At 65.3% G+C, this 57,671-nt stretch carries 51 protein-coding genes (2 of these 51 only partly in view); 25 read left to right on the forward strand and 26 right to left on the reverse strand.

Annotation, left to right across the window (positions count from 1 at the left end; all coding sequences use genetic code 11):
• Positions 1–463, forward strand: partial view of an MFS transporter gene (locus VSR34_RS10760; protein ID WP_042288564.1) — the final stretch only. It extends 1,022 nt beyond the left edge of the window; only the last 463 of its 1,485 coding nucleotides appear in the window; the start codon falls outside the window, past its left edge; it ends in the stop codon at positions 461–463.
• Between the two features lie 83 nt (positions 464–546).
• Positions 547–885: a DUF2322 family protein gene (locus VSR34_RS10765; protein WP_238327753.1), complete on the forward strand. Its 339-nt coding sequence runs from the start codon at positions 547–549 to the stop codon at positions 883–885.
• A gap of 56 nt (positions 886–941) precedes the next feature.
• Here the strand turns inward: VSR34_RS10765 and VSR34_RS10770 are convergent, their stop codons facing one another.
• From VSR34_RS10770 to VSR34_RS10780, 3 genes are all read right to left on the reverse strand, one after another.
• Positions 942–2,333 (reverse strand): MFS transporter, encoded by a 1,392-nt coding sequence (locus VSR34_RS10770; RefSeq protein ID WP_342962510.1) that lies wholly within the window; start codon positions 2,331–2,333, stop codon positions 942–944.
• Positions 2,334–2,546: 213 nt separating this feature from the next.
• Positions 2,547–3,698 (reverse strand): CaiB/BaiF CoA-transferase family protein, encoded by a 1,152-nt coding sequence (locus VSR34_RS10775; RefSeq protein WP_342962469.1) that lies wholly within the window; start codon positions 3,696–3,698, stop codon positions 2,547–2,549.
• Positions 3,699–3,714: 16 nt separating this feature from the next.
• Complete coding sequence (locus tag VSR34_RS10780; protein ID WP_342962470.1) at positions 3,715–4,677, reverse strand: hydroxymethylglutaryl-CoA lyase; 963 nt, start codon at positions 4,675–4,677, stop codon at positions 3,715–3,717.
• A gap of 118 nt (positions 4,678–4,795) precedes the next feature.
• Here VSR34_RS10780 and VSR34_RS10785 point away from each other — a divergent pair, with 118 nt between their 5' ends.
• Together VSR34_RS10785 and VSR34_RS10790 are read left to right on the forward strand one after the other, a co-directional pair.
• A complete protein-coding gene (locus tag VSR34_RS10785) occupies positions 4,796–5,725 on the forward strand; it encodes a LysR family transcriptional regulator (protein ID WP_028230233.1) in 930 nt (309 codons plus the stop codon).
• A gap of 75 nt (positions 5,726–5,800) precedes the next feature.
• Positions 5,801–6,466 carry a DUF2278 family protein gene (locus VSR34_RS10790; RefSeq protein WP_342962471.1) on the forward strand — a complete coding sequence of 222 codons (666 nt, stop codon included), beginning with the start codon at positions 5,801–5,803 and terminating at the stop codon, positions 6,464–6,466.
• Between the two features lie 797 nt (positions 6,467–7,263).
• Here VSR34_RS10790 and VSR34_RS10795 read toward each other — a convergent pair.
• Positions 7,264–7,689, reverse strand: coding sequence for a VOC family protein (locus VSR34_RS10795; RefSeq protein WP_028211321.1), 426 nt, complete (start codon positions 7,687–7,689; stop codon positions 7,264–7,266).
• Between the two features lie 102 nt (positions 7,690–7,791).
• Here VSR34_RS10795 and VSR34_RS10800 point away from each other — a divergent pair, with 102 nt between their 5' ends.
• From VSR34_RS10800 to VSR34_RS10845, 10 genes are all read left to right on the forward strand, one after another.
• On the forward strand, positions 7,792–8,682 hold the full coding sequence (locus VSR34_RS10800; RefSeq protein WP_028211320.1) for a LysR family transcriptional regulator: 891 nt from the start codon (positions 7,792–7,794) through the stop codon (positions 8,680–8,682).
• 238 nt (positions 8,683–8,920) lie between these two features.
• Positions 8,921–10,042, forward strand: a complete 1,122-nt coding sequence (gene alr, locus VSR34_RS10805; RefSeq protein ID WP_342962472.1) for an alanine racemase — start codon at positions 8,921–8,923, stop codon at positions 10,040–10,042.
• Positions 10,043–10,629: 587 nt separating this feature from the next.
• On the forward strand, positions 10,630–11,745 hold the full coding sequence (locus VSR34_RS10810; protein ID WP_342962511.1) for a SpoIIE family protein phosphatase: 1,116 nt from the start codon (positions 10,630–10,632) through the stop codon (positions 11,743–11,745).
• A 14-nt stretch (positions 11,746–11,759) separates the two neighbouring features.
• A complete protein-coding gene (locus VSR34_RS10815; RefSeq protein ID WP_028211317.1) occupies positions 11,760–12,323 on the forward strand; it encodes a SiaB family protein kinase in 564 nt (187 codons plus the stop codon).
• An 18-nt stretch (positions 12,324–12,341) separates the two neighbouring features.
• On the forward strand, positions 12,342–12,728 hold the full coding sequence (locus tag VSR34_RS10820; protein WP_342962473.1) for a DUF1987 domain-containing protein: 387 nt from the start codon (positions 12,342–12,344) through the stop codon (positions 12,726–12,728).
• Positions 12,729–12,750: 22 nt separating this feature from the next.
• Positions 12,751–13,491 carry a GGDEF domain-containing protein gene (locus VSR34_RS10825; RefSeq protein WP_342962474.1) on the forward strand — a complete coding sequence of 247 codons (741 nt, stop codon included), beginning with the start codon at positions 12,751–12,753 and terminating at the stop codon, positions 13,489–13,491.
• Positions 13,492–13,641: 150 nt separating this feature from the next.
• Positions 13,642–14,772, forward strand: coding sequence for a patatin-like phospholipase family protein (locus VSR34_RS10830; protein WP_028211314.1), 1,131 nt, complete (start codon positions 13,642–13,644; stop codon positions 14,770–14,772).
• A gap of 111 nt (positions 14,773–14,883) precedes the next feature.
• The gene (locus VSR34_RS10835; RefSeq protein WP_255217791.1) at positions 14,884–15,078 is read left to right on the forward strand and encodes a hypothetical protein; all 195 of its coding nucleotides are present in this window, start codon (positions 14,884–14,886) and stop codon (positions 15,076–15,078) included.
• Positions 15,079–15,154: 76 nt separating this feature from the next.
• The gene (locus tag VSR34_RS10840) at positions 15,155–15,805 is read left to right on the forward strand and encodes a 3-oxoacid CoA-transferase subunit A (RefSeq protein ID WP_028211313.1); all 651 of its coding nucleotides are present in this window, start codon (positions 15,155–15,157) and stop codon (positions 15,803–15,805) included.
• An 8-nt stretch (positions 15,806–15,813) separates the two neighbouring features.
• Complete coding sequence (locus tag VSR34_RS10845; RefSeq protein ID WP_272945656.1) at positions 15,814–16,470, forward strand: 3-oxoacid CoA-transferase subunit B; 657 nt, start codon at positions 15,814–15,816, stop codon at positions 16,468–16,470.
• A gap of 176 nt (positions 16,471–16,646) precedes the next feature.
• On the opposite strand, the gene VSR34_RS10850 is transcribed toward VSR34_RS10845, so the two are convergent.
• On the reverse strand, positions 16,647–17,897 hold the full coding sequence (locus tag VSR34_RS10850) for a serine hydrolase domain-containing protein (protein ID WP_342962475.1): 1,251 nt from the start codon (positions 17,895–17,897) through the stop codon (positions 16,647–16,649).
• 259 nt (positions 17,898–18,156) lie between these two features.
• Between VSR34_RS10850 and VSR34_RS10855 the strand changes: the two genes are divergently transcribed.
• Positions 18,157–19,233 carry a GGDEF domain-containing protein gene (locus VSR34_RS10855; RefSeq protein ID WP_342962476.1) on the forward strand — a complete coding sequence of 359 codons (1,077 nt, stop codon included), beginning with the start codon at positions 18,157–18,159 and terminating at the stop codon, positions 19,231–19,233.
• Between the two features lie 192 nt (positions 19,234–19,425).
• Positions 19,426–19,695, forward strand: coding sequence for a DUF4148 domain-containing protein (locus VSR34_RS10860; RefSeq protein WP_342962477.1), 270 nt, complete (start codon positions 19,426–19,428; stop codon positions 19,693–19,695).
• Between the two features lie 112 nt (positions 19,696–19,807).
• On the opposite strand, the gene VSR34_RS10865 is transcribed toward VSR34_RS10860, so the two are convergent.
• Both VSR34_RS10865 and VSR34_RS10870 read right to left on the reverse strand, forming a co-directional pair.
• Complete coding sequence (locus VSR34_RS10865; RefSeq protein WP_028211308.1) at positions 19,808–20,950, reverse strand: hypothetical protein; 1,143 nt, start codon at positions 20,948–20,950, stop codon at positions 19,808–19,810.
• Between the two features lie 614 nt (positions 20,951–21,564).
• Positions 21,565–22,518: a GlxA family transcriptional regulator gene (locus tag VSR34_RS10870; RefSeq protein WP_028211307.1), complete on the reverse strand. Its 954-nt coding sequence runs from the start codon at positions 22,516–22,518 to the stop codon at positions 21,565–21,567.
• 156 nt (positions 22,519–22,674) lie between these two features.
• On the opposite strand from VSR34_RS10870, the gene VSR34_RS10875 reads away from it, so the two are divergent.
• Complete coding sequence (locus VSR34_RS10875) at positions 22,675–23,478, forward strand: SDR family oxidoreductase (protein ID WP_342962478.1); 804 nt, start codon at positions 22,675–22,677, stop codon at positions 23,476–23,478.
• A 280-nt stretch (positions 23,479–23,758) separates the two neighbouring features.
• Here VSR34_RS10875 and VSR34_RS10880 read toward each other — a convergent pair whose 3' ends face one another.
• From VSR34_RS10880 to eat, 7 genes are all read right to left on the reverse strand, one after another.
• Positions 23,759–25,417 carry a methyl-accepting chemotaxis protein gene (locus tag VSR34_RS10880; RefSeq protein WP_342962479.1) on the reverse strand — a complete coding sequence of 553 codons (1,659 nt, stop codon included), beginning with the start codon at positions 25,415–25,417 and terminating at the stop codon, positions 23,759–23,761.
• A 15-nt stretch (positions 25,418–25,432) separates the two neighbouring features.
• Positions 25,433–25,741 carry a hypothetical protein gene (locus tag VSR34_RS10885; protein ID WP_154671151.1) on the reverse strand — a complete coding sequence of 103 codons (309 nt, stop codon included), beginning with the start codon at positions 25,739–25,741 and terminating at the stop codon, positions 25,433–25,435.
• A gap of 47 nt (positions 25,742–25,788) precedes the next feature.
• Positions 25,789–28,317 carry an EAL domain-containing protein gene (locus tag VSR34_RS10890; protein ID WP_028211304.1) on the reverse strand — a complete coding sequence of 843 codons (2,529 nt, stop codon included), beginning with the start codon at positions 28,315–28,317 and terminating at the stop codon, positions 25,789–25,791.
• Between the two features lie 253 nt (positions 28,318–28,570).
• A complete protein-coding gene (locus tag VSR34_RS10895) occupies positions 28,571–29,605 on the reverse strand; it encodes a helix-turn-helix domain-containing protein (protein ID WP_342962480.1) in 1,035 nt (344 codons plus the stop codon).
• Positions 29,606–29,834: 229 nt separating this feature from the next.
• A complete protein-coding gene (gene eutC / locus VSR34_RS10900) occupies positions 29,835–30,626 on the reverse strand; it encodes an ethanolamine ammonia-lyase subunit EutC (RefSeq protein WP_342962481.1) in 792 nt (263 codons plus the stop codon).
• The gene (locus VSR34_RS10905) at positions 30,623–32,020 is read right to left on the reverse strand and encodes an ethanolamine ammonia-lyase subunit EutB (RefSeq protein ID WP_028230222.1); all 1,398 of its coding nucleotides are present in this window, start codon (positions 32,018–32,020) and stop codon (positions 30,623–30,625) included. The genes eutC and VSR34_RS10905 overlap by 4 nt, the downstream gene beginning before the upstream one ends.
• A gap of 27 nt (positions 32,021–32,047) precedes the next feature.
• A complete protein-coding gene (gene eat / locus VSR34_RS10910) occupies positions 32,048–33,481 on the reverse strand; it encodes an ethanolamine permease (RefSeq protein WP_036044331.1) in 1,434 nt (477 codons plus the stop codon).
• 260 nt (positions 33,482–33,741) lie between these two features.
• Here eat and glgX point away from each other — a divergent pair, with 260 nt between their 5' ends.
• Positions 33,742–35,919, forward strand: coding sequence for a glycogen debranching protein GlgX (glgX, locus tag VSR34_RS10915; RefSeq protein WP_028211299.1), 2,178 nt, complete (start codon positions 33,742–33,744; stop codon positions 35,917–35,919).
• A gap of 189 nt (positions 35,920–36,108) precedes the next feature.
• On the opposite strand, the gene VSR34_RS10920 is transcribed toward glgX, so the two are convergent.
• Positions 36,109–38,058, reverse strand: a complete 1,950-nt coding sequence (locus tag VSR34_RS10920; RefSeq protein WP_342962482.1) for a PAS domain S-box protein — start codon at positions 38,056–38,058, stop codon at positions 36,109–36,111.
• A gap of 553 nt (positions 38,059–38,611) precedes the next feature.
• Between VSR34_RS10920 and VSR34_RS10925 the strand changes: the two genes are divergently transcribed.
• The 3 genes from VSR34_RS10925 to VSR34_RS10935 all read left to right on the forward strand — a co-directional run bounded on the left by VSR34_RS10925 (position 38,612) and on the right by VSR34_RS10935 (position 41,905).
• Positions 38,612–39,070 carry a PRC-barrel domain-containing protein gene (locus tag VSR34_RS10925; RefSeq protein ID WP_244145290.1) on the forward strand — a complete coding sequence of 153 codons (459 nt, stop codon included), beginning with the start codon at positions 38,612–38,614 and terminating at the stop codon, positions 39,068–39,070.
• A 716-nt stretch (positions 39,071–39,786) separates the two neighbouring features.
• On the forward strand, positions 39,787–40,056 hold the full coding sequence (locus VSR34_RS10930; RefSeq protein WP_028211298.1) for a hypothetical protein: 270 nt from the start codon (positions 39,787–39,789) through the stop codon (positions 40,054–40,056).
• A gap of 301 nt (positions 40,057–40,357) precedes the next feature.
• Complete coding sequence (locus tag VSR34_RS10935; protein ID WP_342962483.1) at positions 40,358–41,905, forward strand: methyl-accepting chemotaxis protein; 1,548 nt, start codon at positions 40,358–40,360, stop codon at positions 41,903–41,905.
• A 99-nt stretch (positions 41,906–42,004) separates the two neighbouring features.
• Here VSR34_RS10935 and VSR34_RS10940 read toward each other — a convergent pair whose 3' ends face one another.
• The 3 genes from VSR34_RS10940 to VSR34_RS10950 form a co-directional block, all read right to left on the reverse strand.
• Positions 42,005–42,355: a hypothetical protein gene (locus tag VSR34_RS10940; protein WP_342962484.1), complete on the reverse strand. Its 351-nt coding sequence runs from the start codon at positions 42,353–42,355 to the stop codon at positions 42,005–42,007.
• Between the two features lie 159 nt (positions 42,356–42,514).
• Complete coding sequence (locus tag VSR34_RS10945; RefSeq protein ID WP_342962485.1) at positions 42,515–43,540, reverse strand: helix-turn-helix domain-containing protein; 1,026 nt, start codon at positions 43,538–43,540, stop codon at positions 42,515–42,517.
• 145 nt (positions 43,541–43,685) lie between these two features.
• On the reverse strand, positions 43,686–44,441 hold the full coding sequence (locus tag VSR34_RS10950; RefSeq protein WP_342962486.1) for a DeoR/GlpR family DNA-binding transcription regulator: 756 nt from the start codon (positions 44,439–44,441) through the stop codon (positions 43,686–43,688).
• Between the two features lie 90 nt (positions 44,442–44,531).
• Between VSR34_RS10950 and VSR34_RS10955 the strand changes: the two genes are divergently transcribed.
• Positions 44,532–45,119: an NUDIX domain-containing protein gene (locus tag VSR34_RS10955; RefSeq protein WP_028230219.1), complete on the forward strand. Its 588-nt coding sequence runs from the start codon at positions 44,532–44,534 to the stop codon at positions 45,117–45,119.
• A 45-nt stretch (positions 45,120–45,164) separates the two neighbouring features.
• Positions 45,165–45,461 (forward strand): YciI family protein, encoded by a 297-nt coding sequence (locus tag VSR34_RS10960; RefSeq protein ID WP_028230218.1) that lies wholly within the window; start codon positions 45,165–45,167, stop codon positions 45,459–45,461.
• A gap of 18 nt (positions 45,462–45,479) precedes the next feature.
• Here VSR34_RS10960 and VSR34_RS10965 read toward each other — a convergent pair whose 3' ends face one another.
• From VSR34_RS10965 to ugpC, 7 genes are all read right to left on the reverse strand, one after another.
• A complete protein-coding gene (locus tag VSR34_RS10965; RefSeq protein ID WP_028211292.1) occupies positions 45,480–46,283 on the reverse strand; it encodes an FRG domain-containing protein in 804 nt (267 codons plus the stop codon).
• Between the two features lie 158 nt (positions 46,284–46,441).
• A complete protein-coding gene (locus tag VSR34_RS10970; RefSeq protein WP_342962487.1) occupies positions 46,442–46,945 on the reverse strand; it encodes a pyridoxamine 5'-phosphate oxidase family protein in 504 nt (167 codons plus the stop codon).
• Between the two features lie 84 nt (positions 46,946–47,029).
• A complete protein-coding gene (locus VSR34_RS10975) occupies positions 47,030–47,881 on the reverse strand; it encodes a carbohydrate ABC transporter permease (protein WP_028230215.1) in 852 nt (283 codons plus the stop codon).
• 21 nt (positions 47,882–47,902) lie between these two features.
• On the reverse strand, positions 47,903–48,841 hold the full coding sequence (locus VSR34_RS10980; protein WP_342962512.1) for a sugar ABC transporter permease: 939 nt from the start codon (positions 48,839–48,841) through the stop codon (positions 47,903–47,905).
• Between the two features lie 155 nt (positions 48,842–48,996).
• Positions 48,997–50,259, reverse strand: coding sequence for an extracellular solute-binding protein (locus tag VSR34_RS10985; protein WP_028211289.1), 1,263 nt, complete (start codon positions 50,257–50,259; stop codon positions 48,997–48,999).
• Between the two features lie 83 nt (positions 50,260–50,342).
• A complete protein-coding gene (locus tag VSR34_RS10990; protein ID WP_342962488.1) occupies positions 50,343–52,352 on the reverse strand; it encodes a beta-galactosidase in 2,010 nt (669 codons plus the stop codon).
• A gap of 34 nt (positions 52,353–52,386) precedes the next feature.
• Positions 52,387–53,559, reverse strand: a complete 1,173-nt coding sequence (ugpC, locus tag VSR34_RS10995) for a sn-glycerol-3-phosphate ABC transporter ATP-binding protein UgpC (protein WP_028230212.1) — start codon at positions 53,557–53,559, stop codon at positions 52,387–52,389.
• Positions 53,560–53,748: 189 nt separating this feature from the next.
• Between ugpC and VSR34_RS11000 the strand changes: the two genes are divergently transcribed.
• Complete coding sequence (locus tag VSR34_RS11000) at positions 53,749–54,774, forward strand: LacI family DNA-binding transcriptional regulator (RefSeq protein WP_028230211.1); 1,026 nt, start codon at positions 53,749–53,751, stop codon at positions 54,772–54,774.
• Between the two features lie 169 nt (positions 54,775–54,943).
• Positions 54,944–56,725: a methyl-accepting chemotaxis protein gene (locus tag VSR34_RS11005; RefSeq protein WP_342962489.1), complete on the forward strand. Its 1,782-nt coding sequence runs from the start codon at positions 54,944–54,946 to the stop codon at positions 56,723–56,725.
• On the opposite strand, the gene VSR34_RS11010 is transcribed toward VSR34_RS11005, so the two are convergent.
• A protein-coding gene (locus VSR34_RS11010) for a response regulator (RefSeq protein WP_342962490.1) crosses the window boundary here: on the reverse strand, positions 56,722–57,671 show its 3' portion. The gene runs 25 nt beyond the window's last position; only the last 950 of its 975 coding nucleotides appear in the window; its start codon lies beyond the right edge, outside the window; its stop codon occupies positions 56,722–56,724. The genes VSR34_RS11005 and VSR34_RS11010 overlap by 4 nt on opposite strands.

Here is a 57,671-nt window from a genome sequence, read left to right on the forward strand (position 1 = left end):
GATCATGCTGGGACGCCTCTTCGACGTGATCGGCCGGCGCACGATGATCGCCGCGACCTACGCGCTCTCGGGCATGCTGCTCACGGCGAGCGGCTGGCTGTTCGCGCAGGGCATCCTCACGGTGAGGATGCAAACCGGCGCGTGGATGGTGATTTTCTTTTTCGCTTCGGCTGCGGCGAGTTCGGCTTATCTGACCGTGAGCGAGTCGTTTCCGCTGGAGATTCGCGCGCTGGCCATCGCCGTGTTCTATGCGTTCGGGACTGCGCTGGGCGGCATCATCGGCCCCGCCTTCTTCGGGCGGCTGATCGACACCCACCAGCGCAGCGAGGTGTTCACGGGCTATGTGGTGGGCTCGGCGCTCATGATCGGCGCGGCGTTCGTCGCCGCGATCTGGGGCGTGGACGCGGAGCGCAAATCGCTCGAGCATGTGGCCGCGCCGCTTTCGGCTGTGGGAGACGAGTGAGGCGGGCGACGTGCGGCACACTCCGATCGGCTAAGATACGGCTCCGCCAAAGGCATTTATCGAACCAACGGAGTATTTCAGTGATTCAGGCAATTCAACCGGGCGCCGTATTCAAGGACAATCTCGCCCTGCTGCCGGGCATCGACGGCATCGAGCGCATCGATCTCGTGGACGGCCAGGGCGCCGTGGTCGCGAGCATCGAGAACAAGCCCGGCAAGCAGGGCTCGCTCGCGGTCTACCACTATCTGCGCGAAGCATTCGGCTCGCTCGACGCCAACGCCGCGGAACACGGCCTCGCGGTGTTCGCCGAGCACACCGCCGACGCGCGCAACCGTCCGGGCGCGCACCCGAACGTGGACCGTCTGCTGGAGATCGCGGCAGGCGGCCCGGCGCTGCGCATCGATGTGATCCCGGCGGCTTGAATCCCGCATAGGCGTTGCGCACCAACCGGCGCGCAACGCCTGCCGCTTTCCTTACCTCACGCCGACAGCGCTTCGAGCCTTACGCCATTCGTGCGCGGCCCGAACCCGCCAATGGAAACCATCACCGCGACCATGCACACGGTGATGCCCGCAAACACGCCGCTCACGCCGAAGTCGCGCAGCAGCGCGGCAATGACGAATCCCGACATCATCGCGCCCACGCGGCTCGCGGAGTACACGATTCCATTGGCGCTGCAACGGATCGCGGTGGGAAAAAGTTCGGCCTGGTAGGCGTGGTAGCACACGGAGATGGTCTGCCCCGCGAGACTGATCAGGACTCCGAGCGAAATGAGGGCGGCCACCCCGCGCGCCTGCGCGAACAGTAGCCCGAACACCACGACCGCGAACGCCGAGCCGACGATGAGCCACTTGCGCTCGATGCGATCGGCCACGAGCATCGCGAGCAGCGGCCCGCAAGGCAACGCGATGGCGATCACGAAAGCATAGAGCAGGCTCTTCGTCACGGTCACGCCCTGCCCGATCAGCAGCGTGGGCACCCAGTTGGCAAAACCGTAGTAGCCGATGGCCTGGCACAGGTTGAACGCGATCAGCATGATGAGGCGCGCACGGTACGGCGGCCGCCAGAGCTCCGCGAGCGAGGCGCGCCGGTGCACAGGCAACGCGGGCGTGGGCGCGGGCTCCGGCAAGGCCGCACCGCTTTCGCGCACGGCGCGCTGCTCCATCTGCGCGATCACGCGCTCCGCCGCCTCCGTGTGGCCGTGCGAGACGAGCCAGCGCGGGCTCTCCGGCACGGCGCGCCGCACGAACCACACCAGCGCCGCGCCGAGCGAACCGGCCAGCACGACCCAGCGCCAACCGTCGAGACCGAGCGGCGCCTGCGGCACGAGCCACCACGAGAGCAGCGCCGAAATCGGCGCGGCCGAAAACATGATGGCCTGGTTCCATGCCATGGCGCGGCCACGCATCTGCTGCGGGACCATTTCGGTGACGTAGCTATCGATCGTGACGATTTCGATGCCCACGCCGATTCCCGTGATGAAGCGCCACAGGATCAGCCCCTGCGAGGTGTGCTGGAACGCCATCGCCACCGATCCCGCCGAATACCAGAGGAGCGAGAACGTGAACACGCTTCGTCGTCCGAATCGATCAGGCAGCCAGCCGAGAAAGAACGTACCGACGAAGAGGCCCGCGAACGTCGCGGCCACGAAAGCGCCGATGCCGTTGAAGCCGAAGAATGCGTGCGTGGTGGTTTGCAGCATGCCGCTTCTCGCCATGCCAGGCGCGATGTAGCCCGTGAAGATGAGATCGTAGACCTCGAAAAAGCCGCCGAGCGAAATCAGCGTCACCAGCATCCAGAGTTGCCGCGTGGCGGGCAAGCGGTCAATGCGCGCGGAAAGCGCCGCCGCGGCGCGATTGCCTGCTGGCATGGCCGTGACGGCGTCGAGCGGTTCCTCCGCCCCCATGGTTCGTTGCATGTTTGTCTCCGTGACGACGCCTCGCTGGGCGTCTTTCTTGTGGAAGCCGGGTGTGCGCGCGGCGCGTGCGAACTTCTTGCGGATCATTGCACGCGCAACCATCAAGTCAACCCGGCGGGGGAATCGCCAAGCGAGAAACGTGGCACCTCTGTGCCGCGCGCCGGCTCAAGGCTCGGCGTGCGTCCTCAGGCCCGCCAGCACCTCTTCGGTGTGCTCGCCCACGCGCGCAAGCGGCTGGCGCACGCCGGGGCGGCGGCCGCCCATCAGGAGCGGCAGCAGCACGACTGCGGTCATGCCGCCATCGTCGGTCTGCATGGGCGCCAATCCGCCGCTCGCCTTCAGGTGCGGGTCGTCGAACAACTGATCGGGGCGCACGATCGGCGCGTAAGGTATGCCGGCCGCCTCGAGGCGCGGCGTGAGTTCGGCCACCTGATGCGTGGCGAGCACGTCGGCAAGACGCGCGAGCAGTTCGGGCCGCGCCGCCACGCGCAGCGCGTTGTTCGCGAAGCGCGGTTCGTCGGCGAGCCGCGGGCAGCCAATCACGTCGCATAGCGTGATGAACTGCTTGTCGCTCACCGCGCCGATGAAAAGCTGCTCGCCCTGTGCGAGCGTGAACACGTCATACACGCTCCATGCCGAAACGCGCGAAGGCATGGGTGGCGGCGCCTCGTGCGTCATGGCGTACTGCTGCATATGCTGTGCGCTCAGGAAAACGCAGTTTTCGAACAGCGCGCTTTGCACCTCCTGGCCGCGCCCGGTCGCATCGCGCTCGCGCAGCGCCGCCAGCACGCCGATCGCGCCGAACATGCCGCCCATGATGTCGTTGACGGACGTGCCCGCGCGCAGCGGACGCCCGGCGGGGCCGGTCATGTACGAGAGTCCGCCCATCATCTGCACGACTTCGTCGAGCGCGAGACGCTTTTCGTACGGGCCAGGCAAAAAGCCTTTGTGCGAGACGTAGATGAGCCGCGGATAACGCGGCGAGAGCGTGGCATAGTCGAGCCCGAGTTTTTCCATGAGGCCAGGGCGGAAGTTTTCGAGCACCACATCGCAAGCGCCGATCAGCTCGACGGCCGCCGCGCGCCCGGCCTCGGTGTTGATGTCGAGCACCACGCTTTTCTTGTTGCGGTTGAACGAGCGGAAAAAGCCGATGCCAAGACCTGGCAAATTGCGCGTCTTGTCGCCGCCGGGCGGCTCGATCTTGATGACTTCGGCGCCCAGGTCCGCGAGAATCATCCCGCAGGTGGGGCCCATGACCATGTGCGAGAATTCGACGACGCGCACGCCTTCGAGCGGAAGCCGGCTGACAGTGTTCATATGGATCTCTAACTAATCAGGCATACAGATTCGTGGAGCGGGACGCAGAGCGAAACGTCTTAGGCAGGCCCGCGCGCCAAAGCGTGCCGTGCAGGGTTTCACCCGCCAGCCACTGCCCTACGCGCGCGCGCAGCGCCAGCAAGCGTTCGATGTCGATGCCGGTGTCGATGTCCATGTCGGCGAGCATGAACGCGAGGTCTTCGCTCGCTGCGTTGCCGCTCGCGCCCGGCGCATGAGGGCAACCGCCGATGCCGCCCAGCGTGGCGTCGAAGCGCGTCAGGCCCGCCTCCAGCGCGGCATAGACATTGGCGAGCGCGAGGCCGCGGGTGTCGTGAAAGTGCGCGCACCAGAGCCGCTCACCCGCGATCTCGCGGGCGGCTTCAAAAAGCGCACGCACGGCGGCGGGGTTCGCATAGCCTACGGTGTCGGCGAGACTCACCCGGTCCGCGCCCGCATCGAGCAGCGACTGCATGCAGCGCAGCACTTGCGCTGGCTCCACGCGCCCTTGAAGCGTGCAGCCGAAGGCCGTCCCGATGCCGCCTTCGATCAGCGTCTTCGCGCCGCTCGCGTCGCGCGCGGCACGCATGCGCGCCACTTCGGCCACGACTTCCTCAGGCGTCTTGCGCAGGTTCGCGAGGCTATGCGCCTCGCTCGCGGAAAGCGGCACGAGCATGAGGTCCGCTTGCGCTTCGAGCGCGCGTTCGGCGCCCTTCAGGTTCGGCACGAGCACCGAGACGAACAAGTCCGGAAGCGTCTTCGCGTATGCGACGAGTTCAGCGGTGTCCGCGAGTTGCGGCAAGAGGCGCGCGGGCACGAACGAGCCCACCTCGATCTCGCGCTGCCCGGCTTCGTGCGCCGCACGTATCCATTCGATCTTCTGGTCCGTAGGCAGCACGGTCGCGATGCTTTGCAGGCCGTCGCGCAAGCCGACCTCGCGGATCACGGCGCGCGCGTGGGCCCATTGCGGCAAAGGGGGCATGAAGGTGTCTCCGTTGTTGTCTCCAGCGATGTGCTAACTTTAGACATTCCGCGAAATGCATAAAGCGGTATTTTGGAAGCCCCATGATTCCATCTCGGAAACACCGTTAGGAGACGCCGTGCGCGACATCGATCTCAAGACCCTGCGCTTGCTGGTGAGCGTTTGTGAACATGGCAACATGGGCCGCGCTGCGCGCGAGGAGCATATCGAGCCCTCCGCCATCAGCAAGCGCATCGCCCAGCTCGAGAGCGAGTTCGGTGTGCCGCTGCTCACGCGCTCGCGCCGCGGCGTGCAGCCCACGGCTGCCGGTACCGCGCTGCTGGAACACGCACGCAGCGTGATCTTCACGCTGGAGCGCGCCGCGAGCGACATTGCCGCGCTCGGCGGCGGCCTCTCGGGCAGCGTGAACGTGTGCGCCTCGGCCTCCGCGATCGCCGAGGCGCTGCTCGACGATCTCGCCGTGTTCATGCGCCTGCCCGCCTATCAGAACATTCGCGTCAATGTGGAGGAGCGCACGTCGCACGAACTGGTCGAGCGTGTGCGCGACGGAGCGGCTTCGCTGGGCGTGTGCTGGGACAAGGTCGAGCTTGGCGGCCTGCAGTCGCGCCCGTGGCGTGAAGACCGCCTCGTGCTGGCCGTGCATCCCGGGCACCCGCTTGCGAAGCGTCGCACCATCGCGTTCGAGGAGACGCTCGATTACGAGCATGTGGGCCTTGCGCCCTCCACTGCGGTTCATGCGATGCTGCGGCAGTCTGCGGCACGCAGCGGGCGCACGGTGGCCTACCGTGCGGTGGTGTCGAACTTCGACGCCGCGTTTCGCGTGGTGGCCGCGAATCTCGGCATCAGCGTCGTGCCCGAGGAGGTGAGCACGACCTACCGGCGCATCATGGATGTGCGCACCATCGCGCTTTCGGACGCCTGGGCGCGGCGCCGCTTCATCGTCTGCTTTCGTGCGTTCGACACGCTGCAGCCCGCGGCCCAACGCATGGTCGAGCATCTCGTGGAGCGGGCGGCGCAAAAAAAACGCAGCGCAACGAGCAAGGGGTGACTGCGCACCCTGGAAGCGCAAGTCCATCTTCTCGCGCCACAATGGCGAACCCACCCCAACTGCGAGGAGCGCGCGATGGCCCTACCTTACGGCTACGTTAAAGCGAAGATTGCTACCGCACCGCAATTGAAGTCCACGCGGCGACCACACGAAGTTCAATATCATCTGCACTTCGGCATAACGGTGGACGGCGCCCAATGGGACATCGCCGTCAACGTGGGCACCACGGATGCCGACGACCTGCTCAAGTACAAGCTCGTGTTCGACTTCAATCACGCCGCGCTCCCCACGCTCGCCAATGCCGCCGAGGGCTCGACGGATCTCACCGGCACCGCCGTGCTGCCCGCGATCGACTTCCAGCGCAGCGACTTTCTCGCCAACACGGGCGCGTGGCGCAACAGCGACGTGATGGACGGCTCCAGCCACGTGGAACCCGTCGCCTCGCTCGAACGCCTTCTGTTGCGCGCGCAACAGTCTGCACTCGACGTGTACGTGTTCGGCCGCTTCTTCAGCGAAGGCGGCGGCATGCACGACGTCCACATGAACCAGGGTTCCACGGGCGGGTTCATCCACCGCGCGGGCGACGATGCGAACGACCACAACGACATCTGGCAGGACGGCGCACTACTGGTGGATCTCGGCGATCCCGAATGGGCCTTGTACGTGGCGGCCTTCGACAAGCAGTACGTGCCGACTGACGATCTCGGCAACCCCACGCAGGATGCCCGGCCGATGTCGTGAAGGTCAACGTAGAGGCCGCGCGGGCACATCCGTCGCCGGAATGCGCCCGCGTTTGCGCGCGCGTTCATGCAGCCGTTCAGGCGGAAACCCTCACAAGCGATCTTCGAATTCGAGTCGTTTAATCTGCTGAAATCCATTCTAAATTTCGCTCAAAATTAACGAAGAATTGCGATCCGCGCTCGCTTAGCACGCGAATTGTCGTCAATCGCCGGATATTTTGCCAGTCGCACGATGCGCGCCACGGGCGGCGCAGGCCCCTGGAAATACGTCACAATGCGACATAAAATAAAGGCCCAGTTCGCCCATTCATGTGCTCACCGCGTATGAAACCCGCTATTTTCTCCGCGCTAATCGCTCTGGCTTCGGCCCCCGCCGCATGGGCCATGGGCGTGACTCCGGCAAACGAAAAAGCAGATCTGCCCTCCCCCCAGAGCATGGCGCCTGCCACGTTGCATTGGCCTCCGCCCTCGCCCTCGTCCATCCCATTGGGCATCTCGCGCGCGACGATGCACACCGAGTCGCAGCAACACGGCAAGTCGTATTTCGAAGCGGTCCCGCCTGGCAATGAGAGGCTCGACGATGAAGGCGCGCCCTTGCGCAGCGACCGCTTTCGCTGGAACCAGCCTTAGCGTTCGCATGCCGCTGCGTTTCGTGCGAGGAGATAGTCAGCGTTCCTGATCGTTCTTGTGCAGCCTGGATGAAGCTACCCAGCGCTTCGCAGCAGGCCGAGGACCTTCGTGGCGGAGCCGCCGTTCGGCTCCCCGCCAGCGTCTTCATCGCACAGCGGCGATCCGCGCCTACCTGGCGAAAAGCTGGCCGATGTCCTTGAATGCCTTGAATTCGAGTGCATTGCCGCACGGATCGAGCAGGAACATCGTGGCCTGCTCGCCCACCTGACCCTTGAAGCGCACATACGGCTCGATCACGAACTGCACGCCAAACGTCCTGAGGCGCTCGGCCAGCGCCTCCCACTCGCTCCAGCCGAGCACGACGCCGAAATGCGGCACGGGCACGTCGTGGCCGTCCACGGGATTCGTGTGAGCGTTCTCCTGCGAGGCGGTTTTTGGATGCTCGTGAATCACGAGCTGATGGCCGAAGAAGTCGAAATCGACCCACTGCGCGCTGGAGCGCCCTTCCGCAAGACCGAAAACGCGCCCGTAAAAGTCTCGCGCGGCCGGCAGGTCGTACACGGGAATGGCGAGGTGAAATGGCGAAAGCGACATGCGTGTCTCCACTGTGTCCGAAAGCGATCCTGTCATGGTAGACAGGCCAAAGCAAAAACGAAATCAATATATAATTTCTTGATATACAAATATTATTGATGAATGATCCGCGAACTCAGAACCCTCGTTGCCGTAGCGAGCGAAGGCACCTTCGCCGCGGCGGGCCAGAAAATCGGTTTGACTCAGGCCGCCGTAAGCGCGCAGATGCAGCGCCTCGAAGCGGAACTGGGCTTCGCGCTGTTCGACCGCGAGGGGCGCGCCGCCCGCCTGAATGCGATGGGCGAGCACATCCTCGCCCAGGCGCGGGAGGTCATCCGGCTTTATGAGAACCTCAGTTCGAGCGCTGCGGGCCCCGCGGCGAGCGGGCGTGTGACGCTCGGCGCGATCGCCTCCGTGCAACGCTCGCTGGTGCCCGACGCGCTGGCGGAATTCCATCGCCGTTGCGCCGGCTGCCGCACGCGCGTGATTCCCGGGGTTTCGATGGAACTGCACAATCTCGTGGATGCGGGCGACATCGACATGGCGGCCATCATCCGTCCACCCTTCGCACTGCAAAGCGATTTACGCTGGACCACGCTCGCTCGCGAACCGTTCCGGCTCATCGTGCCGCGTCGCGTGAAAGGTCGCGATTGGGCCGATCTGCTGGCGACCCAGCCGTTCATCCGCTACGACCGCGCGTCGTTCGGCGGGCGCCAGGTGGACCGCTTCCTGCGCCGCATGCATTGCACGGTGCAGGACGTGAGCGAGCTCGACGAGCTCGAAGCCATCGTCGGGCTGGTCGCGAACGGCCTGGGCGTCGCGCTCGTGCCGCAGACATCGGCGTGGCGCCAATGGCCCGCCTCGGTGCGGGCGATCGACCTCGGGCAGCATACGTTTCACCGCGACGTCGGGCTCGTGCATCGCGCGCCGGGCACGCTGAGCGACCCGGCGCGCCTTCTGGTTCAGTTGATCGAAGCGCGCGCCAGTGAGCACAACGCAAGCGCGGATCGATAAAAGCGCATGGCGGGCTGAAAACGCACATTAGCAGACCAGAACAACTCCCTTCAGGGCGTCCGCCGCTAGAAGCCTTCTGACGACAGAGCCTGCCGCCACGCCCGGCGGCGACGCGCCTCCGGGTTGAGAGCAGTCGTTTCAACCAAAATCCAGAAAAAATACATTAAAAATAACTAGACAATAATCAATACGATTGCGCAAACCACTAGACCGCATCGACTCTCCCAGAGGAATGCCTATGCCGCGCCCCATCACTGCCCGCATCCAGCCCGATGCCATCCGTCACAACCTGCAGCTTGCGAAACAAATCGCCTCCGGATCGCGTGCCTTCGCCGTCATCAAGGCCAACGCGTACGGACACGGCATAGAGCGGATCTACCCGGCGCTCGCCGGCGCGGACGGCATCGCCCTGCTCGATCTCGATGAAGCCGTGCGCGTGCGCGAGCTGGGCTGGAGCAAACCGCTGCTGCTGCTCGAAGGCGTCTTCGAACCCGCCGACGTCGAGCTGGCCGTCGCGCACCGTCTCACGGTGGCCGTGCATTGCGACGAGCAGCTCGATCTGCTCGCGGCGGCGAATCCGCGGCGTCCCATCGATATCCAGTTGAAGATGAACTCGGGCATGAACCGCCTGGGCTTCCGCCCTCACGCGTATCGCGCCGCCTGGGAGCGCGCGCGCGCCATGCCTTCGATCGGCGCGATCGGCCTCATGACGCACTTCGCGAACGCCGACGAAGGCCAGGTCGACTGGCAGCTCGACACGTTCGACGCAGCCGTGCAGGATTTGCCCGGCGAGCAGTCGGTGTCGAATTCGGCGGGCTTGCTCTGGCATCCGCGCGCGCATCGCGACTGGGTGCGGCCCGGCACGATTCTCTATGGCGCATCGCCCACCGGCGTGGCGCGCCACATCGAAGGCTTCGGCCTGCGCGCGGCCATGACGCTCACGAGCCGCATCATCGGTGTGCAGACGCTCGCACCTCAAGAAACGATCGGCTATGGCCGCACGTTCGCAGTCGACCGTCCCATGCGCGTCGGCGTGGTGGCGTGCGGCTATGCGGACGGCTATCCGCGCCACGCACGCACCGGCACGCCGGTCGCCGTAGGTGCCGTGCGCACGCGCGTGGTGGGCCGCGTATCGATGGATATGCTCACCGTCGATCTCACGCCCTGTCCGGAAGCGGGCATCGGCTCCAGCGTCGAGCTGTGGGGCGATCAGGTGCGCGTGGACGAAGTCGCCGAAGCGTCGGGCACGATCGGCTACGAGCTGATGTGCGCGCTCGCGCGGCGCGTGCCGGTCGTCGTTGCGGACGATGCAGCCGATGCGCCGGCTGCAGACAAGCGTGGGGAGCACGTCGCTGCCTGACCGCCTGGCAAGTCTGCTGAGGATGATTCATCAACTTTCCGGTTGAGACCGGGCCCGGCATCATTTATTTTCTGCGTTGAGACGCGCGGCGCATCGCACGCCGCGCGGCAGCAGCGCGATCCTTTTCCTCAGGTAGCACGCCCGGTTCCCAGACCACGTCGAAGCCTGCCCCATTGCGCGTGCAACCAAAAAGACTGACGCGCTTCGACCACGCAGGACGTACGTTCGCGATCGGCCGCTCGAAAAACAAGGTCTGCGCAAGCGAGGGGCTCTGCACGCGCGAACACGTGCTCGCGACAAAATGTCCAGCAACTGAAGCAATAGTGTCGCGCAAACGTTAGCGCGCGATGCATTGATCGCTACGTTGTATTAAACAAGCCGACTCGAAGTCTTTCTCCTCTCCATGTAACGAAAATGACATAAAGAGCCATTAGCGTGCTTAATCTCCATATTAATCGGAATGGATAGGCATGCACCCCGCGCTCGCGCAGTTTCGTCGTCCGGGACTTTCCACAGGTCCGCGCAGCGCCGGAGAACTGGCTCTGGAAGTTCCGGCCGTCGACGCCGCGGATCCGAACGCCCTTGTCATGGAGATCTTCTATTCACGGCGCGATATGGGCAGCCTCGCTGTGATCGAAAACGATCGTCCCATCGGGCTGATCAACCGCGACATTTTCATGTCGCAAATGAGCAAGCCGTTTCATCGCGAACTCTATGACAAGAAGAGCTGCATCGCATTCATGGACAAGGATCCATTGATCGTCGATGCGGAGATGAGCATCGAAGCGCTCACCTTCAAGACGGTGGAAGTGGGCGAAAAGGCGCTCGTGGATGGTTTCATCGTGACACGCGACGGCCGGTTCGCCGGCGTGGGCAACGGCCTGCGTCTGCTCTCCATCGTGGCGGAAATGCAGGCGGAGAAGAATCGCCAGATCATGCAGAGCATCGAGTATGCGAGCGTGATCCAGCAAGCCATGCTGCGCGCCTCGCGCGAGACGCTCTCCAACACGCTGCCCGATGCGGCGCTCGTCTGGGAACCGCGCGACGTGGTCGGCGGCGACTTCTATCACTTCGCTGCATTTGCCGACGGCTGGTTCGGCGCGGTGGCCGATTGCACGGGCCACGGCGTGCCAGGCGCGTTCATGACCCTGCTGGCCTCGGCTTCGCTCTCCCAGGCGCTCGAACAGATCGGTCCGCGCGACCCTTCGGCACTGCTTGCGGCCGTGAACCGCAACGTAAAGGGGCTGCTTGGCCAGATCAACGGCGCGGGCGACACGCCGCAGTCCAACGACGGGTTGGACGCCGCGTTCTTCTGGTTCGATGCCGCCAGCCGGGTCCTGCACTTTGCAGGCGCGCGGGTCGCGCTCCATGTGCTGCGCCCCGACGCGGCGCAGTTCGACACCATTGCCGGCGAACGCATGGGCGTGGGCTACGTAGACAGCCTCGCCGATTACACATGGGCGCTGCACGCTGTCGAGTTGCCGCAGGGCAGCCTGCTGTTCGTTTCCACCGACGGCCTGACCGACCAGATCGGCGGCCCACGCAAGATCGCATTCGGAAAACGCCGCGCGCTCGACAGGATTCTTGCAGAGCGCGAGAACACCGCTCCTTTCATCTGCGCACGCCTGCTCGAGACATTCGCCGAATGGCAAGGCTCGCAAACGCGCCGCGACGATGTCACGCTTTTCTTTGCACGAGTTTGAGGTAGTCCAACACCATGTCCGGCATTCTGGATCAAAACTGCTGCTTCTTCGAAATCGCCCAGAAGCGCAATTTGCTCTTCTATCACAAGGGCTATTTCTCGCATAGCATCGTCGCCGCGATGAGCGAGGTCGTGAAGCTGCAACTCGCAGTCGCGGGACTGAGCACGTCGACACGCAGACGCATCTTCTCGTCGTTCATCGAGCTTTCGCAGAACATCGTGCACTACTCGTGCGACGCGTTGTCCGAAGATCAGGGGCAAGGCGGTGCGATTCGCGAAGGCGCGATGTGCATTTCGGCCGAGGGCGAGCGTCATCTCATGGTGTGCGTGAATCCCGTCGCCGCGGGCGCCGTGAACGCATTACGCGAGAAACTGGAGCCGCTGCGCAACATGTCGATCGAGGAAATCAAGGAGGCCTACAAGATGTCGTTGCGCGCCGAAGCGCCGCCCGACAGCAAAGGCGCCGGGTTGGGATTTCTGACGATGGCGCGCGACGCCAGCGCGCCGCTCGAATTCGCGTTTCATCCACGCGAAGGCGACCCGGACACCACACTGTTTTGCCTCAAGACCATCATCTGACCAGGGCACGCGAACAAGATGGAAAACCTTTTTATCGCCGCCACCGCAACGTCGCCGGAAATCGACTTCCGCTTCGACGAAAACGTGCTGTCATTGCGAGGCGAGTCGTATCCCGAGAACGCCGCCGCGTTCTATGCGCCCGTCATCGAGCGGCTCAATGGCTGGCTCAAGGCCTGCAAAAACGCCGCGATCACGGTTGAGGTGACGCTCACGTACTTCAACAGCTCGAGCACGAAGATGCTGTTCAACGTGTTCGACGCGCTCGAACGCGCCGCTTCGGCGGGCAACCAGGTGCAGGTGAACTGGTATCGCGACGCAGAAGACGAAACGATCCTCGAATTCGGCGAAGAACTGCAAACCGACTTTACGTCAATCAAGTTCAACGATTGCCCGGTTGCGACCTGAGCAGGCCTTGAGGACTACGCGCGTGGAAACGACTGCCCTGCGGGACACATCGAAGGATCATTCTCTTGAGCTGTTCCGCAGCGAGAGCGAGGCGCTGGCGCGCGCCCGGGCGATCGCCGCGGATGCTGACTCGCACGCGCAGCATTATCACGAGGCGCTGACCGAGCTCATCGTGCATTACGAGCGCCTGATGCGCGAGACCCGGCGCCTCATCCGGCGCAGTGATCGCGCCGAGCGCGAGATGCAGGCGCTGACCCAGCAGCTGCAATTTCGCGCGACGCACGACGCGCTCACGGGCGTGCTCAACCGGAGCGCCGTGATCGAACGCACGGCGAAGGCGCTGCGCGCGGATCGTGCGGTGATGATCCTGCTCGATATCGACGACTTCAAGAAGGTCAACGACGACTTCGGGCACCCTGCCGGCGACGCCGTGATTTCCGGCATCGTGCACTGCCTTCGGCGAATCCTCGGCGAAACGGGCCTTATCGGGCGCGTTGGCGGCGAGGAATTCACGGTGGTACTGCCGGGCTTCGAAATCGCCGAGGCGCTGCAACTAGCCGAGCGCATGCGCGCAACCATCGCCAGCCACACGTTCCCTGCCCCGGTGAACCGCCCCATCACGGCGAGCTTCGGCGCGAGCGACAATCCGGCGGGCACGGACTTCGACACCGCCTATGGACTCGCCGACTCCGCCTTGTACACCGCGAAGCGCGCTGGCCGGAACTGCGTGACATTCGAAGGACATATCGCATCGGCGAGTTGAAAGGGCTGTGGATTTGCTCGCCCACGCGCCGCTTGTCCGGTATGCGTTTTCGCTTCGCTCAACGCTACTACAATGGTGCGGATAAAGTCGCCACGCGCAGGCATATTCCAGACAAAACGCGCGTCGACGAAAAGATCAGCGAGGCGATCGATGGCAACGAAGCGGCCGCAACACCTGGCATTGCCCGGGCAAGTCGTGCTCGTCTTGCAGGGCGGCGGCGCGTTGGGCGCCTATCAGCTCGGCGTCTACGAAGCGATGCACGAAGCCGGCATCGAGGTGGACTGGGTAATCGGCACGTCCATTGGTGCGATCAATGCGGCGTTGATCGCCGGAAATTCTCCGGAGCGCCGCCTCGAACGTCTGCAGGAATTCTGGCATCGCGTCACTGACCGAACCCGGCTCGACGTCGCGGCTTCATGGCCCGGTCTCGCGCCCGGGTGGGACAAAACGTTTGCAAAGCTGATGATCATCGGCGGCGGGATTTCGGGCTTCTTCCAGCCCAATCCGGCTTCGTGGTTCGGGCCGCTCGCGCGCCTCGGCGTGGATCGCGCGTCTTACTACCGGATCGCGCCGTTGCGCGAAACACTCGTTTCGCTGGTCGACTTCGAACGGCTCAACGCCGGGCGCCCACGACTGACCGTCGGCGCCGTGAACGCCCGTACGGGCGCGATGCGCTATTTCGATACGCGCGACCAGCGCCTGAACGTCGAGCACATCATGAGTTCGGGCGCGCTGCCGCCCGCGTTCCCGGCCGTGCGCATCGACGGTGACCCGTACTGGGACGGCGGCATTTATTCCAATACGCCGGTCGAGGTCGTGCTGGACGACAAGCCGCGCAGGAGCTCGATCATCTTTTCGGCGCAGGTGTGGAATCCGGCCGGCCCCGAGCCGGAGAGTATCTGGCAGATCGCGGAGCGACAGAAGGACATTCAGTACGCAAGCCGCACGGAAAGCCATATCGCACGTCAGCAGCAGATACACCGATTGCGCCACGTGATCCGCGAACTCGCGAAACGCGTGCCCGAAGCCGAGCGCGACTCGCCCGATGTCGAGGCGCTTGCCGCCTGGGGCTGCGAGACCACCATGCGCCTCATCAAGCTCGCGGCGCCGCGGCTCGATGGCGACGACCAGCTGAAAGATATCGACTTCACCCCCGCCGGCATTGCCGCGCGCAGGCGCGCGGGCTACGAGGCCGCCACGCGCGCGATCGCCGCAAAGCCATGGGAAGCGCCCATGGATCCGATAGAAGGGTTGTGCGTTTACACTGCAGACGAAGGGTAAAACGGAAAACGTTATTGCAGGCGCGAACCGGAGACTGCCCCATCTGGACGAATCGCTCCCGTCGATTGACGACAACGAACCTGACTGGCGGTCGCCGCCGTCCATCGCGCCATCGACCATTTCGTTTTCCGCTTGCAGCGCGAACTCGGCGCAATGCCCGCTGTCATGGGCGGAATTGACGCATTGGTCTTATGCGGTGGCATCGGTGAGAATAGCCGCATCATCGGCCGCAGGGTCTGCGAGCGCCTCGGCTGGACGGGGATCGAAATCGACAAAACCCGGAGTTCTCGCGTACTACCGTCATGATCGTTCGCACCCGCGAAGATCTGGTCATCGCCCGCGCCGCCCGTGCGGCCGCAGGCGCTTCATAAGGAGCCGCAGCATGAAGGGCGCGCTAAAAGCCGGTGCAGCTGCCGAACTGATCCCCGACGGCGCGAGCCTGTTGATTGGCGGCTTCATGGCCGTCGGATCGCCAGAGAGGCTGATCGATGCGCTCGTAGCACGGCGCGCAAGGGATCTCACGGTGATCGCCAATGACACGGCGCTCCCCGGCAGGGGAATCGGCAAGCTGATCACCGCCGGCGCCGTCCGCCGCGTCGTCGCCTCGCATATCGGCCTCAATCCGGAAACGCAGGCGAAGATGATGGCAGGCGAAATCCATTGCGAACTCGTCCCTCAAGGCACACTGGTCGAGCGCATCCGCTCCGGCGGCATGGGACTGGGCGGCGTGCTGACCGCGACCGGCCTCGGGACCGAAGCCGCAGAAGGTAAGCAGACAATCGAAGTCGAGGGAAAGACGTGGCTCGTCGAGCCGCCGATCACGGCCGACTACGCGCTGATCGGGGCCTGGCAGGCCGACTATGTCGGCAATCTCTGCTATTTGCTGACCGGCCATAACTTCAACCCGATCATGGCGCTTGCCGGCCGCACGGTGATCGCCGAGCCCGAGAGCATCGTGCCGGTGGGCGTCATCACGCCGGATGCGGTCAAGACGCCCGGCGTTCTGGTCCATCATCTCATCATTCGCGGCTAGGAGGGCACATCATGGACGCCAAGGAACTGATCGCCCGCCGCGTCGCGCGCGAGATCGAGCCGGGGATGCTGGTCAATCTGGGAATAGGGCTGCCGAGCCTGGTGGCGAACTACGTTCCCGCCGACAAGGGCGTGTTCTTCCAGGCCGAAAACGGCGTGATCGGCCTCGGCGCCCGTCCGCCCGAGGGCATGGAGGACCCGCATTTGACCGACGCCGGCGGCGGGTTTGTGACCGCAGTTCCGGGTGCGGCGTCGATCGACAGCGCCATGAGCTTCGGCCTGATCCGCGGCGGCCACCTCGACGTGACGGTGCTCGGCGGGCTGCAGGTCGATGAGGCGGGGCAACTCGCCAACTGGAAGGTGCCCGGCAAGATGGTGCCCGGCATGGGCGGCGCCATGGACCTGGTGACCGGCGCCCGGCGGGTGATCGTCGCCATGCAGCATAGCGCCAGGGGCGAGGCGAAGATCGTCCCTGAATGCACGCTGCCGCTGACCTCGACGCGACGCGTCGACCTGATCATCACCGATATGGCGGTGATCGAGCCGACGGATGAGGGCCTCGTGCTGCGCGAGCGCGCGCAAGGCGTGTCGGTCGAGGAGATCCGCGCGGCGACCTCCGCCGCGCTGATCGTCCCGGACCACGTACCTGAAATGCAGCTTGCCTGAGGGACGTTCGATGCCAGAGCATCGCCAGCGACGAGTGGGACGCAAGGTCTCTGGCCCAGGGACGCGCTATCGCTGCGGAAAAATGACCTCACCCCAGCGCGTTCCTGCCGCTCGAAGCGGTATCGGCATCTCGCAGCGCGGCTTGTGCGCAGACGAGCAACTTTGCGTCGCAAGCTTCAACCCACGCTGTCGGTAATCGCGCTATAGACGAGCGTGCGCAACTGCCGGCGGACCGGCCAGGCAGTCGAAGGCAGGAGCTGGGTGAGGAACACCACGATCATGTCTTCGCGCGGATCGACCCAGAAGAACGTACTGGCCGCCCCGCCCCAGAAGAAGTCGCCCGCGTTGCCCGGGATCAGGGTCGATGCGGGCGCAATCGTCGTGGCGAAACCCAGCCCGAAGCCCACACCTTCGTAGCTCGCTTCGCTGAACATCGAGCGCGAGAGACGCGGCAGGTCGGCGCCGCCCGGCAGATGGTTGGCGGTCATCAGCTCCACCGTCTTCGGGCCGAGCAGCCGGACGCCATCGAGCTCGCCGCCGCCCAGCAGCATGCGCGCGAAACGCATGTAGTCCGCCGCCGTGGAGACGAGGCCGCCACCGCCCGAGACGAACGAAGGCGGCTCGCGGTAAGCGCTCGTGTGGGGATCGTCCTGCAGCGTCGGGCCTTGCGCGACCACCTTCGAGCCGAGCGCGCCGATGGCGTAGCACGCGCAGAAGCGCGACACCTTCTCCTGCGGCACGTAAAACGCCGTGTCGGTCATGCCGAGCGGCTCGAAGATCCGCGCTTTCAGAAAGTCCTCGAACGGCATGCCGCTGATCTTGCCGACCAGATAGCCGAGTACGTCCGTGGACACCGAATAATTCCATGCGTCGCCCGGTGAGAACTCCAGCGGCAACGTGGCCAGCTTGTCGACCATGTCGTCCAGCGTGCCGGCGGTCGCCAGTTCGCCCACCTTGAGCTTGCGATAGGCCGCATCGACGTTGGTGTTCTGATGAAACCCATAGGTGAGCCCGGAGGTATGCCGCAACAGGTCGACCACGCGCATGGGGCGCGCGCTCGCGCGCGTCTGGAAGCTTTCCATGAAGCCGCCCGCGTACACGCCGAGCTTTTCCCATGCCGGGATGTACTTGCTCACGGGGTCGTCGAGCGCGATCTTGCATTCCTCGACCAGCATCATGATCGCCACCGACGTGATGGGCTTGGTCATCGAGTAGATGCGGAAGATCGAATCCTCGGCCATCGGAATCTGCCGCTCGCGGTCCGCGAGACCGAGCACCGAGTTCAGCGCAAGCTCGCCGCGCCGCCACACCTGGGTCACAGTGCCGGCGAACGTGCCGGTGGCGACGTAGTTGTCGTCGAGAAAACGTTCGATGCGCGCGAGCCGTTCATACGACATGCCCTGCTTTTCCAGACCTTCCCTGCTCATGACACCTCCTTGACCGGGTTGACGAGCCAGTTTCGAACAGACGAATTTTTTCCAATGCGCGCGACAGTATCGATCATTCGGCGCAATGTTGCCGCGCGTTCTCCGGCACGCCTCAACGCACCGTGCGAGTCCAGTCCATGCAATCGGCATAGAGTGCGGCACGCAGGCGGCGTTGCGCATCCTGATGCGCCTTGATACGTCATATCCGTGGGGTACACTACCGGGCGACAAAATCCAGAATTCGAGCGGGGTGGTTGCCATGGGCGAAACGGATACGCATTCCTGGCCCGGGAAAGCATTGTTTAGCGCATTGCCGAGAGACCCGGAAAAAGAGCAGGCGCTACTGCGTATCTCGCTCGGCTCTGTCGTGCTTCTTGCCTACCTCGTTGCCAGCTCGGTCTATCGATCCGCTCACGTCTACGCGACGCTTCTGGCAGTCACCGCTTATGTGGCGTTCGGCGTCGCCACCTATGTTGCGCTCACGATCGCGCCGGCGCGCTCGCGCGTGCGCCTCACGCTCACCACAATCGCCGATCAGGCCATCGTGACCGCCGCGCTGGCCGTGGGCGGCACCGCCGCGCTGCCGCTCCTGTGGGTCGCGTTCTGGTTTCTGGTCGGCGCCGGCTGCCGCTATGGCCAGCGCATGCTGGCGCTTTCCTGCGGCGTGGCGCTCGTCGGCCTGATGGGCCTGGCGCAATGGCAACCGTGGTGGCGCGCCAACGTCGCGGCCGCCTTCGGCGTGGGATTGAGCATCGCGGCAACGTCGATCTATCTGGCGGTGCTCGTCAAACGGCTCGAACGGCAAGCGTCGACCGATCCGCTCACGGGACTCTACAACCGCGTGCGACTGGAGCAAGCCATTGGCCGGACGCTCTTTACACGCGCAGGCGAAAGCGAACGCAGCGCCATGCTGCTCGTCGACCTCGACGGCTTCAAGGAGGTGAACGACTCCTTCGGGCACGCGGTCGGCGACGAGCTGCTTTGCACCTTCGCCGAGGCACTGGTTCGCCGCATGCGCCGGGGAGACACGCTCGCGCGTCTCGGCGGCGACGAGTTCGTCGTGCTGGCGCGGCGCGTCTACGACAAGCAGGATGCGCTCACCATTGCCGATGGCATCCACGCGATCCTCGCAAATATGGACACCGTTGCCGGCTATCCGGTCACGGTTTCCTGCAGCATCGGCGTATGCCTGCTCACCGAGGGCACCGGCAGCCGCTCGCTCGATGCGCGAACCCTCATGCGCGCCGTGGACAGCGCCATGTACCGGGCGAAATCGCGTGGCATGGGGAAGACGGAATTCGTCGACATGGTCGGCGTCGTGCCGGGTGTGGCCTGAGCGCGTCGACGCCTGCCGCGTTCAGGAAACCGGCGCATCTCGCCATGGCTGTGCCCGAATTGTTCATATGGCCACAACAGTGAATTCGTTTCTTAGGTATTTACCCTGACCTTTACCCCTCCTACACTGACTTCACCGCTGCAACCAACCCCGTACGCAGCTCAAGAAGAAAGTCAATCCGGAGGTAAAGTTATGAAATCGCTCGTCCAAGCCGTTGTGATGGCTGCTGCTTTTGCCGCTCCTGTGGCTGTGTTCGCCCAGTCGAATAACCAGCCCCTGACGCGCGCCCAGGTCCGTGCGGACCTGATTCAGGTCGAAAAGGCGGGCTTCAACCCGGCACGCTCGAATCCCAATGAATACCCGGCGAACATTCAGGCTGCGGAAGCTCGCGTCGCTGCGCAAAACAGCGCCGTGGGCGGCGTGAACACCGGTTCGTCGCAGGCAGGGCAAGCCGCGCAGTAAGCGGCGGGGCTGACCGGCCCCCTCTATCCGGCCGTTTTCTGCTGGCCCGCCATCGCGGTGTGCGATGGCGGGCCGGTTGCATTTCTGGCTCGAAATACTGCGCTGGCTCGATCTACTGCGTCGAGAACACCGATATGCCGCCATTCGGGAACGCCGCCGAGCCCGGCTGGAACGGCACGTAGACTTCACCGAGGGTGCTGTCGATGGCAACCGAGTGCGCGCCCGTTCCCACCGCCACCGTATAGAGCAGCTTGCGCGTCGTGCCGTCGATCACACCCATCGTCGGCGTAAAGCCCGACGCCGCCGCCGTGCCGCTCGTGACATAGTGGCGCGCCGGCAGGAAGTAGCGATTCGACGCGGGATCGTAAGCGACCTGGTCCACGCCGCCGAACGGCACCGATGCGAGCTGCGTGCCCGTGTTGCGATCGAGGATCAGCGTGATGAGCGGGTCGCCTGCGGACGGGTCGCAGCCGATCAGCACGTCACTGTTGGGACCGAGCGCGATGCCCGACGGACCGCACTTGCCAAGCGGAAACGCCTTGCTCACCACCGGCGCGCCGGACGTGACGGAAGCGGCGGTAATGACGTCGAGTTCGCCGTCCGGGTTCGCGGAGGTTCCGTCGTTATTGATCAGGAAACTCTTCGAGGCCCGATCGTACACGCAGGCTTCGAGCCCCGAGGAACCGTTGAAAGGCATCTTCATCACGATCGATTGCGTCGTGGTCGAAATGAAGGTGACGAACGGCGGCGTGTCGCCCGGGCTCGCGAACATGATGAGATGGTCGTCGGGATCGTAGCAGCCCTCATCGACACGCGAGCCCGACGTGCTGATGGGAATGGTCTTGATCGTTTTCATCGCAGAAGTGTCGACTACTTTCACGTTATCGACGTCCCCCACGTAGAGCGTGTGTGCGCCCGTCACGCCCACGATGCCATCGGGCCCGGACACATCGGTGCTCGCGCCCGCGCCCGTGAAGCCGCCTTGAATCTGTGCGATCAGCGCGTTCGATTTCGTATCGACGACATCGACCGCTTTGCTGTTGCGGTCGGACAGATAGTACCTGCCTGCTTCCACATAGCCGATGTCGAAGCTGAACGCAGGGCTCGTCGTGCTCGGCACGGCAATGTTCGCGAGCAGTTTGGGAGCGGAAGACGTCGCCGACGAAACCGGGTTGGAGCTGGAGCTGTTTCCTCCGCCGCATCCGGCAGCGACGGCCGTCGCCACGAGTAGAACGGCCAATAACGATTTCTTCATCAGTCGGCTCCTTTGAGCAGCAGAACAAGTGGGTGAACTGGGTCAACCGGATCAACGCGCGATGGCTTCACGGAATCTGCGCGAGCGCCTCGATGACTTCTCATCGCACCTGGGGCTCACGTCATCCCTGTCTTTGTCTGGAAGCAAGGATGCGGAAGGAGCAGTCATAATGCACAGTTAAAGAATTTGATCGTTTCCATTCGAAAGCGCGAATGAATGTAGGGATGCAGAAACCTGGCGGCAGAGAAAACGCGCGCTTTTAGTAAGTTTTGAATCTCGGCGCAAAAGTTGAGAATGAAAGTCAGAATCGATCCAGCCGGGGAGCACAATGCGTCTTGCTGCGTCGCAGTACTCACCGGATTGCCAGGGTAGCGCGGCAAGCGGGCAGGCGAGTTTGGGGCTGCCGTCGCTGAATTGATGCGCAGGCACATCGATGTGCACCGCCCCGCGGCGCATCAGGGCCGCGTCATGCGACCGGCGCGCCTATGTAAGACGCGGTTGTGAAGCCGAAAGGGGCGCGGGCGGCGAATCGGATGGCACGCCGCCACAAATGAAAGAGCGGCCAGGGAAAAGCCTGGCCTCCGGTTCCTCCACCAACAGCGGTTTTCCCCAACCTACCCTGCCGCACGCACTTCGCGCCGCACCGCCTGCGGCGGCACGCCAAAGCCGCGCATGAACGCCTCGCGCATGTGCCGCCGGTCCCGAAAACCCGTCTCCCGCGCGATGACGTCGAGCGGATGCGTGCTCTGCTCGATCATGAGCCGCGCCGCCTCCAGCCGCAGGCCTTCCACGGCGCGTGCGGGCGATTGCCCTGTCTCCGCCGTAAACACGCGGCTGAACTGGCGCGGACTCAGGTGCACCGCTTCGGCGAGTTGCTCCACCGTGAGCGCATGGCTCAGATTGCGGCGAGCGTAGTCGAGCGCATTCTGGATGCGGTCGGATTTCGGCGCGAGCGCGAGCATTTCCGAATGCTGCGACTGACCGCCCGAGCGGCGTTGATGCATCACGAGCTTGTGCGCCACCGAGCGCGCCACCTCCGCACCGAGATCGCGCTCGACCATGGCAAGCGCGAGATCGAGCCCCGCCGTCATGCCCGCCGACGTCCAGATCGGCCCATCGACGATAAAGATGCGGTCGTCCTCCACGTGCACAGCGGGAAAGCGCTGCTGCATGTCGCGCGCGAAGAGCCAGTGCGTGGTCGCGCGCCGCCCGTCGAGCAGGCCCGCCTCGGCCAGCACGAAGCCGCCCGTGCAGATGCCCGCCACCCGGCGCGCCCGGCCGCTCGCGCGGCGCAGGAACGCGAGCGCAGCGGGTGAAGCGCCCACGGCAAGCGGATCCACCACGCCCGCCACGATCCAGGTGTCCACGCGGCTGCGCCCGGGAGCGGGCGTGGGCAGCGTGCCCACGTTCATGCCGAGCGAGGAGCGCACCTCGCCGCCATCCACCGAGTAGGTCTCCATGGCGTAGAACGGCGAACCCGACACGAGGTTCGCGCATTCGAAAACGCTTTGCGTGGCGATCGCCATCACCTGAAAGCCGTCGCTCAGCAAGTAGCCGATGCGGTGCATGTTCATCTCCCGTCATGTCCTGAAAGACGACCTTATACGTCATTTGCGCCATCGTCAATCGAGGCCAGAATGCATCCACACGGCAGCACATCGAAGCAAAACGCAGTGACGTCGCAGTGACGTTCCAGTCAACCACGCAGTTCAAGGAGTGCAATCATGACCCAGCAAGTTCACCGTGGCACCGCGCTCGTCACGGGCGCGTCTTCCGGCATCGGCGCAGTGTACGCAGAGCAGCTCGCGCGCCGCGGCTACGACCTCGTACTCGTCGCGCGCAACCGCGAGCGGCTCGCCACGCTCGCCGAGCGCATCACCAGTGAAACGCGGCGCGCCGTGGAGGTGCTCGCCGCCGATCTCAACGACCGCGACGATCTCGCCACTGTCGAAACGCGTCTGCGTGACGACCGGGGGATCACCCTGCTCGTGAACAACGCGGGCATCGGGACCCACACGCCGCTAGTGGAGAGCGACGTCGAGCACATGACGCGGATGATCGATCTGAACGTCACCGCGCTCACGCGGCTCACGTATGCCGCCGTGCCGAGCTTCGTGGCGCGCGGTCAGGGCGCGATCGTCAACATCGCGTCGATCGTGAGCATCGCGCCCGAAATCCTCAACGGTGTGTATGGCGGCACCAAAGCCTTCGTGCTGGCATTCAGCCATTCGCTGCATCACGAACTGGCGGCTAAAGGCATCCGCGTGCAGGCCGTGCTGCCCGGCGCGACGGCCACGGAGTTCTGGGAGACGGGCGGCCTGCCGATCGAGCATCTCGACAGCGCGATCGTCATGTCCGCGCCGGACATGGTAAGCGCCGCCCTCACCGGCTTCGAACGCGGCGAAACCGTGACGATTCCTTCGCTGCACGACGTGGAGCAATGGAACGCGTTCGAAACGGCACGCCGCGCCATGTCCGCGCACTTGTCGACCAACACGCCAGCGCCGCGCTATCGCGTTGCCCAGTGAGTCCGCACGAGCGGCGACCCGCACGTCATGCCGCTCGATGCGTTGATCGGCGGGACCATGGAGGCGATCGAACCCGCCGGCACGGGAGCGCTACGGAACGCGTCACGACAACGCGGGCGCGAATCGTCGAGCGTTCATGAACCGGTTCAATCAGATCATCGAAGCGCCGCCGATTGCCGTGGCGCGAATCGCGATCAGTGAAGCGGCGGCATCGACCGTCGCTTCATTCGTCTAGCCTTGCGGCTGCCCATGCTCCCGCATTGGCAAGCCGCGTCAGAGCTCACGCGGCCGCAGGCATTGCATGCACGGGCGGCTCGCTTGCCCCGGAAATCGCCTGCACGACTGCCTGCGCCGCAGCCGACGTATCCAGCGCCGCCTCGCTCAGGCGGAACGTCGCCACGGCCTCGGCCATCTGGCTCGCCTGCTGCTCGAGCGACTCGGCGGCGGCGGCGGCCTCTTCCACGAGCGCCGCGTTCTGCTGCGTCACCTGATCCATCTGGCTCACCGCCGTCTCGACCTGCTCGATGCCGGCGCTCTGCTCCACGGTGGCCGAGGCGATCTCCTTCATGAGGCCCGACACCTTGTCCACCGAGGCGACGATTTCGGCCATCGTGGCGCCGGCTTCCCCCACGAGCGACCGGCCGTTGCGCACGTCGTGCACCGAGGTGTCGATCAGCGTCTTGATCTCTTTAGCCGCTGCGGCCGAGCGCTGCGCGAGCGAGCGCACCTCGCCCGCCACAACGGCGAAGCCGCGCCCCTGCTCGCCGGCGCGCGCGGCCTCGACCGATGCGTTGAGCGCGAGGATATTGGTCTGGAACGCTATGCCGTCGATGATGCCCGTGATGTCAGCGATCTTGCCCGAGCTGCGGCTGATGGCCTCCATCGTGTCGATCACCTGCTCGACCACGCGCCCGCCACGCTGCGCGACCTCGGCCGCACCCGTGGCCAGCGCGCTGGCGGCGTTCGCGTGCTGCGCGTTCTGGCGCACGCTCGACGTGAGCTGCTCCATGCTCGACGCCGTCTGCTCCAGCGAGGCCGACTGCTGTTCGGTGCGGCTCGACAGATCGAGATTGCCCGCGGCAATTTCGCGTGCGCCCGTATTGATCGCATCGCAGCTCGACCGCACGCTGTGCACTGTCTGGCTCAGGCCGAGCTGCATGCGCCGCATGGCGCCCAGCAACTGGCCGATTTCGTTGCGCCCGCCACCTTCTATGCGGACCGCGAGATCGTTTGCGGCAATCTGGTTCAGCACTTCGACTGCCTCGGCAAGCGGCGCGGTCACGAGGCGGCGCAGCGCCAGATGGGTCGCGACGACGAGCGCCAGCGCGCCCAGCAGCCCCACGGCGACCATCGCCAGCACCCAGTCGTGCTCGCGCTCGCCGCGTTCGAGCGTCGCGCGCGTGAGCGCATCGGCATTCGCGCGCAAGGCGGCCACGGTCGCGGAGAACTGCGTGTTCGCGCTGGCGATATCGCCGGCCGCAAGCGCGGCGTAGGTCGCGGTATCTCCCGCCGCCAGCGCCGTGGAAGCGCGCTGCAGCGAATCGTCAAGCGCGCGGGCGGCGCCGAGCAATGCGTCGCGCTGCTGGGCCGCCTCGGCGTCGAACGGCGCGCTCGCGCGCAGCGCGGCGCCGCGTTGCGCGGCCTGCTCGATGAGATCGTGCGCGTCCTGCAGCGCCTGCTTTTGCGCCGCCTCGCGCGCGGCGGCGTCGCCGTTCTCTTTCATGGCTTGATAGGCGCGCGCCAACGCCGTTTGCGCGAGCGCCGCCTCCTCGCGCAAGGCGAGCGCGAGCCCATCCTGACGCGCCACTTCGTGGATGAAACGCGCCGAGTCGTCGGCGCGGCCAATCATCAGGACACCTACGGCCGCGCCCAGCATCAGCATCGTCGCGAACGTGCAGAGCACGAGCAGCAGCCCTTTTCGAATCGTCAGATTACGCATTGCCTTCTTCCTGCTTCAGGGCGTCAATGGAACTACGTCGGCGTCGCTGTCCAGCCGGGACAGCAGCACATTAGCCTGTTCGATCAGCGTGGCGCGGTACTCGCCGGGCAGCAGCACGTCGTCGGCCACGGCCATCGCTTCGCCGACGTGCGCGCGAAACGCCTGAATCGTGCGCTCGACCTGTGCCCCCGACAGTTGCGGCAACACCGCCTCGACGAACTTCGTCATCACCACCACGCTCGCGCCGAAGCGCGAAATGGCCTTGCCATGTGCGCTGACTAGCGCGGTCATCGAATGCAGCAGCATCTCGTCACTGGTGCTCACGGAAATCTCCAGATACGTCGGCTAAAGGGAGAAGGAAATTGCGGCCTTCAACCGGCCTCGCACACTTCGAGTGCGCGCGGCATCAACTCCGGCGGCGCGGGACGCGCGAGCAGGAAACCTTGTGCGCGATCGCAACCGATCTCGCGCAGAAACTCGAGTTGCCGAGGCGTCTCGACGCCTTCGGCCACGACCGTCACGCCAAGCGAGCGCGCCATTGCGACGATCGCGCGCACGATCGAGCGGTCACGCGCGGCGTTCTGCATCAGACGCGGCGGCGCAGCCACATCCGCGAGGAACGAGCGGTCCAGCTTGAGCGTGTCGACCGGCAGGGACTGCAGATACTTGAACGACGAATAACCGGTGCCGAAGTCGTCGATCGCGAGGCTGATGCCGCGCGCGGCCAGTTCCTGGAGCAGCGCCTCGATGCCGCCGCGGCCCGACGTCATCGCCATGCTCTCCACGAGTTCGAGCTGCAGACGCGTGGCCGGCAAGCCGGTTTCGCTCAGAATGGTCGTGACTTGATGCAGAAAACCGTCGTGCATGCATTGCCGTGCCGAAAGATTGACGCTGATGCGGCCGAAGTCGAAACCTTCGTCCAGCCACTCGCGTGCCTGGCGGCAAGCCTCGCGCAACACCCATGCGCCGAGCGGCACGATCAGTGAGGATTCCTCGGCAATCGGAATGAACTGATCGGGCGGCACGAGACCGCGGCGCGGATGCTGCCAGCGCACGAGCGCCTCGATATTGAGGAGCGCGCCGCTTGCGACGTCGAACTCCGGCTGATAGTGGAGCACGATTTCGCCGGCCTCCAGCGCATGATGCAACTCGCTCTCGAGCACGATGCGCTCCATCGCCGAGGAAGTCATCGGCGCGGCGAAGAAGCGGAAGTTGTTCTTCCCCGCATCCTTGGCCTCGTACATCGCGCGGTCGGCCTGCATCAGCAGTTGCCGCGGATCGTGTGCATCGTCGGGATACATGCTGATGCCGATGCTCGGCGTGACGAACAGGAGCTGTTCGCCAATGTGCATCGCCGCGCCCACGCACGCGAGCAAGCCCTGGGCGATCTGCCCGACGTGGCGAATGTCTTCGATGTCCTCGATCAGCAGCGTGAACTCGTCGCCGCCCAGACGCGCCACCGTATCGGTGTCGCGTACGGCTTCGCGCAAACGCGTGGCGATCACGGTGAGCGCCTCGTCGCCCACGCCATGGCCCATCGTGTCGTTGATGAGCTTGAAGCGGTCGAGGTCGAGGAACATCACCGCGACGCGCTTGCCCGAACGCCGCGCGCGCGCGAGCGAAAGCGAGAGGCGCTCGGTGAAGAGCGCGCGGTTGGGCAGACCCGTCAAGGCGTCGTGCGTCGCCAGATAGCTCAAGCGCTCTTCGTTCTGGCGGCGCTGGGTGATGTCGGCAAAGATCGCGGCGTAGTGCGTACACCGGCCGCTGGGGTCGCAGATGCTGGAAATCGTCAGGTATTCGAGGTAAATGGCGCCGTCCTTGCGGCGGTTCCAGATCTCGCCTTTCCAGTGGCCGTCTTGCCGGAGACTGCGCCAGAGCGCGCTATAGAAAGCCGGACCCTGGCGGCCCGAGTTGAGCAGGTTCGCATTGCGCCCGAGCGCCTCTTGCTCCGTGTAGCCGGTGAGCCGTGTAAAAGCGGGATTCACGCGCTCGATGGTCCCATCGAGATCGGTGATCATCACGCCGTCGAGCGTCGACTCCACCACCTGATCGGCGAGGCGCAGATTCGCGCGCGAGGCGAGCAGCGCGTCGTCGCGCTCGCGCAGCGCCGTCTGCAGCTCGCGCACGAATTCGTCTTCGATGTCGTGCAGGATGTGCGAAAGGTCGAGCAGGCCCGCGAGACTGCCGTCTTCGCCGATCACGCCCACGTGACGCATACGGTGCTCGACGAGATACTGGCGCGCCGCATACAGGCTTTGCGAATGCGAAAGCGAACGCAAAGGCCGGCTCGCGCGTGCGCCGACGGTGCCGTCGAGCGCGCCGCTGGCCGCGAGGCGCACCACGTCGCGCTCGGTCACGATGCCGTAGTCGCCTTCCGGGTAGATGACGACCAGCGCGCTCAGGCGCCGCGCGCGCATGCGCTGCATGGCGTCGTGCATGGGCGTGCGCGCGTCGATCACGAGCGGCATGGCGGCATTCACCGAGCCGACGGTCTTCAGACGCAGGAAGCACTCGAGCCCCTGGTTCATGACCAGATCGGTTTGCGTGACGATCCCCAGCGAGCGGCCCGACCCGTCCACGACGAGACAGTGGCGTATGCCCTCGCGCTTGAAGCGCAGGGCGGCGTCGCGCAGGCGCGTGCTGGCAGGCAGCGCGCGCACCGGGTGACTCATCGCGTGGCGAATGGGCAGCGAGAGCGCGGCGGCGTCTTCGCCGAGCGCCAGCGCGTCGTGCTCGGTCCAGATGCCGATCGGCCGCCCCATTTCGGTAATCACGATGGCGCTATAGCGCCGCTCGCTCATCATGCGCGCCGCTTCGCGTACCGGCACGTCAGGGCCGCACGCAAGCGGCGGCCCAGAAAGTAGCTGCCCGATTTCCAGGTCCAGCGTGAGGTGTTGCATGTTGCGCCCCGAACCGCACTGCTTTGTCTTTGTGAGATAGCGGAAAGCTAGCAGCGGGCGTCGGGTGGTCAATTGACAAAAATCAACGGTCTTACCGCGATCGGGAGCGCAAACGTTTGCGAGGTGCAGCGTGCGGACGAAATTGTGTACGGGGACCAATGAGTTGTCGTGCGGGGACGACACCAGGGAGGCGAATCGGTCGCCAGTTGCTTGTGATAGATGTGACGATTAATCGGGCAGGCTGCGCGCCGGATCAGCACCCGTCCGCACCGCGCAGCGCCTCGGAAGGCCGCATGCCGAACATGCGCCGGTAGTCGCTGGCGAACTGGCTCAGATGCCAGAAGCCCCAGGCGGCTGCGACGTCCTGCACCGAACCCGCTACCCGTCCGCACAGGTCGCGCCGCGCGCCGTTCAGGCGCAGCACGCGCAAATAAGCGGCGGGCGCCATGCCGAGCACGTCCTGAAAGCAATACTGGAGCGTGCGGCGGCTCACGTGGAGTTGCTCGCACAGCTCGGGCACGCCGACCGGCCGCGCGCGATGGGCGAGCACGTAGTCGCGCGCCTGTGCCACGATCCAGCGGCGGCGCGACGGGGATTCGACCACCGGCTCACCGCTGCACGCGCAGACGTCGAACAATGCGGCGAGCACTTCGGCCTGCACCTCGTTGCGCTCCATATCCGAAAGCGGGCCGTTCGGCGCGTGGGGATGTGAATTGGCGCCGTCGTCGTCCAGATATCTGCCAAGGAGCGCGCAGAGGCCCTGCAGCCTCGCCGCTCCGGCCTGCACGATGGGCGCGCGCGGCAGAATCGCTTCGAGCGGCATGCGCTCGACGCAAGCCGCATAGTGGCGCAGCGCATCGGCGCGCACGACCACGCCGTAGATCGAGAATTGCGCCGGCGTGAGCAGTTCGAACTCGACGTTGCCGGGACGCAGCGCGAACGAATCTGCCGCGATGGGCTGCGCGTCGATACGCGCGTGGCCTTCGCGCGCGACGGGTATGCCGAACCAGTAAGCGTCGCCGCGCACTTCGCACCCCTGGCGCAACGTGTGGCTCGTGGTCTCGCGAAACACCTTCATGGTGTCGAGCGGCAACTCCGTGAGCGTGCCGACAAAGCGGCCCGCCGCGAGCTGATCGTAGGTCTGCCGCCAGCCCACGAGATTGCGCGCCTGTTCGTCCGCGTCGTGCGCGACGCTCACCACGGGCCGGCCAGCAGGAGCGGCGGCGCCCTGGGCGTTGCGTTGGGTGTCCTCGGCTGTGGCTTCAGTCCGCTCAGCGATTGCGTTCATTGTGTTGTCTCCCAGCACACGCTTGCTCAATCGAATATCGAATGATGCAAGAGCCGCACCAGCCCGAACAGCCTGCGGAACGGCCAGTTGTGGGCGCCGCGCCGCTCCATGGCGGCGCAACGGGCTATCGCAGTCATGATCGATCGCGTTGCGCACGCGGCGCGACGCACCACGGTGGTGCACCGCGTGCCGAGCGTGGACGACGGCGATGCCTGCCGCATGACGTGGCTCACGCCGACGCGATAGGCGTGCCGCCGCTCCCGGGCAACGTGGGGTCGCTATCGTCCTTGAGGCCGACGCCAGTCAGGCAGAGCCGCCGCGCATGCGTGAGCAGGTAATGGAGCTTGTGCGCGGCCGACTCATAGGGCAGGCCTTCAGGCCGCACGTTCGAGATGCAGTTGCGCTGCGCATCATGGCAGCCCACCTTGGGCGCGTAGGTGAGATAGACCCCCAGGCTATCGGGCGAACTGAGCCCCGGTCGCTCGCCGATCAGCATCGCCACCAGTTTCGCGCCCAGCAGTTCGCCGATCTCGTCGCCAAGCGCCACGCGAGCCTGGCGTGCGACGACCACGGGGCCGATGCGCCAGTCCGCAAGACGCTCGCGCACGGCGAGCAGGAGCGGCACGGCCTGTTTTGCGGCGGCGAACGCCGAAAGCCCGTCGCCGATCACGAACACGACTTCGGGCGATTCGCCGCCCGGCAACGCCGCCGCGGCTTCGCCCAGCGCAGCGCGGCTCGCCTCCGACAAGCGCCGCCCCAGGTCCGGCCTGCGCAAATAATGCTGCCGGTCAGGCGCCGCGCTTTCCACGCCCAGCGTGGCGAAGCCCTCGGCTTCGAGCGTACGTCGCAGGGCTTCGGCGTCGAGCGGGTGATGCACGGCGTCGCGCGCCTGCGCGTGCGAGAGATTGAAGGCAAGAAGCGGCGCGGTGGGCAGGCCGTTGCCCGCGCGCCCGAGCGCAATGCGCGCGTTCGTGAACGCCTTGAGCCCGCCCCACGGGTTCTTTTCGACGGCGTCGCTCATGCGTCGATCCCCATCCATTCGTGCGCGCCCGCGAGCAGCGGCACACGCGGCGAGCCCGGCAACAGTGCGCCTTTCGCATCGACGATGCCCATCGTCTCCAGCCACTCCTCGAACTCCGGCGCGCGGCGCAGGCCCAGCAGGTCGCGCACGTAGAGCGCGTCGTGAAACGAGGTGCTCTGATAGTTGAGCATCACGTCGTCGGCGCCCGGAATGCCCATGATGAAATTGATGCCTGCCGCGCCCAGCAACGTGAGCAGCGTGTCCATGTCGTCCTGGTCGGCTTCAGCGTGATTCGTGTAGCAGATGTCGCAACCCATCGGCACGCCCAGCAGCTTGCCGCAGAAGTGGTCTTCGAGACCCGCGCGGATGATCTGCTTCCCATCGTACAAGTACTCGGGGCCGATGAAGCCCACCACGGTATTGACGAGAAACGGCTCGAACTTGCGCGCGACCGCATAGGCGCGCACTTCGCACGTTTGCTGGTCCACGCCGTGGTGCGCGTTCGCCGAGAGCGCGCTGCCCTGCCCCGTCTCGAAGTACATGAGGTTATCGCCGACCGTGCCGCGCCTGAGCGAAAGCGCCGCCTCGCGCGCTTCCTTCAGAAGCGCCAGCGAAATACCGAAGCTCGCGTTCGCTTTCTGAGTGCCCGCAATCGACTGGAAGACGAGATCGACGGGCGCGCCTTTTTCGATTGCCGCGATCGTGCTGGTGACGTGCGTGAGCACGCAGGACTGCGTGGGCACGCGGTAGCGCTCGCGGAAACCGTCGATCATCGTCAGCAGCTTCACGATGGCCGCAAGGCTGTCCGTCGCCGGATTGATACCGATCATCGCGTCGCCGCAGCCGTACATCAGGCCGTCGAGCATCGAGGCGGCGATGCCCTTCACGTCGTCGGTGGGATGGTTCGGCTGCAAGCGCACGGACATGCGGCCGGGCAGCCCCACGGTGTTGCGAAAGCGCGTGACCACGGGGCGCTTTCTCGCGACGGCGATCAGGTCCTGGTTGCGCATGAGCTTCGACACCGCCGCGACCATCTCGGGCGTGAGCCCCGGGGCCAGGCGTTCGAGCGCTTCGGTGCTCGCCGCGCCCGACAGCAGCCAGTCGCGAAAGTCGCCCACCGTGAGGTGCGCGACGGCCGAGAACGCCGCCGCGTCGTGATCGTCCACGATGAGCCGCGTGACCTCGTCGTCCTCGTAGGGAATCAGCGCTTCGTCGATAAACGCCTTGAGGGGCACGGCGGCCAGCGCCATTTTCGCGGCCACGCGCTCCTCCTCGCTCGCCGCCGCCACGCCCGCCAGCTGGTCGCCGGAGCGCAGCGGGCTCGCCTTCGCGAGCAGCGTCTTGAGGTCCGCGAAGCGGTAGGTGCGCGCGCCGATCGTCTCCGTAAAGCTCATGCATTGGACTCCTGCAAATCCTGCCAGTCACTCTTCGAGCAGCGCCTCGCCCGGCATGGCGTCGCGCTGGGCGCGCGTGGCGAGGAAATAGCCGTAGCCGAGCGCGAGGAACACGACGAACACGCCCGCGACGAGCCCATTGAAATACACCATCGTCGCAAGGCAAACCAGCGCCGCCACGAGCGCAAACGCCGGGAAATACGGGTACAGGGGGGCGCGGAACGGCCGCTCCATGGCCGGCTGCACGCGGCGCAGCTTGAAGAGCGCCGCCATGCTGACAATGTACATCACGATCGCGCCGAATACCGACATCGTGACGATGTTGGCCGTGAGCGTCTGGCCGCCGAACTGGATCAGCTCGTCGCTGTAGATCGCGGCGATGCCCACCACGCCGCCCGCGAGAATCGCGCGATACGGCGTCTTGAAGCGCGGGTGGATCTTCGCGAGCCATGCGGGCAGATAGCCTTCGCGAGCCAGCGCGAAGATCTGCCGCGAGTAGCCGAGGATGATGCCGTGAAACGAGGCAACGAGACCGAAGAGGCCCAGCCACACCAGCATGTGCATCCAGCCGCTATGCTCGCCCACGATGAATTTCATGGCCTGCGGAAGCGGGTCGTTGATATTGGCGAGTTTGGTCCAGTCGCCCGCACCGCCAGCGAACACCATCACGCCCACGGCCAGCGCGACGAGCGTGAGAATGCCGGCCACATAGGCGATGGGAATCGAGCGGCGCGGGTTCTTCGCTTCCTCGGCGGCCATGGCGACGCCCTCGATCGCAAGGAAGAACCAGATGGCGAACGGAATGGCGGCGAACATGCCATGAAACGAGCCGAGCGAAAAGTGATCGTTGCCCGACCAGCCGCCCTTCAGGAAATGGCTCCATGCGAAGCCCGGCGACACCACGCCCATGAACACGAGCAGTTCGAAAATGGCCAGCAGCGTGACGATCAGCTCGAAGGTCGCGGCGATCTGCACGCCGACGATATTGAGCGCCATGAACACGAGATACGCGCCCATGGCCGCATGTTTGGGCTCGAGGCCGGGAAACTGGACGTGCAGGTAGGCGCCGATCGCGAGCGCGATGGCGGGCGGCGCGAACACGAACTCGACCAGCGTGGCTGCGCCAGCGAGATAGCCGCCCGTGGGCCCGAACGCGCGGCGCGCGTAGGCAAACGGACCGCCCGCGTGAGGAATGGAAGTGGTGAGTTCGGTGAAGCTGAAGATGAAGGTCGTGTACATCGCCGCGACGAAAAGCGCGGTGACGACGAAGCCGAGTGTGCCGGCGCTGGCCCACCCATAGCTCCAGCCAAAATATTCGCCGGAAATCACGAGGCCGACTGCGATGCCCCATAACTGCCATGTGCCGAGCGTTTGATTGAGCGCCGGCGCGGCCGACTGGCCTGCTGCCCTGGCGATTGAATTCTTGGCCGCCGCGGCATGTGCGTTCGACTCGCGTTGCATCGTTCCCCCTGGATGAACCGGGCGGCCGGCCACTGGCCACCTCCGGTGAGTGGAACCATGCTATTGGGTCATTAATCGGTGCGTTATCGAAAATCGGCAAACCTTGAATGCGGTGCAGCAAGGGCTGGGGCGTATGCTACGTTGTTGCGCCCGTGACGCTCGCGGTATCGGGAACGCGCGGGAACGCTGCTTGCTTGATGTAAGCCCCCCGCGCAACCGCAATGCACACGCGCGCCACCGCGCCCAAAATTTACGAGCCCATGACGAAGAAAACCGCCACCCGCATCGTAGAAGGACAGCCTTTTCCGCTTGGCGCCACCTGGAACGGCCGCGGCGTCAACTTCGCGCTCTTCTCCGCGAACGCATCGAAAGTCGAACTGTGCCTCTTCGACAAAACAGGGCGGCGCGAACTCGAACGCATCGCGCTGCCCGAATACACCGACGAGGTATGGCACGTGTACCTCCCGGACCTCGAACCGGGCGCGATCTACGGGTATCGCGTGCATGGGCCCTACGAGCCGCACGCCGGCCATCGCTTCAATCCACACAAGCTGCTGCTCGACCCTTATGCGAAGGCGCACGTGGGCACGCTGCGCTGGCACCCGGCCGTGTTCGGCTACACGATCGGCAGCCCGGATGCCGACCTCTCGTTCGACACACGCGACAGCGCGCGCTACGTGCCGCGCTGCCGCGTGGTCGATCAGGGCTTCACCTGGCATCACCCGCTGCGCGAGCGCGTGCCGCGAGAGCGCACCATTCTCTACGAAACGCATGTGCGCGGCTACACGATCCGCCACCCCGAGGTGTCGCACGAGGAGCGCGGCACGTTCGCGGGCCTTGCGCAAACGCCGGTGCTGGAATACATCCGCGGGCTCGGCGTCACGACCGTCGAACTGATGCCGGTGCATACCTTCGTGAACGATTCGCATCTGCTCGAACGGGGCCTCACGAACTACTGGGGCTACAACACGATCGGCTTCTTCGCGCCGGACCCGCGCTATTCGGTGGGCGCGTACGGCTCGATCGACGAATTCAAGAACATGGTGGACCGCTTCCACCAGGCCGGGCTCGAAGTGATACTCGACGTCGTCTACAATCACACGGCCGAGGGCAGTGAGCTGGGCCCGACGCTCTCGTTTCGCGGCATCGACAATGCTTCGTACTACAGATTGCCAGACGAAAGGCGCTACTACATCAACGACACGGGCACCGGCAACACGCTCAATCTCTCGCACCCGCGCGTGCTGCAGATGGTCACCGACAGCCTGCGCTACTGGGTGCTCGAAATGGGCGTGGATGGCTTTCGCTTCGACCTCGCGACGATCCTCGGCCGCGAGCCCTACGGCTTCGACGAGGGCGGCGGCTTTCTCGACAGCTGCCGCCAGGACCCGATACTCGCAAGCGTGAAGCTGATTGCCGAGCCATGGGACTGCGGCCCGGGCGGCTACCAGGTGGGCCGCTTTCCGCCCGGATGGGCCGAATGGAACGACCGCTTTCGCGACACCACGCGCGCCTGGTGGAAAGGCGACGAAGGCAAGGCAGCCGACCTCGCCACGCGCCTGTGCGCCTCGGGCGACAGTTTCAACCGGCGCGGACGCCGGCCGTGGGCGAGCGTGAACTTCGTCACCGCGCACGATGGCTTCACGCTGAACGACCTCGTTTCGTACAACGAGCGCCACAACGAAGCCAACGGCGAAGACAACCGCGACGGCCACGGCGACAACCTTTCGTGGAATTGCGGTGCGGAAGGCCCGACCGACGACCCCGAAATCCGCGCGCTGCGCGAGCGCCAGAAGCGTAACTTCCTCGCGACGCTGCTGCTCTCGCAAGGTACGCCGATGCTGCTCGCCGGCGACGAGTTCGGCCGCACGCAGTTGGGCAACAACAACGCGTACTGTCAGGACAACGAGGTGAGCTGGGTGGACTGGGCGGGCATCGACGACGCCGGCCGCGCGCTCGCCGACTTCGTGCGCAAGCTCACGGCTCTGCGCCATGCGCTGCCGGTATTGCGGCGCAACCGCTTTCTCATCGGCGAGCACAACGCCACGCTCGACGTGACCGACGTCGAATGGCTCTCTCCCGCGGGCGTGCCGCTCGAGACCGGGCAATGGGACGATCCCGCGATGCGTTGCTTCGGCATGCTGATCGATGGGCGCTCGCAAACGAGCGGCATCATGCGTCTCGCTTCGGACGCGACCATGCTCATCGTGCTCAACGCGTATCACGACGTGGTGGAATTCACGCTGCCTTCCGTGCCCGGCCACGATCAGTGGAGCTGCCTCATCGATACGAACATGCCCGTGCGCGACGAGTTGCCCGAATTCGAAGCGGGTGACATGTACCAGGTGACGGGCCGTTCGCTGCTGCTGTTCGCTCTCCAGGCGCGCGGCGCGACGCAGCGCGTGTTTCAGCGGCTCGAAGAAAATCTCACGGGATGAGCATTGCCCAACTGGACTGCGGACTGGCGGCATCGTCGCCGGTCCGTTGCGCAGCGCGTGGCGGGGTAGGCGGTTAGTTGCACAACCTGGGAGGGATCAACGATCCTTACCGCGATATCGCTGCCCCCTTGCCGCCCGCTTAGCGCTAGCGGCAATCCGATTGGTCACATAAAAACGCCGCGTGCGACGTCACGCCCCCACTCGCGCGATCACCTTCGCGTTCGCCGCCATCCGCCAGGTATTGCGCCCCGCGCGTTTCGCCTCGTACATCGCGGCATCGGCAAGACACAGCGGGTCGTCGGCCCGCGTCCTGGGCTCGACCTGGGCTTCCGCCTGGACTTCTGTCCTTTCCTCGCCCTCGGCCGCCAGCACCGCGCTGGCGGCGTCCACGACGCCCGCCGCCCCTCCGGCGCCGGTCAGCACCACACCCACGCTCGCGCTGGTCTCGATCACGCGCCCCCCGACGACGAACGCCTTCGACACCTCACGGCAAATGGCCGCCGCGATGCGTTCGCCGGTGCGTGCGTCCATCACGCCTCGGCTCGCCACGACGAACTCATCGCCACCCAGGCGGCTCACCACGTCGCCCGAGCGCACCGTCGCGACGAGCCTGCGCCCGATCTCCTTGAGCAAGCTGTCGCCCACGTCGTGGCCGTAGCGGTCGTTGACCGCCTTGAAGCCGTCCATATCCATGAAAAAGAGCGCGAACGGCTCACCGCTCGCGCGCAACTCGCGCAGCGCGTCCTGCAGCGCGCGCCGGTTCGCGAGCCCGGTGAGCGGGTCGACCAGCGCCCGCTCGCGCAGGCGCCGCTCGGTGCGGTGCTGCTCGGTGACGTCATGCGCCATGACGTAGAAACCCGTCACCTGGCCGTCGCGCCGCACCGGAATGTAGGTGACCGACCACACCTGGTCGACGTCGGCCCGATAGCGCACCTCGTCGCAAGTCACGCGTTCGCCGCTCAGTGCGCGCGCGAAGAATGGCTGCAACCGCTCGAACACGTCGGGGGGCAGCGTCTCGCTCAGGCTGCGCCCGCGCAATGCGGCGGGGTCCGTATCGAACACGCGCCTGTACGTCTCGTTGTTGAACTGGTAGCGGAGGTCGCGATCGACCACGGCAACCAGCGCGGGCAGATTGTCGGTGATGATCTGCAGCGCGTCGCGGCTGCGCCGCAGTTCCGCCGTGCGTTCGCGCACGCGCGCTTCGAGTTCGATGTGATAGTTGCGCAGCGCCTCCTCGCTCTTCTTGCGGCTCGTGATGTCCTGCACCGCCGCGATGAAATGCAGCGGGGTGCCCGACACGTCGCGCACGAGCGACACCGCGAGGTTGACCCACACTGTCCGGCCGTCGGGCCGCAGGTAGCGCTTTTCCATCGCATACGTGGCCTGGCGGCCCGCGAGCAGTTCGGCCACCTGAACGAGATCGGCGGCGACATCGGCCGGGTGCGTGATCGAGGCGAAGGTGCGCCGGCGCAGCTCGATCTCCTCGTAGCCGATGATTTCCGTGAACTTCTGGTTCACGTCGAGAAAGCGGCCGTCGAGATCGACCACGGCCTTGCCGATCGGCGTTTGCTCGAACACGGTCCGAAAGCGCGCCTCGCTGATGGCAAGCGAGCGGCGATCGCGTTCGTGGGCCGTGCGTGAGCGGACCAGTTGCTGACGCAACTCCAGCTCGCGCTCGACGAGCTGCGCGAAGTCTGCCAGCATGGCGGCCTCGCGCGCGTCGAAGCTACGCGGCTTCGAGTCGATGAGACACAGCGTGCCGACCACCTGGGCATCGGGCAGGCGCAGCGGCGAGCCCGCGTAGAAGCGGATGTTCGGTGCGCACGTGACGAGCGGATTGTCGAGAAAGCGCTCGTCTTCGAGCGCGTCCTCGACCACGAGCATGCGCTTGCTCAGGACCGCGTGGGCGCAGAACGACACGCTGCGCGGCGTTTCGCAGGCGGCCAGTCCGTAATGGGACTTGAACCACTGGCGGTCTTCGTCCACGAGCGAGATCAGCACGATCGGCACGCCGAACGCAAAGGCAGCGAGCCGCGAGATGCGGTCGAAGGCGTCTTCGGGGTCGGTATCGAGTATGTCGAGTTGCCGGAGCGCCCGAAGGCGCACGTCCTCGTCCAGAGGAAGCGGAGCTGTGATCATGGTGTAGGCATCGCGAGGGCGGATACGTTGCGTGGCGCTTCCCGCACCGGCGCGCCTCACCGGGGTTTACGGCTGCGCCACGCAAAAACTGAAGTTCGCAGATGTGCCGAGCTGGCGCTGCGCGCAAGGCTCCTGAAACAGGATTTCACGCGAGCCGGAACAACAATTCAATGCACGAACGTTCGGTAAACGATGGGCTTCGCCAATCATCGCCCGTGCCGGCATTTGCGCGCGTGCTGTATGCGCGGCTCTAACGCGCTCCAGGGGGAACGGTCGCGCGCCCAATCGATTCGCGATCCGAACTACATGTTTAGCTTTCGGGTGGCATCGGCGTGGCATGCCGAATCCGACGCATCGACGAGCCCTCGCGCTTGAAACAACGCTTCGCCGATGTACGCCGGCACGCATCGGCAATTTGCGGTACGCGGCTTGCTGCATCTGGCCGGAGGCGGCCAGAACCGCTGCGGCATCGCCTTCAGGCTGACATGGGAATCGTCGGGAGTCTGGCCTGACTCAACGCGCTGTTCCCTCCATATTCCATAAGGAGACCATCATGCCGACTTTCACCCCTCCCCCCATGCCGACGCGCAATGGTGCGCGCATCATCGGCAAGGGCCGCGTGAGCGCCGCGGGGCCGGGCCCCGACGTGATGGCGGCCAGCACGCTCGATAGCGACCGCGTACTCAGCTCGGACGGCCAGGAAGTCGGCAGGATCAAGGAAATCATGCTCGACGTGCAGAGCGGCAGGGTGGCCTATGTGGTGATGTCCAGCGGCGGCTTTCTCGGCATCGGGGACAAGCTGCTCGCCATTCCCTGGGGCGCGCTCATGCTCGACACGAGCCGCAAGTGTTTCCTGCTCAATGTGTCGTCCGAGCGCGTGAAGGAAGCGCCCGGTTTCGACCGCGACAGCTGGCCCTCCATGGCCGACGCGAGTTGGGGCAGGACGCTGCACGAGTATTACGGCGCCGAGCCGTACTGGGCAGAGGTCGAACCCGTGACGCCGCGTCACTGACGCGCGTTGCCGCGACCAGCAAGAACGACAGGCTGGCGTTCGGGGCCGGTCGCTGGGCCGGGCGAGCGCCCGGCCTGTGCTTCTCCGTGCTGTGTTCGCGCAGAGCGTAACGTACCGGCCGCGATCCGCCAGTGGCCGAACCGCGTATCCAGGCATCAACACCCATCTTATGATCTGACACCGATTTGAATCTGGATCGCGGACAGTCACGCCTTTGAGCGCCAGCGATGGCGCCGCCCGGCGAAAGGACACTCGACTCACCGCACGCGCAATGGGCAACGCCGTCGCGGCCTCGCGCTCCACGTTAGCTTTCGTGCACGCGCCACGCAGCAGCCGTTACACCAATGCGGCGAACTGAACGCGATATCGCACCCTGCTCGCGCCATTGGCCGTGGCCTGCGAGGCATAGACTGGTTCAGCTGTCAAAAAGGGCAACTGCGGAACACGGGGGCAGTGATGCGGGTCACGAACTGGATACTGGTGCTGGAATGCGCGTATATGGAGTTTTCCAGCTGGCGCGGGAAGAACGTTTACCGTCGCACCGTTGCGTACGATAGCGTCGTTTGGTGCTAGACAACATTGGCCTGCCCGAACCGGCAGCCATCGACGCGAGGACGATCCTCCACTACAGTCGAAGACGTTGATAGCGCCCGGCGAGGGGCGCTCGCCAGAGAAGCCCGGCTTCCGTCATCGTCACTGGATTCGAGGACTCGTACATGCTGTTTCCCGCAGTCGCCACCATCGCCTTACTGATCGTGGTCTATGTTCACGCGAATATTCCGCGCTTCACGGCCCGAGGCCCCAAGCGGATCGTCGCCCACGCCGTGCTATTGCTCTCCGGTCTCGGCTTCGGCATCGTCAGCGCAATGCTCTCGGGAACGATTGCGCCGCCATGGGCGGTGATCGCCTGCGGCATGGGCCTCGTGCACCTGCCGACGCTGTGTGTGCTGGCGCTCAAGCGCTTCGGGCATTCGGGCCGCAGTTGACGCCGACCTCGGCCACCGCGTCGATGAATACTGCCGCCTTGCGCAGGAATCCGAATCATTTTTTCGCTATCACGGTGCGCTGACACTCGGCCAATGCGCCCAGACCGCCCCGCGATTCCGGGCGTCTTGCCGTTCACGCGTCGCCCCGCATGTCAGGGTAGGCCTCGATTGCGGGACACCCCCGCCCCGCCTTCAGTTCTCTCGCGGCGCGCCGTAAACGTGTTCAGTGCGTTGCCGCGTGGCGCGTAAAGCCCTTCAACTTGTCCTGCAACGTTGCCCCTCGAGTTTCTGGAGCCTTTTCGTGTTTGCACGACTCTCTATCTCTGTCCGTCTGCGCATCGCGGTCGGGATTCTGGCCTTGCTGATCGTGGCAGCCGGCGTTTCCGGCCTTGCGGGCATGTCGCGCACCAATACCGCGCTCGGCTACGCGTATTCGAACCAGCTCGCCGCCGCCATCAACATCGGCAAGGCGAACCTGCATCTCACGATCGCGCGCACGACGCTCGACCGCATCCTCCTGCATCCCGACGCGCCCGATGTACAGCCGTTGCTCGAGAAAGCGCAAAACTACCTCGCCACCTCGAATACCGCATGGGAAGTCTACCGCTCGCTGCCCCACGCCCCGGAGGAACAGGCGCTCGCCGACGGCGTGCAGGCCGCCCTCACCGGCATGCTGGAGCAAGGTATCCAGCCGCTCATGACCGCGATCAGGCAAGGCGATCGCCAGGGCCAGGACGACATCGCGATGAAGCGCATTCCGCCGCTCTCGGTCGCGCTGACCAAGGCTTCGACTGCGCTCGAAGCATGGCAGAAGGCGCACGGGGAGCAGGCGTTCGACCGCGCGCAGGAGCGCTATTCGTGGCTGCGTACGGGCAGTATCGCGCTGATCGTGCTCGGCCTCGCGGTGGCGGGTGTGTGCGCCGTGGGCCTGCACCGCGCGATTGCCGCGCCGCTCGATTACGTGCAGGGCGCGCTGCAGCGCATTGCGGGCGGCGACCTCACCGCGCAGCTCCAGGCGCGTTCCAGCGACGAAATGGGCCGCCTGGTGACCAGCCTCAAGGCGATGCAGGATGCGCTCGCGCAAACGGTGCGCAAGGTCACACACAGCTCGGAATCCATCGCCACGGCGACGCGCCAGATTGCCGCCGGCAACGACGACCTTTCGCAGCGCACCGAAGAGCAGGCCGCCTCGCTCGAGCAAACGGCCGCGAGCATGGAGCAGCTCACGGCCACGGTCAAGCAGAACGCCGAGAACGCACGCACCGCGCAGACGCTCGCCAACAGCGCGCAGGAAGTCGCCAATCGCGGCGCGCAGGTCGTGAGCAATGCGGTGCAGACGATGGAGCGCATCGACGGCAGCTCGCAGAAAATCGCGGATATCACCGGCATCATCGAGGGCATTGCTTTTCAGACCAACATTCTCGCGCTCAATGCCGCCGTGGAAGCCGCGCGTGCGGGCGAACAAGGCCGCGGCTTCGCCGTGGTCGCGAGCGAAGTGCGCTCGCTCGCGCAGCGCTCCGCCGCTGCCGCGAAAGAGATCAAGACGCTGATTGCGGAATCGGTCGAGCACGTTTCGTCGGGCTCGCAGTACGTGCGCTCGGCGGGCGAGACGATGAACGAGATCGGCGAGTCGATCGGACGGGTGACGACCATCGTGCGCGAGATCGCAAACGCTTCGGAAGAACAGCGCGACGGCATCGAACAGGTGAATCTCGCCGTTTCGCAGATGGATCAGGTCTCGCAGCAGAACGCAGCGCTGGTGGAAGAAGCGGCCGCGGCCGCCATGGCGCTCAGCGAGCAGGCCGATTCGCTGCGCGATGCCGTGGGGGCGTTCCGGCTCGCGCACTGACCGCATTCGAGGCGCCGGCAACCGGCCGCCTCCGTTGGCGCTGACAGCGGGGAAACGCCATGAAGGCGGGAAAGCGTGCCCCGCCATGGGCCGCATCCCTCAGGCCGACTTTGCGCCTGCCCATACCGGCCATTCATACAGCGTTTCCCTGAGGCCCGCGCGCGTCAACTCACGCGCGAGGCCGGACGTATCGAAGTCACTGGCCTTTTTTGCGCCTGCCGCGCAACCGCGCTTTTCGAGCCGTTCGGCCAGCAGACAGCAAAACGGGTCCAGCGCGGCGGTGCCGTGCGTAACCGCGAACTCTTGAAGCACTTCCTGCACGCCGGCTTCCTGAGTCGCTGCGGAAAGCATGCTGGCGATATGCGACGCGCCGCGAGCGAGTTCGAGCGCATACATCGATTCGTAATAGTAGAGGCCGCCTTGGCGCGCCTTTCTCAGGTTCTTTTTCATGATTTCCCCGTAAGCCTGGATCCGGCATGCGTTTGCATCTTTGCAGGTGACCTGTTACGGGGCAATGAAATGACGTGCGCGACAACGTAATCTGTCGCTATGTCTCAAAAAGTTGTTGTTTTGTCTCACACGTCGATTGCAGGAACCCCGTTACTTGCGCTAACGCATCAACGCCATCCAGTAGCGCCAGTCGTCGCTGGCGGTCTCGCCGCCCTGCGCGGCGCCGTTCATTGCCAGCATGCGCACGGCGCGCGGCGAAAGGCCGATCGAGCGGCGGAACGCGCGTGCGAAGTTCGCGGCGTCGGCGAAACCATAGGTGGCCGCGATGTCGGCAATCGACAGGTTCCGGCGCGCCGGGTCTGCGAGCATTTCTCGGCAGCGCCGCAGGCGCCGCTCGCGCACGTAGGTCGCGAAACCGCCCTCCTGCTCGAAGAGCCGGTAGAGCGTGGCGCGCGAGATGTCGAACGCACGCGCGACCTCCTCCACGCTCAATTGCGGGTCGCTCAGGCGCTTCTCCACATAACGGCAAATCGACACGAATGCACACTGCTGAACCGCGGGCACGTGCTCGGGGCTCACGCTCGCGTTCAGCACGGAGGCGGCAAGCTGAAGCGTGGCGGGCATGACCGCCTGGGCGTTCGCGAGCGTCATCTGCGGGGCGTGGCGATACAGCGCGCCCAAATGCTCGCGCAGCAGTGCGACCGTGGGATCGTTGCCGCGAATGACGCGCATGCTCTGCTGGTCGGGCGCTTTCAGCAGCGGCGCGAGCAAACGCCGCGGCACCGCCAGGTTCAGAAATTCGCTGCGCGTGGTTTGGGTCGCCAGCGGCTGGGCGGCATCCACGATAAACATGTCGCCCGGCTGCGTGCACGATTCAGAACCGCCGTCGCGCACGCGGCAATGGCCGCTTAGGTAGAACTGCAAAACGTATTGATCGTGGCCGTCGCGTCCGATCTTCGCATTCGAGCGATCGTAACGCTGCGCGCCCGTCTGAATCGAACCCAGCACCACGTCGCCGACCAGGTAGCCGCTCACGCTGGTCTCGAAGCCGGCGTCGCGCGAGTCGGCGGTCTGCGTATCGAAAATGACGCTCACCGCGTCGCGCCACGCAGAAAATTGCTGGTCTGGCGGCAAGACACGGGTATCGAATTCGGAATGCGGCAGAGAGTTCTGCGTGTCGCTCATGGGCCACTCCGGTGACGGAAATCCTCGACTCGACAACTACGATATCGGTTGCGTGCGGAAATTCTTTAGGGCGGGCTGCGGCGGAATTTCGCTGGGGCACGCGTTTTGTCCGCAGGCGGCAATGCACGCCGTTCACGACGCGCGTTCATGCACGCACGACCGTCACACCCGCCGCCTCGATCGGCTCGGTCAGCTTCGCGTCCGTCGAGCGCTCGACCACCACGGTCTGCGCCATGCCGATGGGACCGATGCAGTACGGCGACGCCGCGTTGAGCTTGGCGGCCGAGGCCAGCACGACCGTTTCCGCGGCACGCGCCGCGAGCGCACGTTTCACATAGGATTCCTCGAAGTCGCCGGTGCTGAGCCCTGCTTGTGCATGCACGCCGGTCACGCCCATGAAGTAAAGGTCCGCGTGAATATGCGCGATCGCCTCCACGGCCGCCGCGCCGACCGTGACCACCGAATGCTTGTACAGCTTGCCGCCGATCAGCACGACCTCGATGGCCGGATGTTCGGCCAGCGCGACCGCGATGCCGGGGCTATGCGTCACGATGGTCACCTGCAAATCGGCGGGCAGGCACTCGACCAGAAGCGCAGAAGTCGTCCCGCCGTCGACGATCACCACTTGCCCCGGCGCGATCATGTCCGCCGCCTTTTGCGCGATGCGCCGCTTGGCAGCCACCTCCATGCCGCGGCGCTGGGCAATGGGCGCCACCGCCGGCGAAGCCGGCAGCGCGCCGCCATGCACGCGCTGAAGCAGGCCTTCCGCAGCGAGTTCCCGCAAATCGCGCCGCACCGTGTCTTCCGAAACGCCGAACGTTGCGCTGAGTTCGCCGGCTAGCACCTGGCCGTCGCGCTTGAGCGCGTCGAGGATGGCTTTCTTTCTCTGGTCTGTGAGCATGGGGCGTGGCGTGGGTGTCTGCACGAATTTTCTTGATTTTGCACGAAAATGCACGATACCATGAATACCGGACGTCGAAGGAGGAACGAAATGACTGCGACCCGAGACCGCGTGCGAATGATCGAAACCGCCGTGCTGTCCGACGACTGGTATGTACTCAGGAAGGTGACGTTCGACTTCCTGCGCAGCAACGGCACGTGGCAACGCCAGAGCCGGGAAACCTACGACCGCGGCAACGGCGCGACCATCCTGCTGCACGACCCGAAAAGCGGCAACGTCGTGCTCACGCGGCAATTTCGCATGCCGACGTTCGTCAACGGACACGACGGCATGATGATCGAGACGCCGGGCGGCCTGCTCGACGACGCCGCGCCCGACGAGCGCATTCGCGCGGAAGTCGAGGAAGAGACCGGCTATCGCGTGCGCAAGTTGCGCAAGGTGTTCGAGGCGTATATGAGCCCGGGCTCCGTGACGGAAAAGCTGTACTTCTACCTGGGCGAATACGATCCCGCCGAGCGGCCCGGCGCGGGCGGCGGCGTGGAGGAAGAAGGCGAGGATCTGGAAGTGGTGGAAGTGCCGCTCGACGAAGCGCTGAGCATGATCGAGCGCGGCGAGATCGTGGACGGCAAGACGATCATGCTACTCCAGCATGCGGCGCTTTCCGGCTTCGCGCGGTAACATGGAGCCCTTTGCCCGGTTTGACTTCCTCACCTCGAAACGCTCATGTACATCGTCTCGCTGACCTATACGGCTACGCTCGAACGCATCGACGACGCCCTGCCCGCTCATCGCGCGTATCTCGACGCGCAGTTCGAAGCCGGCAACTTCATCGCCGCCGGCCCGAAAATGCCGCGTGACGGCGGCATCATCATCGCCTCGCACATGCCGCGCGAGCGGCTCGACGCGCTGCTCGCCGCCGATCCCTTCGCGCAGCAAGGGCTCGCCACCTATGCGGTTACGGAATTCAAGGCGACGCGGCTCGCGCCCGGCCTCAATCTGCCTCGCGCCGAAACGCCATAAAACGCCGATGCGGGCTGCTCAGTTCGATGAGCCCGCAACCGGCGCCATCATGCCCGACCACACGATTTCCAGTTCCACGGCGATGGATCGCGCAAGCCCGTCGAGCCCAGGAAACAGCGACGCATTCGTGATGTTCATGCGATAGAGCCACTTCATCGCATCCATGCGGATGCGCGCGGGCAGCACGATTTTGTGCAGCAGTTCCTCGTGGCTCTCGTAGCCTTCGAGAATCGCCTGCAGAGGCTTGTCGATCACGCCCGGCACGACGAAGGTGCCCGATTGCGCGACGAGACGGTCGTCCATCTCCGTAGGCTCGCCCGACCAGAGAATTTCGTTCGTGTTGCTAAAGAAGTAGCGTTCGAAGTTGTCGTGCACACGCGGGTCGATCACGTCGCGCGTGAGCGTGGGATTGTGCTTCGGCAGCGCGCGATTGTTCCAGAGCGCGGGCGTGTTCAGTGCGTAGACGGCGGCGTCGCCGGTTGCGCGCTCCAGCGCGAAAAAGGCCGCGACGAACGGGCTCTTGGTGAAATCGAGCAGCCGCGTGGGGGCGCCATGGTGCTGCATGAGCGCGAGACAGCGCAGGTCGTCCTTGAGCAGTTCCGGATGCGCGAGAAAGTTGTGCGCCTTGCGGCGAAATACGCGAATGGCGCGCTCCTCGCGCTGCCGCCACTGCAGCCGGTCGCCCACGTAGTCGCGCATATAGCGCGTGAGCGAGCTTTCGAGGTGCCACTGCGCGTTCAGCTGGCCGCGAAAGGCCCAGCCGTCCAGCTGCGTCGTCAGCGCCATGAACTGCTGCCAGTCTGTGAGTACCGTGGTCTGCATCGTCGTTGCGTGTGAGTTGACGTGGGCGTTTGCGGTTGGCGCCCGCTTCGCGCGAGGCTCCCGGTGTAGGGGGCCGCACCAGGCGCGCGCCCCGCGGAACACGCTAGCACATCGACGATGACAACATCACGAAGGCTTTCAGCCGCCTTGCTGCCAACTCACGCGAGCGCGCGCAGCATTGCGATCTGCTCGCGCCAGCGCGCCAGCACGCGCTCGGGCTCGTAGAGCCGGAACGTCACGCCGCTCAGCACTTCGGCATACTTCGCGCGATGCTCGGTGACGGATTCGATTTCCACGCGAAACACGCTCAGTTCGGGCGCCGTCTGCGGCTGCGCCACCGCATGCGCCCGCGCGCGGATTTCCAGCAGCGCGCCGTCATGCGCGAGCGAGAGCGTGAGGCGGCCGTCGCGCGCGAGGTTGCGGGTGGTGTTCGACTGCGGCCAGACCGCGATGAGCAGCGTAGCGGCGTTCACGGCCAGGATTTCGCCCGCGCTCAGTTGCGCGGCGTGCGGCCAGCCGTCCTCGCTCACGGTCGAAAGACGGACCGCAGCGGTCGTGCGCGCTTCGAGGTGGTCGCCGTCGAATTCGCGCACGATCGCCGCGGGCAGTTGCGCGGCCGAAGCGGAGTGCCCAGGCGCGGGGGCAGATTCATTCTGTTGCATGGGGCGTTCCTTGCGTGCGTCGTTACCGGCTCAGATTGGACCGTAGCGCCGCGCCGAAGTCAAACCGCCCCGCCCGTCGCTCGCTCAGCCCTTGGTCGCGCCGAACGTGAGGCCCGCCACAAAGTGCTTCTGCATCGCGAAGAACATCATCACCGAAGGCAGGGCGGCCAGGACCGAACCCGCGGAGACGAGGTTCCATGCCGTCGTCCACTGCCCCTTGAGCGCGGCCACGCCCACGGTGATCGGTGCGGCGTCGTCGCCCTGGGTCAGGCACAGCGCCCAGAAGTAATCGTTCCACACGAACGTGAACACGAGAATGGCGAGCGCGGCAAGTGCGGGTCGAATGAGCGGCAGCACGATGCGCACGAACACGGTCCACTCGTTCGCGCCCTCGATGCGCGCGGCTTCGACGAGTTCGTACGGCAACTGCTTGATGAAGTTGCGCAGGAACAGCGCGCAAAAACCGGTCTGAAACGAAAGATGAAAGAGGATCAGCCCGCCCACGGTGTTGTAGAGCCCGAGCCTGAGTGTGAGATCGCGCACCGGAATCATCAGCACCTGGATCGGCACGAAGTTGCCTGCGACGAAAGTCGCGAACAGCGCCGCATTGCCCGGAAAGCGGTAGATCGCGAGCGCGTAGCCCGCCAGCGCCGCCAGCGCGATGGCCCCGGCCACGGCGGGCAGCGTGATCTGCACGCTGTTCCAGAAGTAATGGAGCATGGGCGAAGTCGTGAGCGCGTCGCGATAATTCTCGACCATCGCGAAGTGCCTCGGCCAGCCCCAGTAGTTGCCTTCGCTGAGCTCTTCGGTGGAGCGCACCGAGGTCACCAGCACGGCAATGAGCGGCAGCAGCCAGATCACCAGCGCCACCGGCAGCGAGAGCTTGTACAGGCGGCGCGGCGCGGGCTTCCATTTGTCGATCGGAATCGGGAACATAGGCGGCTCCTCGTAGCGGGTTCAGTGCTCGCTGCGCAACAGGCGGCGCAGGTGATAGACGATATAGAGCAGCATGATCGCGAACAGCACGACGGCAATCGCGGCGGAATAGCCGAGCCGGTAATACTTGATCGCCTGGTCGTACATGTAGTACGCGAGCACCGTGGAGCTTTCGAACGGGCCGCCGCCCGTCATCACGGAGATGAGGTCGAAGCTGCGCAGCGCGCCGATCACCGTGACCACCACGGCCATGAACGTCACGGGCCGCAGTTGCGGCAGGATCACGTGCCACAGCATCGTCCAGCCCTTCGCGCCTTCCATGCGCGCGGCTTCGATCTGCTCGCTGTTGAGCGTGGTCAGGCCCGTGAGATAGAGGATCATGCAGTACGCGGTTTGCGGCCACAGCGCCGCGAAGATGATGCCGGGCGTGGCATAGCGCGCGTCGCCAAGCACGGGGATGCCGTGCCCCACGATGATCGCGAGCAGGCCGAACGTGGGGTCGTAGAACCACGAATAGATGAGGCCGACCACCACGCCGGAAAGCACGAACGGCGCGAAAAACAGCGACTTCACGATGCGGATGCCGCCCACGGCCTGGTTCAGGTACAGCGCGATCGCAAGACCCATTGGCGGCGCGAGCAGGAACAGCACGAGCCAGATCACGTTGTTCTTGAGCGCCGTGTAGAACGTGGGCGACTGGAACAGCTCGATATAGTTCGCAAGGCCGATGAAGCTCGCTTCGCTCATGCCGTCCCAGTTGTAGAGCGAAAGACGCAGCGTGGAGAGGATCGGCCAGATCACGTAGACCGCGAACATGATGCATGCGGGCGCGAGAAAAAGACACGCGGCGCGGCGCTGGCGGCGCGCCGTGGGCGAGACCCGGCGGCGCGGTTGTATGCCACGTCCGCTTGCGCGCGGTACGGCGCCGCTCGCGTCGCCCGGCGGCGCGGCGCCGTCCACGCGCTGCGCAACGGAGTGAGTCACTGCCTGTCTCACGGCAAAACCTCCTGTCGATCCAGAGTTGGCGCTTCAGCGCTTACTCTGGTCCCATGCAAAGCTTGTCGACTCCACAGCAGGCGGCGCAAGTACGCACCGCCCGCATCCCTTCGAACTGCTTACTTCTTGTAGATGCGCTGACGCGTCTGCTCGAGCTGCGCGAGAATCGCGTCGAGCCTGGTCGGATCGGCCACGAACTGCTGCATGCCCTTCATGCCTTCGTCGGCCATCTCCTTCGTCATGTCGCGATCATAGAACTGCGCGATGCCGCCCTTCGTATTCGAAAGAATCTGGAAACCGATCTTCGAAATCGGATCTTCGGGCTCCGGCGACTTGCTGTTGGCCGAAAGCGAACCGAGTCCCTTCGCGAGTTGCGAGCCGATCTCCGGCGTTTGCGTAAACGCCAGGAACACATGCGCATCGGCCTTGTTCTTCGCCTTCCCCGGAATATGCAGCGATTCGACCGGGCCATCTTCGGCGGTCGGCACGTTCGGATCGATGATCGGGAACTGGAAGTAGCCCATTTGCTGCTTGACCGTCGGGCTGAAACCGCCCGTGATGAAGGTGCCCATCAGCATCATCGCGGCCTTGCCCTGGAACAGGAACGGCTGGGCAGCATCGAGATCGTAGGACAGCGAATTGGGAATGAAGTCGCCGTCGTCGAGCAGTTGCTTCCAGGTGACGTAGACCTTCTTCACGCGCGGATCGGTGTAGGGCACTTCGCCCGCCATGAGCTTCTGGTGGAACGCGTTGCCGTTCAGGCGCAAGTCGAGATAGTCGAACCACCCGGCGAGCGTCCATGCGTCGCGCCCCGCGACCGCGATCGGCGTGATGCCCGCGGCCTTGAGCTTCTTGGCAGCGTCGAGGAATTCATTCCACGTCTTGGGCTCGCTCTTGATGCCCGCCTTGTCGAACAGATCCTTGCGATAGAACATGCCCCACGAGTAGTAGACCGTAGGCGCGGCGTACTGCTTGCCCTGGAACGACGAGGCCTCCTTCGTCGAGGCATACATGCTGTCCCAGTTGTTCTTCTTCCAGTCGTCCGAAAGGTCTTCGAACAGGCCGCGCTTGGCGTAGTAGGCCATGCGCTCGCCGTCGTGCCAGTTCACGATGTCGGGCGGCGCGGTCGTGAGCCAGTTCGGCAGCTGCACCTTGTACGCTTCTTCATCGACGAACGACACCTTCACGTCGGTGCCCGGGTGCGCTTTCTTGAACTCGTCGACGACCTGTTCCCAAACGGCGCGCTGGCTCGCGCCCTTGTAGGCGATGTTCATGGTGAGCGTGCCGGCCTGCGCGGCACCCGCGAATGTGCCTGCAAGCGCGCCCGCCGCCAGCATTGCGGCAACGAGCAGGGTCCGTGGTCTGAAGGTCTTGCCGATCATGCGTGTCTCCTTGGTTATACGTCGTTGTCGGTGCTGCATCCGGAAGCAACTGGCGATGCGTTCATCGCCGGGTCATCGCGCGTTCACGACGAGCGGTAAGCGCTCACGCCCTGCGCTTCTATCGTACGCGAGCCGATCACGAATGCCTCGTCGGGAATGTCCGCAGATAGCGTGTGCGTGCCCGGCCCGTAGTTGAATACCCACGTGAAGCCGCCGCGCCGGCTCACGCGTATCGCGTCGCCAAGCGGCTGCGGCACGAGGCCGGCTTCGCGCGCGGCGCCCGCAAAAACGGCCTGCGTGGTCGCGTCGTCGAACAGGCTCGCGAGGTAATGGACCGCCCCGCTCTTCACATAAGCGGGATGCCCGTCGCCGAACGTCGCGCGAACCTCCGGCACGGCCCATTCGTTTTCGCCCGCGTTCGTCACTGAGCCACCCAGTTCGATCAGGTCACGCCAATGGCGCGCATGGCCTTCCTGCGCGGCAGCCCCATCGAACTTCACCGGCTCGCTGATGTCCGGCCGCAGCGACTCCACGCGCCACACGCGCAGCGGCAGCAGCGCCGCGAGCGGCCCCGGCGGCAGGTTGGCCGGAATCTGCAGATCGACGGTCTTCGAGCCCGTGCGCGGCCCGATTACGATCTGTGCGCCCGACGCCGCGAGACGCTGCGCGAAGTCGTCGGGCACGATGGGCAGCGGCGGCACGACGATGAGCCGGTAGCCGTCGAGCGGCGCATGCACCGGCACGATATCGACGTCGAAGCCCAGCGAGCGCAGCGCCGAGTAGTACTCCACAGCAAAGCGCGGATAGTGGAAATCCGCGCCTTGCGGATGGATCTCGAAGAGCCACTTGGCCTCGTAGTCGAATACGAGCGCAACGGGTGTCTTGACGTCGAAGTCGCGGTCCGCCTTTGCCGCCGCGAGCACCGCCTCGATTTCCCCGGCCACGCGCGCGGCCTCCGCGCTGGCGAGATCAGGCCGGTTATCGGGCGTATTCAGGCCCGCGTGCATCTGCTCCTGCGCGAACGGCGCCTGGCGCCAGCGAAAATACGACACGCAGCCCGCGCCATGCGCGAAAGCCTCCCAGCTCCATAGGCGCACCATGCCCGGCAGCGGCGCGGGGTTCCACTGCGCCCAGTTCACGGGACCAGGCTGCTGCTCCATGACCCAGAACGGCAGCTTCGACATGCCGCGATACACGTCATGATTGAACGAGGCGAAATCCGGGTGGCCCGTGCGCAGATAGCGCGCCTTCACGTCGGGCGCGAACCACTGCTGGTCGAGTGCGCCGAGCGGATAGCTGTCCCAGGCCGCGACGTCGAGATCGGCGGCGACCTTGTAGTGATCGAACTCCATGAAGAGCTGCATGAAGTTGTGCGCGATGGGCCGGCCCGGCGCATGTGCGCGCAAAATGTCCACCTGCATGCGGTTGTAGCGCTGCAGTTCGTCGGAAGCAAAACGCTGGTAGTCGAGCCGGTGCGAAGGATGCGCTTCGGTCACGGTGCCCACGGGTGCGTCGATCTCGTCGAAGCTGCGGTACTCCATGCTCCAGAATACGGTGCCCCACGCGGTGTTGAGCGCCTCGATGCTGCCGTAGCGCGCCGCGAGCCATTCGCGAAAGCGCCGTACGGCCGCCGGCGAATAGCTGACCACCGTTTGATGGCAGCCGTACTCGTTGTCCGTCTGCCAGTACGCGACAGCGGGATGCTGGCCGTAGCGCGCGGCGACCGCCTCGCAAATGCGGCGCGAGGCCTCGAAATACGCCGGCGACGAAAAATCGTAGTGCCGCCGCGAACCGAACCCGCGCACGCGGCCATCGGCGCCTACGGGCAGGATGTCGGGATGCTGGTCGATCAGCCACTTGGGCGGCGTGGCCGTGGGCGTGCACATGACCACTTGCAGGCCTGCCGCGCCGAGCGTGTCGATCGCGCGGTCCAGCCAGCCCCAGTCGAATTCGCCGGGCGAGGGTTCGATGCGGCTCCACGCGAACTCGCCGATGCGCACCTGCGCGATGCCGAGCGCCTTCATGCGCGCGGCGTCGTCTTTCCACATGGCCTCCGGCCAGTGTTCCGGGTAGTAACAGACTCCAAGACGCATTCCTGTCCCCTCGTTCGCAGCTCTCATTCTGTTCTCATGCGGTTTGATCGATGGTGGCGAGCGGCGCGACGGCAAAGCCGTCCTCCGCGAAGAGATGGCAGGCGTTCGCGCTCGCACGGAACCGCACGGTGTTGCCGCTTTGCAGGCGCGCGTCACCGGGGGCCTTGGCGACGAGCACGGCTCCCCCCGGCTGATCGAGGTGCACGTAGCTGTGCTCGCCCAGCTCCTCGACCAGCGTGACGGCGCGCGCAATCGTCAAGGTATCCTGATGATCCTTCGATGCCCTCGATGGGGCGTCACCCTCCGCGAGTTCCAGATGCTCGGGGCGCACGCCGAAGGTAACCGGCGCACCCACGGCAAGCCGCGCGCCCTGCACCGGCAGCCGCACCGTTTCGCCGCTTGGGTCGAGCGTCACGCTCACGCCGTTCGTCTCGATGGCGGCCACGCGCGCCGGCAGGAAGTTCATGCGCGGGGAACCGATGAAGCCCGCCACGAAACGGCTCGCCGGACGGTGATAGAGGTCGAGCGGCGCGCCCACCTGCGCGATGCTCCCATGTCGTTCGGTGTCCTTACCGCTGTGCAGCAGGACGATCTTGTCGGCGAGCGTCATCGCCTCGATCTGGTCGTGCGTCACGTACACCACGCTCGCCTGCTCGAACTGGCGATGCAGGCGGGCGATCTCGATGCGGGTCTGGCCACGCAAGGTGGCGTCGAGATTGGAAAGCGGTTCGTCGAACAGGAACACGCCGGGCTCGCGCACGATCGCGCGGCCAATCGCCACGCGCTGGCGCTGTCCGCCTGAAAGCGCCTTGGGATGACGCTCGAGCAGCGCTTCGAGCTGAAGAATGCGCGCGGCCTCGCGCACCTTGCGATCGATCTCGGCCTTCGGCGTCTTTGCGAGCTTGAGGCCGAACGCCATGTTCTCGTACACGGTCATGTGCGGGAACAGCGCGTAGCTCTGAAACACCATGGCTACGCCGCGCTGCGCGGCGGGCACATCGTTCACGAGCGTGCCGCCAATGGAGATGTCGCCATCGGTCACGTCTTCGAGGCCCGCGATCATGCGCAGCAGCGTGGACTTGCCGCAGCCCGAAGGGCCGAGGAATACACAGAACTCGTTTCTGCCGATCTCAAGATCGACGTTGCGAATCACCGGCGCGTTCTCGCCGTATGCCTTCTGAACGCCGCGTAACGAAATGCTCGCCATCGTCCCGTCTCCATGTTCTAATCAGCACGACACGGAGATTAAGCGCTTAATCAGCAGCCTTAAAAAAGCGATCGCCGTAGCGATCCTGGCTGGCTTGTCTCCGGTAATCGTTTTGATTGTCGGGGCAATGTTGCAGTGGGCGTGACGATCATGCAAATGTTGAATGACCTTCCCATATTCTGAGATTACATGGCGACCCTGAACGAAGTCGCGCGCCGCGCCGGCGTCACGCCCGCCACTGTCTCGAACGTCTTGCGCGAGCGCGGGCGCGTGGGCGAGGCTACGCGCCAACGGGTGCTCGAAGCGGTCGAGGCGCTCGGCTATCGCCCCCACCTCTCGGCCCGCGCGCTCGCCGAGGGGCGGCCGCCGACCATCGCGCTCATGGTGTCGAGCATCGCGAACCCGTTCTACCCGGAGTTCGCGCTCGCCGTGGAGAATGCGCTGCGGCGCAGCGGGCGCTTCCTCATCATCTGCAACACCGACGGCGACCCGCAAAAGGGCCGTGCTTACCTCGAACAGATCGCGGGCACGCTTTCAGCGGGCGTGCTCGTGATGAACGCGAACCTCGATTTTTCCGATTTGCGCGCCACCATGCGGCGCGGCGCGCCCGTGGTGCTGTGCATGTGGGAGCGCCCGCTCGATCCGCCCGGCCTGCCCTGCGTCGCCGTGGACTTTCGCCTTGCGGGCGAGCTTGCCGCGCAGCATCTGCTGACGCTCGGGCACAGGCGCATGGGCGCGATCGTCGGCAGCAAGGTCTCCGGCATTCACGCGGCGCGCCATGAAGGCTTCGTCGCGGCCCTGCAGGCTGCCGGGCTCGACGGCGCAGGCGCGCCCGTGCGCCATGCGCCGGATACCACCCAGGGCGGCTACGCGGCCGCGAGCGAGCTGCTTGCGCGGCATCCCGATCTCACTGCCCTCTTCGCGACCAATGATCTGCCCGCGCTCGGCGCGATGCAGGCCGCCGCCGATCTCGGGCTCAACGTACCGCGCGATCTTTCCGTGGTCGGGATCACCGACATTCAACTTGCGCGCGAATCGCGGCCCGCGCTCACGACCGTTGCGGTCGCAACGGTCGAGGCAGCGGAGCGGGCTGTCGAACTGCTCACGGAGCTGGTCGAAGCGCCGCATTCGGCCGCGGGTGCGGCCTCGCGGGTATGCGTGGTTTCGGCGCCGCGGCTAGTCGTGCGGGCTTCGACGGCGGCGCCTCGCAAGTAAGGCAAACGCAAGGTTCGGCATCGAAATCCAGGCCGGAATCACAGAACGTTTAAGCAAACCTTTAGTTTCTTCCCGAACCATCCGTTAAAGACGGTGGCGCTGCAGCAGCGCACCGCCAGGAACAACAACAGAGAACGGCTGGAGAAGAACGACCGTGAAGCGAACAACGTTGAATCAGAAAGCCTGGAGCATCGTCGCGCTCCTGTGGGTCGCGCTCGTCGTGCTGGTGGTGGCCAACGCCTTCATCACGCGTTCGGGCATGCTCACCGACCGCAAGCAGCTGGTCGAGCAGGAAACGCAAACGGCAATGGGCGTGGTCTCGTACTACCAGAAGGAAGCGGCCGCCGGCCACGTGAGCGCCGACGACGCCAAACGCCTCGCCATCGCCACCTTGCGCAGCATGCGCTACGGCGACGACAACAGCGGCTACTTCGGCATCTACGACAGCAACGCAGTCGCGCTGCTCGTGCCGCCCAAGCCAGAGATGGAAGGCAAGAGCCAGGCGAACACGACCGATCCGCGCGGCACCCACGTCGCCGTCGAGATCGTCAAGAGTTCTTCCTCGGGCGGCGACGGCTACGCCAGCTACTTGTGGCCCAAGCCCGGCAAGAGCGCGCCGGTGGAAAAGATCACGTATTCCACCTTCGTGCCGGACTGGGACTGGCACCTGTTCACCGGCATCTATACCGACGATATCGACGACGCCTTCCGCAGCGCGCTGATCAGCAACCTCGTGCTCGTGACGGTGATCGGCGCGGCGGTGACGCTCGGCCTCATGTGGCTCATTCGCACGATCCGCCGCAGCCTGGGCGGAGAGCCGGAATATGCATCGGCCATCTGCCAGCGCATTGCCGAAGGCGATCTCACGGCGCGCGTGGATCTCGCGACCGGCGACCAGCACAGCCTGCTCCATTCGATGCACCAGATGCAGCGCCGGCTCGTCGAGACCGTGCAGCGCATTCAGACATCGGCGGAATCGATCACGACGGGCGCGAAGGAAATCGCGGCGGGCAACATGGATCTTTCCTCGCGCACCGAGGAGCAGGCCGCCTCGCTCGAGGAAACGGCCGCCAGCATCGAAGAACTCACGACCACGGTCAAACACAACACCGACAATGCGCGCCAGGGCAACACGCTGGCCGTCAACGCATCGGAAGTCGCGGCGCGCGGCGGCGAGGTCGTACGCCGCGTGGTCGAGACGATGAACGAGATCTCGAGCAGCTCGCAGCGCGTGGAGCAGATCATCGGCGTGATCGACGGCATTGCCTTCCAGACGAATATTCTCGCGCTCAACGCCGCCGTGGAGGCCGCGCGCGCCGGCGACCAGGGCCGCGGCTTCGCGGTCGTGGCGGGCGAAGTGCGCAGCCTCGCGCAGCGCAGCGCGACGGCTGCCAAGGAGATCAAGGACTTGATCGGGCAGTCGGTGGCGCAGGTGGCGCAAGGCACGAAGCTCGTCGACGAAGCGGGCAAGACGATCGACGAGGTGGTGATGTCGGCGCGCCGCGTGGCCGACCTGATGGGCGAAATCGCGGCGGCTTCCGAGGAACAGCACACCGGCATCGAGCAGGTGAACCGCGCCGTCGCGCAGATGGACGAAGTGACGCAGCAGAACGCGGCGCTCGTGGAGGAAGCCTCGGCCGCGGCACAGTCGATGGCCGCGCAATCGGACGGGCTGCGCGATGTCGTGACGGTGTTCCGGGTCGCGGCGCATGATGCATCGATGGCGGCGCCTTTTGAGAGTGCGCGTGCCGCGCGTTCCAGCGCTGGCGGACCGGCAGTGGTGAGCGCCCCGCTCAAGCGTCCGGCAGCTACTGCCAAGCCGGCCCGAAGCGCGCCCGCGCGCAACGCCACGAATGTTGCAATGGCAACGGTGGCGGCCACATCCACGGCAGCCGCAGCGAAGCCCGTGGCGATGGCATCGAACGACACCGCTGACTGGGAAACGTTCTAGAAGCGGCTTCGGTTCGCGCCCTGCGCCGCGCGCCACGCCGCGAACGTCGTCAACTCCGGCGCGAGCCGCGCATCGTCGATACGGGTCCAGCTCGTATGCGTGTCGTCGAGTCCCGGCACCGGCTGCGGCGTCGCGAACGCCAACTGCGACATGCCGGGACGATACGCCTCGTGCGGCCAGTACACGGGCATGACGCGCCGCGCCGCCATTGCTTCGCGCAGCGCAGCGGGGCCGCCTTCGTCGGTAACGACGTCGCATTGCGCCGCCCAGTCGCGGCTGTCCCACGCGAGGAACACGCCGGCGTTGCCTTCGGCGTCGAAGGTCAGCACCGCGTTCTGCTCGGGCCGCCAGTAGTATTCGACAATGCGCTCGCGCTGCGCGAGTTCGTGCAGCACATCGGCCGCGCGCCGGTTCGCGTAGACCGCGCCCACCCCATGCACGCCGATATGGCCGCGCCGCGCGCAGAATTTGCGCTTGGCGTCGTCGATGGCGCCGCGCAGCTTGCGCGTCATGGCGGGATCCGTCTTCTTCACGTAGAAGTCGATGAGCCCCGCGTTGAACGCCTCCACCGCGTGCGATTCGTCGGCCGTGGCCGTGAGCAGGATGCGCGTACACGCCAGGTCCCGCGCCGCAGCGAGAAATTCGATGCCGGTCATCGCGGGCATTTCATAGTCCACCACGAGCGCGGCGATATCCTCAAAGCGCGCCGTGTCGGCCATTACATCCTCGCCAAGGGCGTTGCCGCCTTTCTTCTCGAACTCGGACCATGCGGGCCCCGACGCGGGATTGCGCGCACGCTGCCGGGCCTCGTGCGAAGCGACGAAAGCTAGCGCCTCGTGCGCGCTCGTGAAATAGCGGTCCGTGCCGGCTCCGGGAAACAGCCCGCGCAGCGCGTAGAGAAAATCCGCACTGTCGTCGAGGAAAACGACGGAGACGGGATGATAAA

Source organism: Paraburkholderia sp. JHI2823 (genome assembly GCF_038900695.1).
GTDB lineage: Bacteria > Pseudomonadota > Gammaproteobacteria > Burkholderiales > Burkholderiaceae > Paraburkholderia > Paraburkholderia mimosarum.

Bases quoted from the DNA above. Each gene is read 5' to 3' on its own strand.
- VSR34_RS10770 (WP_342962510.1), bottom strand. From the start codon at position 2,333: ATGCCAGCAGGCAATCGCGCCGCGGCGGCGCTTTCCGCGCGCATTGAC.
- VSR34_RS10775 (WP_342962469.1), bottom strand. From the start codon at position 3,698: ATGAACACTGTCAGCCGGCTTCCGCTCGAAGGCGTGCGCGTCGTCGAA.
- VSR34_RS10780 (WP_342962470.1), bottom strand. From the start codon at position 4,677: ATGCCCCCTTTGCCGCAATGGGCCCACGCGCGCGCCGTGATCCGCGAG.
- VSR34_RS10790 (WP_342962471.1), top strand. From the start codon at position 5,801: ATGGCCCTACCTTACGGCTACGTTAAAGCGAAGATTGCTACCGCACCG.
- VSR34_RS10795 (WP_028211321.1), bottom strand. From the start codon at position 7,689: ATGTCGCTTTCGCCATTTCACCTCGCCATTCCCGTGTACGACCTGCCG.
- VSR34_RS10800 (WP_028211320.1), top strand. From the start codon at position 7,792: ATGATCCGCGAACTCAGAACCCTCGTTGCCGTAGCGAGCGAAGGCACC.
- alr (WP_342962472.1), top strand. From the start codon at position 8,921: ATGCCGCGCCCCATCACTGCCCGCATCCAGCCCGATGCCATCCGTCAC.
- VSR34_RS10810 (WP_342962511.1), top strand. From the start codon at position 10,630: ATGGAGATCTTCTATTCACGGCGCGATATGGGCAGCCTCGCTGTGATC.
- VSR34_RS10815 (WP_028211317.1), top strand. From the start codon at position 11,760: ATGTCCGGCATTCTGGATCAAAACTGCTGCTTCTTCGAAATCGCCCAG.
- VSR34_RS10820 (WP_342962473.1), top strand. From the start codon at position 12,342: ATGGAAAACCTTTTTATCGCCGCCACCGCAACGTCGCCGGAAATCGAC.
- VSR34_RS10830 (WP_028211314.1), top strand. From the start codon at position 13,642: ATGGCAACGAAGCGGCCGCAACACCTGGCATTGCCCGGGCAAGTCGTG.
- VSR34_RS10840 (WP_028211313.1), top strand. From the start codon at position 15,155: ATGAAGGGCGCGCTAAAAGCCGGTGCAGCTGCCGAACTGATCCCCGAC.
- VSR34_RS10850 (WP_342962475.1), bottom strand. From the start codon at position 17,897: ATGAGCAGGGAAGGTCTGGAAAAGCAGGGCATGTCGTATGAACGGCTC.
- VSR34_RS10855 (WP_342962476.1), top strand. From the start codon at position 18,157: ATGGGCGAAACGGATACGCATTCCTGGCCCGGGAAAGCATTGTTTAGC.
- VSR34_RS10860 (WP_342962477.1), top strand. From the start codon at position 19,426: ATGAAATCGCTCGTCCAAGCCGTTGTGATGGCTGCTGCTTTTGCCGCT.
- VSR34_RS10865 (WP_028211308.1), bottom strand. From the start codon at position 20,950: ATGAAGAAATCGTTATTGGCCGTTCTACTCGTGGCGACGGCCGTCGCT.
- VSR34_RS10870 (WP_028211307.1), bottom strand. From the start codon at position 22,518: ATGCACCGCATCGGCTACTTGCTGAGCGACGGCTTTCAGGTGATGGCG.
- VSR34_RS10875 (WP_342962478.1), top strand. From the start codon at position 22,675: ATGACCCAGCAAGTTCACCGTGGCACCGCGCTCGTCACGGGCGCGTCT.
- VSR34_RS10880 (WP_342962479.1), bottom strand. From the start codon at position 25,417: ATGCGTAATCTGACGATTCGAAAAGGGCTGCTGCTCGTGCTCTGCACG.
- VSR34_RS10890 (WP_028211304.1), bottom strand. From the start codon at position 28,317: ATGCAACACCTCACGCTGGACCTGGAAATCGGGCAGCTACTTTCTGGG.
- VSR34_RS10895 (WP_342962480.1), bottom strand. From the start codon at position 29,605: ATGAACGCAATCGCTGAGCGGACTGAAGCCACAGCCGAGGACACCCAA.
- eutC (WP_342962481.1), bottom strand. From the start codon at position 30,626: ATGAGCGACGCCGTCGAAAAGAACCCGTGGGGCGGGCTCAAGGCGTTC.
- VSR34_RS10905 (WP_028230222.1), bottom strand. From the start codon at position 32,020: ATGAGCTTTACGGAGACGATCGGCGCGCGCACCTACCGCTTCGCGGAC.
- eat (WP_036044331.1), bottom strand. From the start codon at position 33,481: ATGCAACGCGAGTCGAACGCACATGCCGCGGCGGCCAAGAATTCAATC.
- glgX (WP_028211299.1), top strand. From the start codon at position 33,742: ATGACGAAGAAAACCGCCACCCGCATCGTAGAAGGACAGCCTTTTCCG.
- VSR34_RS10920 (WP_342962482.1), bottom strand. From the start codon at position 38,058: ATGATCACAGCTCCGCTTCCTCTGGACGAGGACGTGCGCCTTCGGGCG.
- VSR34_RS10925 (WP_244145290.1), top strand. From the start codon at position 38,612: ATGCCGACTTTCACCCCTCCCCCCATGCCGACGCGCAATGGTGCGCGC.
- VSR34_RS10930 (WP_028211298.1), top strand. From the start codon at position 39,787: ATGCTGTTTCCCGCAGTCGCCACCATCGCCTTACTGATCGTGGTCTAT.
- VSR34_RS10940 (WP_342962484.1), bottom strand. From the start codon at position 42,355: ATGAAAAAGAACCTGAGAAAGGCGCGCCAAGGCGGCCTCTACTATTAC.
- VSR34_RS10945 (WP_342962485.1), bottom strand. From the start codon at position 43,540: ATGAGCGACACGCAGAACTCTCTGCCGCATTCCGAATTCGATACCCGT.
- VSR34_RS10950 (WP_342962486.1), bottom strand. From the start codon at position 44,441: ATGCTCACAGACCAGAGAAAGAAAGCCATCCTCGACGCGCTCAAGCGC.
- VSR34_RS10955 (WP_028230219.1), top strand. From the start codon at position 44,532: ATGACTGCGACCCGAGACCGCGTGCGAATGATCGAAACCGCCGTGCTG.
- VSR34_RS10960 (WP_028230218.1), top strand. From the start codon at position 45,165: ATGTACATCGTCTCGCTGACCTATACGGCTACGCTCGAACGCATCGAC.
- VSR34_RS10965 (WP_028211292.1), bottom strand. From the start codon at position 46,283: ATGCAGACCACGGTACTCACAGACTGGCAGCAGTTCATGGCGCTGACG.
- VSR34_RS10970 (WP_342962487.1), bottom strand. From the start codon at position 46,945: ATGCAACAGAATGAATCTGCCCCCGCGCCTGGGCACTCCGCTTCGGCC.
- VSR34_RS10975 (WP_028230215.1), bottom strand. From the start codon at position 47,881: ATGTTCCCGATTCCGATCGACAAATGGAAGCCCGCGCCGCGCCGCCTG.
- VSR34_RS10985 (WP_028211289.1), bottom strand. From the start codon at position 50,259: ATGATCGGCAAGACCTTCAGACCACGGACCCTGCTCGTTGCCGCAATG.
- VSR34_RS10990 (WP_342962488.1), bottom strand. From the start codon at position 52,352: ATGCGTCTTGGAGTCTGTTACTACCCGGAACACTGGCCGGAGGCCATG.
- ugpC (WP_028230212.1), bottom strand. From the start codon at position 53,559: ATGGCGAGCATTTCGTTACGCGGCGTTCAGAAGGCATACGGCGAGAAC.
- VSR34_RS11000 (WP_028230211.1), top strand. From the start codon at position 53,749: ATGGCGACCCTGAACGAAGTCGCGCGCCGCGCCGGCGTCACGCCCGCC.